Here is a 56,352-nt window from a genome sequence, read left to right on the forward strand (position 1 = left end):
GCGACCGAGTCGTCAAATCCCGCCCTAAACGCTACACCGTTCGATACCTCAAAAAGAACATTAACTGAACGGCATTACCGGCGAGCCGGGCTTTTTGCTTTTCCGGCCTCGCGCGCAATCGACCAATCGACGCCGATTGCAGCCAATCGCCGCCAAATCGCCGCATCACGCGGCATGACCCGGGCGGCGGTCATCGTGCGTGGCATAATCGCCTGCTCGTTCCCCATTCGATGCATCCACGCATTCATGCGTAGCGCCCTGATACGGAAGATCGGCGGTATCGTCGGATTGCTCGCGATCCTGATGACGACGCTCGCCCCTGCCGCATCGCAGATGCTGGAACGTACGCGCATCGAATCGATGCTCGCGGCATTCTGCTCGGCCGAGACGCCAGCCGTATCGAGTCACGGCAACACCGCGAGATCCAAGCACGCCAGCAGCGACGCCGCCCTCGCGCACTTGCAAGCCTGCGGGTATTGCAACCTCGCCTCCCATACGCCCTTCACGCCACCGCCTGCGCACGCGCCTCGCATGCCTGCTTTGGCGGACCCGGCGCCCGTCGCGCGACTGGATACGTTCCAGCGGCCGCATGCGGCCATCATCGCAGCCCAGCCGCGCGCCCCGCCCTCGTTCGCCTGAATTTACCCAGTCTTTCGCGACGCACGCATGAGCCGACATCGGCATCTCGCGCGCACGCCGCTCGTCAACACCTTCCCAACAGGCGGGAGTCAATCGATATGAACTCATCCATCACGAAGCACGGCGCGCTTGCCGTGAGCCTTCTCGTCGCTGCGCAATTCGCCTTCGCGCACGCCGTGCCCAAACAGCAGGACCCGGCGCCCAACTCGACCGTCTCCGCACCACACGAAGTCGCCATCGAATTCGGCGAAGCGCTGGAGCCGTCGTTTAGCAAGCTGGTCGTCGTCGATGCGGGCGGCAAGCAGGTGAACACGGCACCTTCGACCGTCGACGCCAGCGACAAGAAGCACATGAGCGTGGCGCTCGGCGCGCTCCCGCCCGGGACGTATCGCGTGAACTGGACAGCCGTTGCCGACGACGGCCATCGCACGCAAGGCCACTACAACTTCAAGGTCAAGTGAGACTCGCATGAAAAAAATCACCGCCCCTTTCACTACGCTCTGCGCCACGCTCCTCGGCGCGCTGCTCGGCGCGCCGCTCGCTCACGCGGCGAGCCTCTCGGTCAGCGACTGCTGGATCCGCTCGATGCCACCGAACCTGCCGTCGTCAGGCTACTTCACAGTGTCGAACGACGGCGACGCACCTGCATCGCTCGTCGGCGCCGAGACGCCCGCATTCGGCATGGCGATGCTGCACAAGTCCGAAAGCAACGGCAGCACCGCGACGATGTCGCACGTGGCATCGGCGGAAGTCCCTGCGCACGGCACGCTGCGCTTCGCGCCGAAGGGCTATCACCTGATGCTCGAAGGCGCGGGCAAGCCGCTCCAGGTCGGCTCGACGGTCCCGCTCTCGCTTTCCTTCGCCGATCACTCGAAGATCAGCACGACCTGCACCGTGAAGCCGCCCTCCGCGCTCGGCAACTGACCGACGACGCCCAATGAAAAGCGCGCCGCAGTTCACACTGCGGCGCGCTTTTTTGTTGCTGCGGGTCGTCTGCGGCTACGGCTTGCTGAACAGATCCATGATCTGCTTGCGCTCGTCGGCGTTCACGTTCGGCGCCTGCATGCCGCCCGGGCCGATCCCGCCCGATGTCGTCGTCACGGCGCCTGCCGGATCGGCCGCGTCCATGCCGATGCTCGCGATGAAGCCGCTGCCGGGCGTCTTGTCGGCGTAGAAGAGTTCGCCGTCGAAATCGGTGATGCCGTCGGGCTTCGGCATCTGCTGCTGCGGCACGTTGCGCAGCGCGCGCCCCATGTAATCGACCCAGATCGGCAGCGCAAGCTGCGCACCGAACTCCTTGCTGCCGAGCGACTTGGGCTGGTCGTAGCCCATCCACGCCACCGCGACGAGCGAGTGCTGGTAGCCCGCGAACCAGCCGTCCTTCGCGTCGTTGGTCGTGCCGGTCTTGCCTTGCAGGTCGTTGCGCTTGAGCGCGTTGGTCGCGGCACCCGTGCCCTGCGTCGCAACCGTGTGCAGCAGGCTGTTCATCATGTACGCGTTGCGCGGCTCGAGCGTCTGCGGCGCATTGCGGCCGGCCGTCAGCGGATCGGCGCGCGAAATCACCGTGCTGCGCGCATCGGTGACTTCGGCGATCAGATACGGATTGATGCGATAGCCGCCGTTCGCGAACACCGAATACGCGCCGGAGAGCTGCAGCGGCGTGACGAGTCCGGCGCCGAGCGCGAGCGGCAGGTACGGCGGCGTCTTGTCGACGTCGAAACCGAAGTTCTTTGTAACGAACTCCTGCGCGTAACCCGTGCCGATGTACGACAGGATGCGGATCGACACGAGGTTCTTCGAACGCTGCAAACCGGTGCGCATCGACATCGGGCCGTCGGGCTGGTCGTCGTCCTTTGGCTCCCAGGCCTGGCCGCCGGGCGTTGTCGGCGGGAAATAGAGCGGCGCGTCGTTGATGATCGTCGCCGGTCCGAGCCCCTTGTCGAGCGCCGCCGAATAGATGAAAGGCTTGAAGCTCGAACCCGGCTGGCGCCATGCCTGCGTCACGTGGTTGAACTTGTTCTTGTTGAAGTCGAAGCCGCCGACGAGCGCGCGAATCGCCCCGTCCTGCGGCACGAGCGACACGAGCGCGCCTTCGACTTGCGGCAACTGCGTGATCTGCCAGTTGTCCTTCGGGTCCTTTGTCAGGCGCACGATCGAACCGGGCTTGAGCCGCACCGCCGCCGGTGCGTTGCTGCGCAGGCCCGGCGCGGCAAAGCGCAGGCCGTCCCCGGCGATGTTCACCGTCTCGCCGCCGACGAACTGCGCCGTCACCTGCTTCGGGCTCACGGCCGTCACGACCGCGGACTCCAGATCGCCGTCGTCCGGATGATCGACGAGCGCGTCCTCGATGGCCTGCTCGCGGTCGTCGTCGTCCTTCGGCAGGTTCACGAAGCCTTCCGGCCCGCGATAGCCATGGCGCCGCTCGTAATCCATGATGCCCTTGCGCACCGCGCGGTAGGCAGCGTCCTGATCGGCGGAATCGATGGTCGTCGTGACAGTCAGGCCGCGCGTGTAGGTCTCTTCCTTGTACTGCGCGTACATCATCTGCCGCACCATTTCCGCGACATATTCCGCATGCACGCCATACTCGGTGCCCGCGGACTTCGTGTGGATCTCCTCGGCGACGGCCTGGTCGTACTGAGCGCGCGTGATGTAGTTCAGGTCGAACATGCGCTTCAGGATGTACTGCTGCCGGATCTTCGCGCGCTTCGGATTGACGACCGGGTTATACGCCGAAGGTGCCTTCGGCAGGCCGGCGAGCATCGCGGCTTCCGCGAGCGTGATGTTTTTCAGGTCCTTGCCGAAGTAGACGCGCGCCGCGGCCGAGAAGCCGTAGGCGCGCTCGCCCAGATAGATCTGGTTCATGTACAGCTCGAGAATCTGGTCCTTCGTGAGCGCCTTCTCGATCTTGTACGCGAGCAGCATTTCATAAATCTTGCGCGTATAGGTCTTTTCGCTCGACAGGAAGAAGTTGCGCGCGACCTGCATCGTGATCGTGCTTGCGCCCTGCGATGCGCCGCCGTGCATCACGTCGCTCACGCCCGCGCGCAGGATGCCGACGAAGTCGACGCCCCCGTGATCGTAGAAACGGTAGTCCTCGATCGCGAGGACCGCCTTCTTCATCTGGTCGGGGATGTCCTGGAAGCGCGCGAGCGAACGCCGTTCCTCGCCGAATTCGCCGATCAGCACGTGATCGGCGGTATAGACGCGCAGCGGCACTTTCGGCCGGTAGTCGGTGAGCGCTTCGAGCGAGGGCAGGTTCGGCCCCATCACGACGAGCGCATAGCCGATGATCAGCGCACCGATCACGCCCGCGAGCGCGAACAGCCCCGCGAACCACAACGCGATGCGCGCGAAGAACGAGCGCCCTTCGGACTCGTCGCGATAGCGGCCGTCGCTGCGGTCGCTGCGGTCGTTGCGGTCGTCGTCGTTACGGTTGCCGTCGCCGATGTAGTGCCGGACGTCGCGTGAGGGGTTCGAGGAATTCGGTCGTTTGATGATTGGCATGACTTCGATGGTTCGGCGCGTGACTTGGACGCAGTGCTCGCTCAGATGAGCCGGCTGACTGAACCAGTCACGTGAGTCGGTCGCATGAGGCTCGCGGCTTGCGGCCGCGCGCCACGCGCCGCGATGAACTGAACCGCGCGAGCGATGAATGCCGGCGATGGCCGGGCAGCACCGCGCGGCCGCTTTGAGCCGCGCGCGGCGGCAAAGCGCCTTTTCGGCTGCACGCGCAGGGTAACAGCGCATTTTAAAGAATTCGAGCGGACTTCTACGCGAGACGCCCGATTTTTTTGTAAGCAAATCACGCCGATGGTGCGCACGCGCACGGACAGGTTACCCACAGAAACTGTTGAGAGCACTGTGGACAACCGTATGAGAAAATGGCCAAGTCATTGAGCGCGCGCCACTTTTGGCGTGTGCCCCGATTTCGGCGCGAAGCTGCTGTCCACCCACGCCGAAGCACAAAACGATATGATGGATGTGCCGGAATGCGCCGTTGAGAGGTCGAACGAACGTGGCCGGCGATCCATCTTGCGGTAACTTTGTCGCATCGCTTCTTTGCAATCGCCTTACTGTTTGCGAGCCGCTCATGTCTATCAAACCCAGCGAACGCATCGTTGTTTTCGTGACACCCGCGCAGAAACTCGCCATCAGCAACGCTGCCGAGGGACTCGGCATCAGCGTGAGCGAACTCATGCGGCGGGCGGTACTGAATTTCAACGCCACGAGCGAGCAGATCAAGGTGGCCGGTCTCGTCGACCGCTTGCGCGCGCCAAAAACGCCCGATGCGCTCAACGTCGCGCTACGTAACGTCGCGGAAAAAGCCGCCGCGCGCGAGGCCAAGACCGCGGCGGCGAATGCGTCGAAGAACGCGGCTGCGGCGCACATGGCAGCGCTCGCAAAGGCAAAGCCCGAAGCCGAGCCGCCGGATGACGGGGAGAGCGTCGAACCCGGCGACTCCGACGAAGGCGCATCGCTCACGGGCGGACACTCGGAGCAATGAGCTCCGGTGTCATGTGTCACGACACAAAACGCATCGGCACCGCGACCGCTGCGGCCGACGCGGCCGCTGTCGCGAACGCGCCCCACGCGATATCGATGACGACGACCGTCGTGCTCCAGCCCTTCAACGTCGCGAGATTTGTGAGGTCGTAAGTTGCGTACGCGATCGCTCCGAACAGCACGCCATTGATGAGCGCACGCGCCGCACTTGCCTCGGCGAGACCGGGCATCACGCAGAAATACGTCATTGCGGCGAGATACAGCACATAGAACACGGCCGCCGCGCCGAAGTTCGGCCGTTCGAGCAGCAGCGCGCCGATCTCGCGCTGATAGAGACCGCGCCCCACTACCCCGAGCCACAGCGCATCGAGCACGAGAAACACGACGGCCCCGACCGCGAACGCTACGACGAGCATCTTCGACATGATGTTTCCGTTGGCTGATTTCGATAGCGCGTGCGGCTTGCGGCGCCGCTCCTGCCGTTACATTCCTTAACGCTGGGTGCCCGGCCGATTAAGACCCGCTTAAGCCGCATCGTGCTCTAATAGACGACGCGAGAAACAGCATTCGACCCAGGCTGCGCGTCTTATTGAAGCTAGTGCTTGCAATCCGCGCGCCCGGCCCGAACTTACGTGGCGCGGATCGCGCACGACAGCCGCGTGGCAGCCTCGGGCGATCCGCAGCCTTCATCAAGGAGAAACACATGTCGCTTTTGGATTCCATCACGCGCACCGTCAAGGGCCTGCTGAACGACGCGGCCGACACCATGCAGGACCCGTCGCGCGACTCGCGCCAGATCGTGCGCGAACTCGACGACAGCATCGCCAAGGCGGAAAATGCGCTGATCGAGATTGAAGCACAGGTCGCCACGCAGCAAAGCAAGCGCGACGTCGCCGCCGACAAGGCGAAGAAGTACGAAGACGGCGCAAAGCGCGCGCTGCAGACGGGCGACGAAGGGCTTGCCCGCGAGGCGCTCGCCGCGCAGGCGAACGCGGAAACCGAGCGCGACGCGCTCGCCGCGGAACTTGGCACGCTCGAACCGTCGGTCGATCATCTGAAGCAGCAGATCGCCGACATGCGCCAGCGCCGCAACGACCTGAATGCGCGCTCCAGCATCCTGCAGGCGAAGCAGCAGATCGCCCAGGCGAAGGACGTCGCGGCAACCGCGCTCGGCGGCATCGGCGGGAAAAACCTGTCGGAGGATTTCCAGAAGCTCGAAGACAAGGTGCAACTGGCCAACGCCCGCTCGGACGCCCGCCTGAATTCCGCCGACCAGAAGTCCGGCAAGGCGCTCGACGACAAGCTCGCGGCGCTCAACCGCGGCCCGTCGGTCGACGACCGGCTGGAAGCGCTGAAGAAACAGTTGAACTCGCCGTCGCAGTAGGCTTCATAAGGCTGTACCAGGCGGCTCGCGGCGAACTTGTCCGCTCGACGCGCGTCGCACTGGAATGTGTCACCGATTGGGATCGACTGGAGGCGGGCGTTCATCGCGCCCGGCCCGCATCATGAAAAAATTTTTGACGGCTGTTGCGGCGTCGCTGCTCTTCGTCGCTTCGTCGGCGTTCGCGGTGCCCACCGCGCAGCAGATCGAGCAGGCGATGTCGCAGGGCAACTGGCAGAAAGCCGACGCCGGTCTGAGCGAAGTCCTGCAGGCGCATCCGAACAATGCGCACGCGCACTATCTCTACGCGCAGGTGCTCGATCGCGAAGGCCGCTACGACGACGCCCTCTCCCATCTGCGGCAGGCGAAGTCGCTCGATCCCCAACTCAAGTTCACGGACCCGATGCGCTTCGCGGCCACCGAAGCGCGCATTCGCGGCGACGCGAACCGCGCTAACGTCGTCGCCAACGTGCCCGGCGCCGGGCAGCAGGCGAACCAGACCGGCTCGGTCGCGCAAAAGCCGTCGTTCAATCCCGCGCCGGCGCAGGAAAAGCATGGGCCGTCGATAGGCTCGTGGGTCGGCATCGCCGTGCTGTTCGCGGCGATCGCGCTCGTGTTGCGCTGGGGTCTGCGCCGTGCCCGCGCGCGCGACGACGGCCGCGCCAACGACGACCGCCGCACGCAACTGAAACGCGCGACCGAACTGCTCAACGATGTGCGCACCCTCAAGCTCGACGTGCGGCTTTCCACGACGCCCGGTCACGAGGCGTTGCTGAAGGACGTCGAGGGCGTCGAGGCGCAATTGCGCGAGCTGGTCGAGGCGCTGTCGAATGCGAAGAATCCGGTGCCACCGTATCAGGTCGAGGACCTCGCCAACCGCGTCGAGAGCCTGAAGGCGCGCGCCGAGGGACGGCCCGATCCAAACGCCGCGCCTGCTTCGACGCGCGAAAGCGATTCCGTGTACGCGCAGGAAGCCGAGCGTTTCGGACGCAATCAGCAAGGGCCTTACCCGCCTCAGCAGCCTTATCCGCAGCAGCAAGGGCCGGTCATCATTCAGCAAGGCGGCGGAGGTTTCGGCGGCGGCATGGGCGGATTGCTGACCGGTGTGCTGCTCGGTGAGGCGCTGTCGCATGGGCGTGACCGCGTGGTCGAGCGTCAGGTGCCCACGCCCGATAACAACGCAGGCAATGGCGGCAGCGACGGCGGCGACCTCGACTTCGGCAACGGCTCGAACGACTGGAACGACGGCGGTGGCGGCGGAGGTCTGGACCTCGGCAATAACGACGACAACTGGCGCGATACCTGATTCACCTTCGTCGATGTCGGTTTCGAAAGCAAAAAGGCTCCGGTGTGATGACCGGAGCCTTTTTTTATTGCGTGTCGTACGGCGTCGATCCGCGGCTCAACCGCCGCCGAGAAAACGCAACAACGCCCACAGAAACTTGAAGAACCCGACGATGAACTCCCACACGCGCTCCAACTGGTCCCAACCCGCAACGCGCGCGATTGCGTGAAGAATCATGTCGCTGCGCGGAAGCAGGTTCGGGATTGCGTGTTCGTTTCGATCATCGTTCGGAAGGCGCTCGCGTCAAATGGAAAAGCGGGACATGCCGCATCGGCAGCCCCGCATGATAGCGCGTCGAACGAACCTGCCCATCGAGATGGGCCATGCGGCCTATTCCTTCTTTGACGCCTCGCCCTCCGGCTCCACTTCATCGGTGAGCGCTTCCTCCAGCCGCTTGAAGATGCGCCGCGTCGCGCCTCGCGCATGCAGCGCGAAGAGCAACAGCGAGCGCCCTGTCACCTGATACACCGCGCCCGAATCGAAGTCTTCCAGTTCCTCGCGAATCGGCGCGTTGGTATCGATGAGACAGCTCCATTGATCGCTTCCCGGCACGTCGGGCAACGTGAAGTCGACGACATCGTGATGCGCGTTCACGACGAGCAGCAACGTCGCATCCGACGCCGGCCGGCGGATGCCCGTCGCCTGCGCGCGGCCGTCGATGACGAGGCCGAAGCAGCGCATCGACGGATCGTCCCATTGCTCGGGCGTCAGTTCGTCGCCTGTCGGGCTCAGCCACTTGACGTCGGCCACCTGCAGGTCCTCGCGCCACTCGCCCGTCAGGAACCGCCCGCGACGCAACACCGGCAGCGTATGGCGCAGCGTCGTCAGCTTGCGCACGAATTCGGTCAGCGCGCGGCCGTCGTCGTCGATGCCTTCCCAGTCGACCCAGCTGATGTCGTCGTCCTGGCAATACGCGTTGTTGTTGCCCTGCTGCGTGCGGCCGAACTCGTCGCCGGCGAGCACCATCGGCGTGCCCTGCGAAAAGAGCAGCGTCGCGAGCATGTTGCGCTTCTGGCGCTCGCGCAACGTGCGGATCTCCGGGTCGTCGGTCGGACCTTCGACGCCGCAGTTCCACGACTTGTTATCGGAATGGCCGTCGTTGTTGTCTTCGCCGTTCGCCTCGTTGTGCTTGTCGTTGTACGACACGAGATCATTAAGCGTGAAGCCGTCGTGCGCGGTGATGAAGTTGACGCTCGCCCACGGACGGCGCCCGCGGTGATTGAACTTGTCGCCCGAGCCAGTGATGCGCGTCGCGAGTTCGGCGGCAACGCCGTCGTCGCCCTTCCAGAACGAGCGCACCGTGTCGCGATACTTGTCGTTCCACTCGGCCCAGCCCGGCGGAAAGCCGCCCACCTGATAGCCGCCCGGACCGCAATCCCACGGCTCGGCGATCAGCTTGACGCTCGAGAGAATCGGGTCCTGGCGGCAACTGTCGAGGAAGCCGCCGCCTTCGTCGAAGCCGTACGGCTCGCGCCCGAGGATCGTCGCGAGGTCGAAGCGAAAACCGTCGACGTTCATCTCCGTGACCCAGTAGCGCAGGCTGTCGGTGACCATCTGCAGCACGCGCGGGTGCGACAGGTTCAGCGTGTTGCCGGTGCCCGTGTCGTTGATGTAGTAGCGCGGTTCCTCGGGCATCAGGCGGTAGTACGACGCGTTGTCGATGCCGCGAAACGAGAGCGTCGGCCCGCGCTCGTTGCCCTCGGCCGTATGGTTGTAGACGACGTCGAGAATCACTTCGAGCCCGGCCTCGTGCATCCGGTCGATCATCTCCTTGAACTCGGCGACGACGCCCGGGCCGCGCGAGAAGAAACGCGGATCGGCGGCGAAGAAGCCGATGGTGTTGTAGCCCCAGTAGTTGGTGAGCCCCTTGTCGAGCAGATGGCTGTCGTTGACGAAGGCGTGGATCGGCAGCAACTCGACGGAGGTCACGCCGAGGCTCTTGATGTGCTCGATGACTTCCTGCTGCCCCAGGCCCTCGAAGGTGCCGCGCATGTGCTCGGGCACGGCCGGGTGGCGCTTCGTGTAGCCGCGCACGTGGGTTTCGTAGAAGATCGTGCGTTCCCACGGCACGCGCACGCGCGTCGCGTGGGTCCAGGTGAACGACTGGTCGACGACCTGGCACTTCTGCATGAACGGCGCGCTGTCGCGCTCGTCGAAGGTGAGATCGTCGCCGTCGGCGTTGAGCGTGTATCCGAACACCGCCGGGTCCCACTTCAGCTCGCCGACGTGCGCCTTCGCATACGGGTCGAGCAGCAACTTGTTTGGATTGAACCGATGTCCGGCCTCGGGCTCATAAGGCCCGTGCACGCGATAGCCGTACACCGTGCCCGGCTTCAGGCCGAACACGTAGACGTGCCACACTTCGTCCGTGTATTCCGGCAGTTCGATGCGTTCCAGTTCCTTCTCGCCCTTCTCGTCGAACAGGCACAGTTCGACCTTCGTCCCGTTCGCGGAAAACAGCGCAAAGTTGACGCCTTCGCCGTCCCAGGTGGCGCCGAGCGGAAACGGCGAACCTTCGGCAATGCGGATATCGTTCGGCATGTGGTGGTGTTTCTCGGTGATGGTGATGCGCCGCATCCGTGTTGACCGGTGCGGCAGCTAAACGGACTTGAGGAGCCACGCGCGACTCCCGAGCGGGTCGATTCAAGCAGGTTGCATGCCCGAGCACGCATCGGCCGCCGGGGCGATGCAGCGGCCCTGGTGCAGCGTGGGCCGATTCGCATCGCCGCGCGCAATGGCGGTGCATGGGTCTCAGCCTGCTGCCGACGTCCGGCGAGATGGCCGACGCGCGGCGTTCGCCGGCGTCGCCTCGCTCATCATCCGCTGCCGGTGTAAAACCTACATGTCGAAAGCGACGCGGCAGATTGCGCTCGGACGTGGCGCAGGTCGTGCTTGCCGCCCGCTGAGGCGACGTCACATACCGCATTGCCACGGTACAACGACCCGAGGAGAACCGCTTGCCCACGCACCCCAACCCGACGAACGATTCGTCGCCAGGCCAGCACGCATCAGGCGGCACCGCCGACGAGAGCCGCGCGGCAGGCCGCACGCTGCGCGACGCAGTCCCCTTCGACGCTCACGCCGACTGGCACCCCGCAGCCGGCCGCCCGGACCCGGTCGATCGCGTGCTCGCCAGCAACGCGGGCCGACAGGAGCGGCTGATTCCGCTGCGCATGGCGCGCATGGCCGAATCGCCGTTCGCGTTCCTGCGCGGCTCGGCGACCGTGATGGCGTGGGATCTCGCGCAGTCGCCCTCGATCGGCCACAACGTGATGATCGACGGCGACGCGCACGTCAGCAATTTCGGCCTCTTCCGCACGCCGCGCCAGGACGTCGTGTTCGATCTGAACGACTTCGACGAGACCATCGTCGCGCCTTGGGAGTGGGACCTGAAGCGGCTGACCGCGAGCTTCAACGTCGCGGCGCGCGAGAACGGCGTCGACGCCGAAGGACGCGCTCGCGCGGTGCGCTCGGCGTGTGCCGCCTACCGCACGACGATGGCGGAACTCGCGCAGGTGAGCCCCTACGACCTCTGGCAGATGCGCTCGTACGCAAGCGCCACGCACATCGACGCCCCGACGCACCTGAACGCGGCCGAGCGCGCGACAATCGAAAAGACGGTCGAGCGTGCGATGAAGCGCTCGCACACGACGATGCTCGCGAAGGTCGCGGAACCGACCGGCAAGAGCTGGCGCTTCAAGGACGATCCGCCGATCCTCACGAAGCTCGACGCGGCCGAGCGCAATCATGTCGTCGACGGGCTGAAGGCGTATCTGCAGACCATCGCGGGCGAGTGGCGCATGATGCTCGAGCGCTACGACGTCGCGGATGTCGCGCATCGCGTGGTGGGCGTGGGCAGCGTCGGCATGCGCGCGTATCTCGTGCTGATGATCGGCCGCGCGCTCGGCGACCCGCTTTTCATCCAGGTGAAGGAAGGCATCGTTCCGGCTGCGGCGCCCTTCGTGCCGCCGCTCGACGAGCCGTTCCGCCATCAGGGACGCCGCGTCGTGCACGGGCAGCGCCTCTTGCAGAGTTCATCGGATGCGCTGCTCGGCTGGACGACCATCTCGGGCCGCGACTTCTACGTGCGCCAGATGAAGGACATGCGCGGCTCGATTCCGGTCGACTGGCTGCATGGCGCGACCTTCGACTTCTATGCGTGGTGTCTCGGACTGCTGCTCGCGCGCGCCCACGCCCGCACCGGCGACGCCGCGCTGATCGCGGGCTATTGCGGCAGTTCCGACAAGCTCGATGCCGCCTACGCCGGATGGGCAGAGCGCTACGGCACGCAGACGGTGGCCGACCACGCGGCGTTCGTCGCGGCGATCGCGAAGGGACACATCAAGGTGGCGCCGCCGGAGAAGTAGCCTCGTCCGGATGGCCAGCCGGGAAAAAACCGCGCACGCCACGCGAATCGAGCGGCTATCATTGCCCCGAAGACCCGGCGGATGGAACGAATCCGATGAATATTCACCCGCCTTCCCGTTGGCACATCCCTTGCTGCCCGCCTGTGTCGATCCACGCGAACTTTTTTACTGGAGGAAGCCGCGCATGAGCATGATTGAGGAATTCAAGAACTTCGCCCTGAAGGGCAACGTCATGGACCTCGCCGTCGGTGTGATCATCGGTGGCGCGTTCTCGACCATCGTGAACTCCATCGTCAAGGATCTGATCATGCCGGTCGTAGGGCTCGCGACGGGCGGGCTCGACTTCTCGAACATGTTCGTCAGGCTAGGGCCCATACCGGAGACCTTCAAAGGCAATCCCGGCTCCTACAAGGACCTGCAGACAGCGGGCGTCGCCGTGTTCGGCTACGGCTCGTTCATCACGGTGCTGATCAACTTCATCATTCTCGCGTTCATCATTTTCATGATGGTCAAGTTCATCAACAACCTGCGCAAGCCCGAGGAAACGGCGCCTGCCGCCACACCCGAAGACGTGCTGCTGCTGCGCGAGATCCGCGATTCGCTGAAGAGCTCGCCGCGCATCTGAGTTTTTTCCCGCCCTGCGGCCGTCGCTGCACTGAAGCGGCGCATGAGCCTCGCCAAGCCGCTTTCGTCTGTACGCCTTGCCACTGAACCCGCGCCACAGCGCGGGTTTTTTACGTCTGCGCCACGCGCGTTGGTGTGCGATGCATCTTTTTTCTGCGAGATTTTTCGTCGCACGCGGAATTGCGGGACTATTATTGAGACTGATGCCAAGCGAGCCGCCGCAGGTCTTCGGCACGATTCGTGCGCGTCGCGCATCGTCGGAGAATCATCGCCGGCGACGTGCAGCGCCCTTTCCCGAATCACCGTGAACCGACCACTTCGATGTGCTATAAAAGATCGACGTGCAAAGATCGATGTACGGCCCGCAAGACGGGAGTGGCCGCATGAGGACGCTGCGTTTCTTGCAATTCTTTTTCAGGCGAATTTTTATGTCCTTCCCGAAAAAGCGTAAGCGCGTGAAGGTCGACGGGGACGAGTCGTTCCTCGCCGTGCTTCGTCATTTCAAGCCGTTCGGTCAACTCGACACGAAGATCGCGCGCGCCCGCGCCCAGGACGAGCCGGTGCTCTACGCACACGTCCTGCCCGGACTTGACGTTCTCCTGTGCAGTGTCCGCGGTGCGCAGCCGCCCTATCCCGCCACCGAGGAACTGCACCGGCGCTGCATGGAATCCATCACCAATGCGCTCGAACAGCCGCTCGACGGCCTTGAGAACGGCGGCTACTGGTACGAGGCCAACGGCTTCGGCTTCCTCGTGTTTGCAAGCCGCGCCCGTTCGCAGATCCTGAGCGAATTCGGTGCATCGGCTTCTACGCGCACGCGCCGCGGCACGCGCCGGCAGGATGCGGGCGACGCGGCCTCGCGGCCGCTGCGCTGACGTCCATCGCTTCGTCGCCTGGCGCATCAGTGTCCAGGCGACTTCAACACCTCGATCACCGCCGACAAATCGTCTTCGGAGAGGCCGCGCCTTGCGGCCTCTCCGAGCAGACTGCGCGTGACGGCGAGAAGCGGCATCGATGCGTCTGCTTCGAGCGCCGCCGCCCCGATCGCGTCGGTGTCCTTCTGAAGCGTGCGGATGGTCGCGGTCACAGGCCGCGTCGCGCTCGTCATGCGTGGCACGAAGGTCCGCAACAGCACCGAGTCCGCCCATCCGCCCGTGAGTGCTTCCGTCAGGCGCGCGGCGTCGATGCCGCTCTTCTGCGCGAGATTGACCGCTTCGGCGATCGCCGCGACCGTCGCCGATACGATGCCCTGGTTGCACATCTTCGCCGTCTGGCCCGCGCCGGGCGGTCCCATGTGCGTGACGCGCGACGCGTACGCGCCGATCGCGCCGCGCACGGCGTCGATGGCGGCCGCGTCGCCGCCCGCCATCACGGCGAGCGTGCGTGCCTCTGCGCCGCCGACACCGCCCGATACCGGCGCATCGATCCACGCGACGCCTTCCCGGGCCGCACGCGCCGCGTAGTCGCGGGTCGCATCGGGCCGGATGCTCGAATGGTCGACGATCCACGCGGGACGGGCCGTCCCGCTCAGCACGCCCGCCCCGCCGAACACGACCTCCTCGACCGCTTCGGCATTCGAGAGGCACAGGAACAGCGCCTCGTTGCCCGCGAGCGCCGCGGGCGCGTCGACGACGCTCGCGCCGTCGTTCGCCAGCGCGAGCGCCTTCTCGCGCGAGCGGTTCCATACCTGCACCGAATGGCCAGCCTTCAACAGATGCCTGATCATCGGCGCCCCCATCAGGCCCGGTCCGCAAAATCCGATCTTCACCGTCGCTCCTTCATGTCCTTTAATTGAGTTCACACACGCCGCACGCCGATTTCCGGAGCACGACCAGCAAAGCCGTGGCGCACGCCTTGCTGCTACACCGTTGCATATCTTAGCGATGCAACGTCAATCTGCTTCATTCCAAGGAGAAGACCATGTCGGAACACGTATACAAGATGATCGAACTCACCGGCTCCTCGCCCCAGTCGAGCGACGACGCCGTGCGTGTCGCGCTGACGAAGGCGGCCAAGACGCTGCGCAACATGCACTGGTTCGAAGTGATGGAAACGCGCGGACATATCGAGGACGGCAAGGTCCTGCACTGGCAGGTCACGCTGAAAGTGGGACTGCGGCTCGAGGACTGAGATCGGGCGCGACTTTGCGTGAGACTCCTATGTGAAAAGGCCGCGCTTCTCGCGAAGCGCGGCCTTTTCCTTGGCTCTGCACTGGCTGCCGGGCGTCGAAGCCCGGCCGCACACGCTTACTTCGGCAGCGAGCCGTCCACGCCTTCCACGTACCAGTTGATGCGCTGCATTTCCGGATCGGTGAGCGTCTTACCGGCCGCGACCTTCTCCGCACCCGACTGATCCTTGATCGGACCCGTGAACACGTCCCACTTGCCGCCGTGCAGCTCTTCACGCTTCGCAGCGATGGCCTGCATCGCCTTCGCGGGGATCGCCGTGCTGTTCAGGTCTTCGAGATCGACGGCCTTCTGCGGCATGCCAAGCCACACCGGATCGTTCTTCCACTTGCCGTCGAGCACTTGCTGGATCACTGCGTTGTAATACACGCCCCAGTGTGCGACGACCGAGCCCAGATGCGCGCTCGGGCCGAACTTCTTCATGTTCGAATCCCAGCCGAATGCGAACACCTTCTTCTCCGCGGCCGTGGCGAGTGTCGCGTTCGAGTCAGTGTTCTGCAGGAGCACGTCGGCCCCCTGGCCGATCAGCGTCTCGGCCGCCTGCTTTTCCTTGCCCGGATCGAACCAGCTGTTGATCCAGATGACCTTCGTGTGGATCTTCGGGTTCACCGAACGCGCGCCCATCGTGTAGGCGTTGATGTTGCGGATCACTTCGGGAATCGGCACCGATGCCACGAAGCCGAGCGTGTTGGTCTTCGTCACGTAGCCCGCCGCGACGCCCGCCAGATAAGCGCCCTGATACATGCGCACGTCATACGTGCCGAAGTTCTTCGCCTTCTTGAAGCCGGTGGCCGTCAGGAAGATGGTGTCCGGGAAGTCCTTCGCCACTTTCAGCTGGAAGTCCTGGTAGCCGAAGCTCGTCCCGAAAATGACCTTGTTGCCCTTGTTCGCGAGATCGCGGAACACACGCTCCGAATCCGCCGATTCCGGCACGTTCTCCACGCGCGTGATCTTCACCTTGCTGCCGAACGTCGCCTCGGCTTCCTTGCTGCCGGCGTCGTGCGCGAACGTCCAGCCCGCGTCGCCGGGATTGCCCAGATAGACGAACGCGATGCCCGGCGCGTCGGCCGCGCGGGCGCTCGCCGCCGCAAGCGTGGCGGACAGCGCGACTGCAGTGGACGCAGCCGTCAGCGCGTTCAGCCATGATTTCTTCATTGTGATTCTCCTGGTCGATGTTGTTTGTGAAAAGCGAAGCCGGATTTTTGCGTGTCGTGGCGCGTGATCTGTGAGTTTCGTCTGTCAAAAATGGGAGCGGAACCCGCGAGCGCCGCCGTGCAGCCGATGTACAACACCAGCCGCACCTGCCTGCTCAACCGGACCACTCAGCTCGCCGCGAAGAACGGCTTGCCGAGCGACGCCGGCGCGTTCAGCTTGATCGTGTTCGGATTGCGCGAGATCAGCACGAGCACGACGATCGTCGCGATATACGGCAGCATCGCGAGGAACTGCGTCGGCACCGGCACGCCGATCGCCTGCGCGTAGAACTGCAGCGCCATCACCGCGCCGAAAAGCAGCGCGCCGATCATGAGGCGCCCCGGACGCCACGTCGCGAACACGACGAGCGCAAGCGCGATCCAGCCGCGTCCCGAGGTCAGCTGTTCCTGCCAGATATGCAGATAGACGATGGAGTAGTAGCCGCCGCCGATGCCCGCCATCGCGCCACCGAAGAGCGTCGCGCCGTAGCGCACGCCGACGACCGGAAAGCCTACCGAATGCGCGACCGCCGGCGATTCGCCGACCGAGCGCAGCACAAGCCCCGCGCGCGTGCGGTACAGGAACCAGCCGATCACGCCGAACATGATGAACGCGAGATAGCCGAGCGGCGTCAGCGAGAAGATCGCGGGGCCGAGCACGGGAATCGACGAAAGGCCGGGGATCGGCATGACCTCGATCGAGGCGCGCACCGCCGCCGACGTGTACGGCTTGCCGACGTAGGCGGAAAAACCAATGCCGAAGATCGTCAGCGAGAGCCCCGTCGCGACCTGATTCGCGAGCATGGTGATCGTGAGAAAGCCGAACAGCAGCGACATCGCGAGGCCGGCGAGGATCGACGCGCCGATGCCGAGCCACGGATTGCCCGTGATCGCGGTGACCGCGTAGCCGCTGACGGCGCCCATCAGCATCATCCCTTCGACGCCGAGATTGAGCACGCCCGACTTCTCGGCGACGAGTTCGCCCGCGCCTGCGAACATCAGCGGAATCGCCGCGACGACGGCGCTCGACGCGAGCGTGCTGGCCTGGTTGATATCCATTTTTTCGAGTCCCCGCGAAGATTCAGAGCAATCAGGAATGCGCCGCGTGATGCGCGGGAACCCGGCGCCGCACGCGATAGTTGACGAACAGATCGGCGCCGAGCAGGCAGAACAGCAAGAGGCCCTGGAACACGCCCGCAAGCGCCTGCGGCAGTTGCAGCGACGTCTGCACCGCTTCGCCGCCGAGATAGAGCAGCGCCATCAAAAGGCTGGCGAGCACGATGCCGAGCGGATGCAGCCGCCCGACGAACACGACGATGATCGCCGTGAAGCCGTATCCCGGCGACCAGCCGGCCTGCAACTGGCCGATCGGCCCTGCGACTTCGCCCATGCCCGCGAGGCCCGCCAGGCCGCCCGAGAGCAGGAGCGAGGTCCAGATCGTCTTCTTGTCGGAGAAGCCGGCGTAGCGCGCGGCGAGCGGCGCGAGACCGCCGACGTTCATCCGGTAGCCCGCGAAGCTCTTCCTCATGAACACCCAGACGAGCGGAATCGCAATCGCCGTCAGGAACACCGACGCGTTGATCCGCGTGCCCTTCAGCCACGCCCAGTGCCAGTCGCCGTAGAGACGCGGAAACAGCGCGTCGTCGACGAACATCGCCGAGATCGGGAAGTTCATGCCCTCGGGGTCGCGCCACGGGCCGCTCACCAGGTAGATCAGCAGTTGCGTCGCGACGTAGGTGAGCATCAGGCTCGTCAGGATTTCGTTCGTGTTGAAGCGGCTCTTGAGCAGCGCCGGAATCGCCGCCCACGCCATCCCGCCGACGACGCCGCCCAGCATCATCAGCGGCAGCGTCCACCAGCCGGACGCGTCGCCGACGTGGATCGCGATGCCGCCCGCGACGATCCCGCCAAGCAGCATCTGCCCTTCCGCGCCGATGTTCCACACGTTCGCGCGATAGCCGACCGCGAGCCCGAGGCCGATCAGACAGAGCGGCGCCGCCTTCAGCACAAGCTCGGACCAGCCGTTCACGTTCGAGAGCGGCTCGATGAAGAACGCGTGCATGGCGCGCCACGGATCCTGCCCGACGAGGCTGAAAATCAGGAAGCCGATGACGAGAGTCGCCACCGCCGCAACGAGCGGCACGGCAAGCTGCATCGCGCGGGACGGCGTCGGGCGCGCTTCGAGTCGGTAGGGAAAGATCATCGTCGTTACTTGTTGATTGAGTCGATGGCGGCGGGCTCGGCGCGCTTGCCGTCGAAAAGCCCTGCCATGAAGAGGCCGATTTCTTCCGCGTTGGTTTCGCCCGTCGCGCGCACCGGCGAGAGCTTGCCGCGCGCGAGCACCGCGAGCCGGTCGCAGATGTCGAAGAGTTCTTCCAGTTCCTCGGAGATCACGAGGATCGCGACGCCGCGCGCCGCGAGATCGAGTAACTGCTGTCGGATGAACGCGGCCGCGCCCACGTCGACGCCCCAGGTCGGCTGCGCGACGACCAGCACCTTCGGTTCCTGGAGAATCTCGCGCCCGACGATGAATTTCTGCAAGTTTCCGCCAGACAGGCTCTGCGCGAGCGCGCCGTTGCCGCCGCAGCGGACGTCGAACGACTTGATGCAGCGGTCGGCGAACGCGCGCACGGTCTTCGCGCTGATCCAGCCGCCCTTCACCATGTTTTCGCGATGCGCGGTCAGCAGGCCGTTTTCGGCAAGCGACATCGCCGGCACCGCGCCGCGTCCAAGCCGTTCTTCCGGCACGAAGGCGAAGCCGAGCGAGCGGCGTGCGCCCGCAGACAGTCGCGCGGCGGGTTTGCCGCAGATCGTGACGGCGTCGGCGGCGACGTGCTTGTCGCGGATTTCGCCTGAGAGCGACGCCAGCAGTTCCGCCTGACCGTTGCCCGAGACGCCCGCGATGCCGAAGATCTCGCCAGCCTTCACCGCGAACGAGACGTTGTCGAGCGACGTGCCGAACGGATCGGGACTCGCCACCGAAAGGCTTTTCACGACGAGCCGGGCATCGCCCGGCGTGTGCGCGCGCCGTGTGTAGTCGGGCAGCGAATGCCCGACCATCAACTGCGCGAGCGACGCATGCGTTTCCGTCCTCGGATCGACGCTGCCCGTCACGCGGCCGCCGCGCATCACCGTCGCGGTTTCGCAGAGCGCCTGGATTTCGTCGAGCTTGTGGCTGATATAGAGAATGCTGCAGCCTTCCGACGCGAGCCGCCGCAGCACCGTAAAAAGCTTCTTGACCGCCTGCGGCGTGAGCACCGAGGTCGGTTCGTCCATGATGAGCAGACGCGGATTCTGCAACAGGCATCGCACGATCTCGACCCGCTGCCGCTCGCCGACCGTCAGGCTATGGACGTGCCGCTGCGGATCGACGTCGAGCCCGTAATCCGCCGACACCTCGCGGATGCGCTTGCCGAGCGTCTTCAGGTCGAACTTGTCGTCGAGCGCGAGCGCGATGTTTTCGCCGACCGTCAGCGTCTCGAACAGCGAGAAGTGCTGGAACACCATGCCGATGCCGAGCTTGCGCGCGGCCGCCGGGCTGCCGATCTCGACCGTCTGGCCCTCCCAGCGGATCTCGCCTTCGTCCGGCCGCACCGCGCCGTAGATGATCTTCATCAGCGTCGACTTGCCCGCGCCGTTCTCGCCGAGCACGGCGTGAATCTCGCCGGGCATGACGACGAGCGTGACGTCGTCGTTGGCCTTCACGGCCGGGTACTGCTTGCTGATGCCGGTGAGCGCGAGACGCGGCGGCGGATTGGAGGTGAAAGTAGCGTCGCCCATGAGGTCAGAGAGTCCGCGTTGCCGGGGTTCGGAAAGCCGGTTCGCCCGAGCAACAAAAAGACGGGCAAACCGTGCCGCGGGCAGAAGATACCCAATTCGACGCCATCCGTCGATAACTCAAAAAAGCCGGGGACACCTCGTGAAGCCAGTGTTTGCGGGTAAGCCCACCTTGACGCAATCCTTGTGTCATATTAAAAATGATATGGTCCACACAGTTGTCGATCAGCTAGAACATATACCGGAGATAACATGAGTCAGCAGCGCGAGGCGATCGATACTTACTTATTGCGCGTCTTGCACACCTTGCTGATGGAGCGCAGCGTCACGCGCGCGGCCGTCAAGCTCAATCAGTCGCAACCTGCCATCAGCGCGGCGCTCAGGCGTCTGCGCGACATCACGGGCGATCCCCTTCTCGTGCGCGGCAAGTCCGGCATGGTGCCGACCGAATACGGCCTGCGCTTGCTCGAACCGACCCAGAACGCACTGCGCGAAATCGAGCGCATCAAGGTCCAGCAGCACAACTTCGATCCGGCGACCTCCGTGCGGTGCTATCGCATCGGCTGTCCCGACTACCTGAACGTGCTCTTCGTGCCGACGGTCGTCGAGCGCTTTCGCATCGCCGCGCCCAACGCCACGCTCGAATTCCATTCGCTCGGGCCGGCGTTCGACTACGAACTCGCGCTGGAGGACGGCAAGCTCGATATCGTCGTCGGCAACTGGCCGGAGCCGCCGGAGCAACTGCATCTGTCGAATCTCTTCGTCGACAAGATCGTGTGTCTTGTTTCCAACACGCATCCGTTCGCCAAGCGCGGCGGGCTCACGCTCGATCAATACCTGAACGCGCCGCATCTCGCGCCGACGCCCTATTCCGTCGGCCAGCGCGGCGCCATCGACGTGCATCTGGCGCGCGAGCGGTTAAAGCGCCATGTCGTCGTCACGCTGCCTTACTTCAATCTCGCGCCTTACGTGCTGATCAAGTCGGACCTCGTCTTCACGACGACGCGTCTCTTCGCCGACCACTACGCGCGTTTCCTGCCACTCGCCGTGGTGCCCGCGCCGCTCGACTTCCCGCCGATGCAGTATTACCAGCTCTGGCACGAGCGCTGCCATTACTCCGACGAAGTGCGCTGGCTGCGCGGGCTCGTCGGGGAAGCGACGCGCTCGCTGATCGATCAGCCTTGAATCCCGCCGGCCGGCGCTCATGCGCCGGCCTTTTTTTGATCAGGCCGCGTTCGCCAGTTGCCCCGCCAGCCGGTTGTGCCGCTCGACGAGCGAACCGAGTTCCAGCGTCGTCAGCCGCCCTTCCCGCACGACCACCTTTCCGTCGATCACGCTCGTCGCTACCTGCGACGGCGCGCAGAACACAAGCGCCGCGACCGGATCGTGCAGCGCCCCCGCAAACGCGGCCTGCGACAGGTCGAACGACACAAAATCCGCCGCCATGCCGGGCGCAAGTGCGCCGATATCGTCGCGGCCCAGCACCTTTGCGCCACCGAGCGTCGCGATTTCGAGCGCTTCGCGCGCGGTCATCGCATCCGGCCCGAAGCCGACCCGCTGCAGCAAGAGCGCCTGGCGCACCTCGCCGACCATCTGGGCGCCGTCGTTCGACGCCGAGCCATCGACGCCGATTCCCACCGGCACACCCGCATCGCGCATCGCGCGGATCGGTGCGATGCCGGAGGCGAGCCGCATGTTCGAACACGGACAATGCGCGACGCCCGTCCCGGTGCGCGCGAACAGGTCGATGCCCGCGCGGTCCAGTTGCACGCAGTGCGCATGCCACACGTCATGGCCCACCCAGCCGAGATCCTCGGCATATTCGGCGGGCTTCATGCCGAATTTCTCGCGGCTGTACGCAACGTCATTCACGTTTTCGGCCAGATGCGTATGCATCGACACGCCGTACTGGCGCGCGAGGAGTGCCGAGTCGCGCATCAGTTCGCGGCTGACCGAGAACGGCGAGCAGGGCGCCACGACGACCCGCAGCATCGCGTAGCGGCCTTCGTCGTTGTACGTTTCGATCACGCGCTGCGTGTCCTTCAGGATTGCGTCTTCCTTTTCAACGACCGAATCCGGCGGCAGGCCGCCGTCCTTCTGCCCGACGCTCATGCTGCCGCGCGCCGCGTGAAAGCGCATGCCGATCTCGCGGGCCGCCGCGATGCTGTCGTCGAGGCGGCTGCCGTTCGGGTAGATGTAGAGATGGTCGCTCGACGTCGTGCAGCCCGAGAGCAGCAGTTCGGCCATCGCCGTCTGCGTCGATACCGCGATCATCTCGGGCGTTAGGTTCGCCCAGATCTTGTACAGATTCGTGAGCCAGCCGAACAGCTCGGCGTTCTGCGCGGCGGGAATCGCACGCGTCAGGCTCTGATACATGTGGTGATGCGTATTCACGAGACCCGGAGTCACGAGGTGGCCGCGCATGTCGAGCACTTCGTCGGCGGTGGCGGGCAGATCCTCCGTCGCGCCGACCGCGACAATCCGGTTTCCTTCGATGAACATGCCACCGTCGCGAATCTCGCGGCGCGCACCATCCATCGTGACTAGCACCTGAGCATTTTTGACGAGCAGCGTTCTGGCGCGTGGTTCCATGCGGTCGATCTCCATATCGGCGGGGAAACAAGGGTGAGTAAAAAGCCCCGGTTACCCAGCGTCGATCGCCGTCTTCGGGACGCACAGCCATTCTGCGCGAGGCCTCAATGTCGGTTGCCAAAATCCCGCTGGCAATGTGAACGCCGGCATAGTCGCCTTCACGCCCCCAATATATTCGGGAATTTTGGCGCAGGTAGCATCGCCCGGTAGCCGTACACGTTTGAAGCGCATAACGAATGCGTCATGAACACTCTTGCGGCGCGAAGCTTACGCGCCGCTGTCATGTGCCGTGGATTATCTTTCCTATCGGGGCCGCACAGCGGCTGCCGAGTTTCTAGAATGTTGTACACGGCGCGCATCTGATCACGCCGACGGGTATGTAGCCACTCACGAGTGGAGCCTCGATCCGCCGCCGACGCACTGGTTGGATCGATGCGCAGTCGTTCATCGCACAACACAAGGAACATGCGAATGGGCAAGCTCACAACCCATGTGCTCGACACCGCGCACGGCCGTCCCGGCGCCGGCATCAAGGTCGAACTCTTCGCGCTGTCGGGCGACACCCGCCGCGCGCTCAAAACCACCCTCACCAACGACGACGGCCGCTGCGACTCGCCGCTGCTCGAAGGCGACGCACTCGCCATCGGCGAATACGAGCTCGTGTTCCACGCGGGCGATTACTTCGCGGCGATCGGCGTGAAAGTGCCGGAACCGCGCTTCGTCGATCGTGTGGCGCTGCGCTTCGGTATCGCGGATGCGAACTCGCACTATCACGTGCCGCTGCTCGTTTCGCCGTGGGCGTACAGCACGTATCGGGGAAGTTGAAGCGGCCGTTTTGGCCGCAGGATCATTGCATCAGACCAGCACATCGCGCCCGTCCCTTGTCGACCAGAGTTAGTGCTTTAGCACCTACTCTGGTCCCATGCAACTCGGTTGCGGTCGACCATGCAACCTGGTTGCCGTCGACCAGAGTCGACGATGTGCGCATAACGAATCGGTAGTGGAGGAGTTCATGGAAGGTTTTGTCACTGACTGGCTCAATCTCGTATTGCGCTGTCTGCACGTCATCGTCGCGATCGCGTGGATCGGAGAATCGTTTTACTTCGTCGCGCTCGACAACAGTCTGAAACCGCCGCAAGACCCGAATGCTAAGCGACGCGGCGTGTTCGGCGATTTCTGGCACGTGCACGGAGGCGGCTTCTATCACATGCAGAAGTACTCCGTCGCGCCGCAGGACATGCCGGAGAACCTGCACTGGTCGTTCTGGCCGTCTTACACGACGTGGATGTCGGGATTTGGCCTGTTCCTCGTGCTGTACCTGCTGTCGCCGAGCACGTATCTCATCGACAAGAACGTCCTCGACATGGGGCCGGTCGTCGCCGTATCCGCCGCACTTGGTTTCCTGATGGCCGGCTGGATCGTGTATGACTCGCTGTGCCGTCTGCTCGGCACCAAGGACAAGCTGCTCGGCATCTGCGTCGGGATCTATGTGTTGATCGCGGCCTACATCGCGTGCCACGTGTTCGCAGGGCGCGCCGCGTATCTCATCACCGGCGCCATGATCGCGACGATCATGTCGGCCAACGTCTTCTTCGTCATCATTCCGGGTCAACGCAAGATGGTCGCGGCGATGCTGAAGGGCGAAACGCCGAACGCGATCTACGGTAAGCGCGGCAAGCAGCGCTCGGTGCACAACACGTATTTCACGCTGCCGGTAGTGTTCGCGATGCTGTCGAACCACTACGCGATGACTTACACGCACAAGTACAACTGGCTGATTCTCTTGCTCATCATGCTGGCGGGCGCGCTGATCCGGCAGTTCTTCGTGATGCGCCATCGCGGACAGGTGCTGTGGTACATGCCGGTGGCGGGTCTCGTGCTGGTGCTGGGCGCGTTCGCGTGGACGATGCCGGCTCCCACGGTGCCGGTCGCGCAGGCAGCGGGTGCTCCGGCGATCAAGGTGGCCGACATTCAGCCGATCATCCAGCAGCGCTGCGCGTCCTGCCACTCCGCGCATCCGACGATGATGGGCAGCGCGCCGGCCGGCGTGATCCTCGATACGCCGGATGAGATTTCGCAGAACGCCAAGCGCGTGCATCAGCAGGCGGTCACGCTGAAGGCGATGCCGCTTGGCAACGTCACCCAAATGACCGACGCGGAACGCCAGAAGATCGCCGCGTGGTTCGATGGCGGCGCAGTCAGGTAAGCGGCTTTCGCGCTTGAAACAAAGGCCATGAATGCAGATTCATGGCCTTTTTTTATTTCTTGCGCGAGTAGTCCGCGCGCATGATCTGGTTCCAGTTGCCGTCGTCGGTATGCATCCAGCTCGTCAGCGTGCGATGGTCGTCGTCGATGATCTCGATCACGTCCTTGTACTTCGCATACGTGCCCGGCTTGCCGAAATCCGGGCCTTCGGTGTTGAGCGTCAGCACCTTTTCAGCGGCATCGAGCGCGCCTTCGTAGATCCACATGTGCGTCATCATCGACGCGATAAAGTTGCCGACGAATTCCTTCGTCGCCGGATCGTAGCCGAGCGTCATGACGGTCGTGCCGATCGTGCCGTCCTTCATCTCGGTGCGCCCTTCGCACTGCACCCAGATGTCGCCGACCGGACTCACGCGTTCCGTCGATTCCCAGGTCTCCGCTGGCTTCCCGGGCTCGCCCGCCATCTCGCCCTTCGATGTCCAGTCGCCGCACAGCTTCATCAGCCACGCGTGTTCTTTCTGCTGTTCGGTCTGCATTGCCCATCCTCCTGTGTCTGCCACCGCATGCGAATCGATGCGACGCACGCCGGGTCGATCGCACCGCGATAGGGCGCGACGAAAGGAGATTGTAATACCTCTGAGATACCAGTATGCGACGGGGTGTTCGTCAGCGGCTGCATAAAGAAAAAGGACCGTTTCCGGTCCTTTTTCGCTGTTACCCTGCTGCCCGGCCAAGCGGCGGATCAGCGCATCGCGTCCTCGGTAAGCCACAGCGATTCACGCAGGTCCTGCTCGTTGAGATTGAGCCCGTCGCCGCCGCGATCCACGACGATAAAGTCGCTCACCTCACCGAGCGCAATCAGCGGATGGTGCCAGACGCCCCGCGCATAGTTCACGCCCTGCCACCCGCGCGTGACGAACGCGCGGATCGCGCCTTCGTCGAGATCGCCCGTGGGCGCCACGACCACGAGATACGGCTTGTCGTTCAACGGCACGAACGCCTGGCTGCCGAGCGGATGCCGCTCCATCATCTTCACTTCGAACGGCAGCACGCGCGGCTGGCCGCGAAAGAGGTTCACGAGCGGCCGGCCGTTCTGCTCCTCGACGTCGATCTTCGCGAGATCATGAAAGCGGATCGTCGTGCCGAGGTTGATCGGAATCTGCTTCGCGCCATCGAGTTCGATGACGTCGCCGAAAGGCTCGAACGCAGCACGCGTCAACGGTTCGATGGCGAGCTTTTTCATTATGCGAGCGTTCCAAAGAGACGCAGACGCGATACGCCGCCGTCCGGGATGATGTTGAAGCGCACGTGCGTCACGGGGCCGAGCGCCGCCAGTTCCGACTCGAAGAAATGCTGCTTGTCCATCTGCAGCTTCTGCTCGTTGAGCAGCATCGGCCAGAACATTGCCTGCGTGACGAGCGAGCTGTCGGTGCCGCCCGTGACGTACGCCGCCTGCAGCGAGCAGCGGTCCGGATAGTTGCCTTTGAAGTGCGCGGTATCGACTTCGATCTTCTTGATGACGCCCGGTTGCGCGAGCGCGACGATACACCAGTCGTTGCCCGGCTCGCGACGGCGCCGTGTTTCCCAGCCGTCACCCATGTTGACGCCACGACCCGGCATCAGGAGCGTAGAGGCGAGCCCGAAGTGCTGGTTGTTCGTGCCGACGAGATACGCGCCGTTTTCCATCGCGGCGAGGTCGAACAGTTCGCTGCGGCTAGCGTTGCTCCAGTCGAGCTGCGGCTGGCCGTACACGCGCAGCCGCGCGATGCCGCCGTCCGGGTAGATGTTCACGCGCAGGTGCGTGATCGGCTGCTCGGCGCTGACATCCAGGTAATGGTGGCTGTTGCCCTGCAGCGTCGTCGACGGGACGATCTCGGTCCACTTGGTGGACTGGTTCGGTGCGCCGTCGGCGACGTGCGCGCCTTCGATCGACGCCGCCGGCGGGAAGTTGCCGGTGAAGTGGCTCGTGTCGAGATCGATACCCTTGATGACGCCCGGACGCGCAAGCTTCACGACGCACCAGTCATAGCCGGTCGAGCGCTTGCGGCGCGTTTCCCAGCCGTCCATCCACTTGCCGTGATCGTCGAACTTGCCGGGGATGAACACCGCCGGTTCCGGGTTCAGCATGCGCTCTTTCGGCGCGAAGAAGTCGTCGCTCGTCTCGAGCGCCTGCGCGCCGAGCCGCGGGTCCGCGAGATTTACATAGCGGCGCGTGAATTCGGGCGCGTTGGGATCGAGTGTCGGGATTGCCATTGTCTTCGTCCTTGTTCGTTCTGCGGTGAAAAACGGATCAGCCTTGCATCAGGTCATCGAGTCAGGTCATTGAATCAAATCATCGAGCCTGAAGCGCGCTATCCGGTAGATCTGTTCGAGACTCGTGCGGAGCTCTTCGGCGCGGCTGTGATTCACGCGCTGTTCGAAGTTCGCGATGATGCCGTGGCGGTCGTAGCCGCGCACGGCGAGGATGAACGGAAAGCCGAACTTCTCGCGATACGCGGCGTTGAGCGCCTGCAGGCGGTCGAAGTCTTCCTGCGTGCAGAGGTTGAGGCCCGCGCCGCTTTGCTCGCGCGTCGATTCCTCGGTGAGCTCGCCGCGCACGGCGGCCTTGCCCGCGAGTTCCGGGTGGGCGTTGATGAGCGTCAGCTGCTTCTCTTCGCCAGCGGCTTCCACGGCGCCCGACATCGTCTTGTGGAGCGCATCGACGCTCGCGAACGGCCGTTGCGGCGCCGCGACTTCAGCCACCCACGGCGAGTGCTCGAAAATGCCCGATAGCACCGTCACGAAAGTGTCGGCGGGCAGCGCGTTGAGTTGATCGAGTGTGGTTTGCATCGCCTTCATGCCGTCGTCCCGTTGGTATTTTTGCCGCCTTCGTAAGGGTGATGTTCGCGCCAGTGCCGCGCGATATCCACGCGACGCGTCACCCACACGCGGTCATGTTTTTCGATGTGATCGAGAAAGCGCTGCAGTCCGCGAAAACGCCCCGGGCGTCCGAGCAGGCGGCAGTGCATGCCGATCGACAGCATCTTCGGCGCCTCGTCGCCTTCTTCGTAGAGCACGTCGAATGCGTCGCGCAGGTACGTGAAGAAGTGATCGCCGGTATTGAAGCCCTGCGGCGTGGCGAAGCGCATGTCGTTCGTGTCGAGCGTGTACGGCACGATCAGGTGCGGGGTCGTCTTGCCGCCCGTCACTTCGACCTCCGTCCAGAACGGCAGGTCGTCGCCGTAGTTGTCGGAGTCGTAGAGAAAGCCGCCGTACTCCGCCACCAGCCGATGCGTATTGGGACTGTCACGGCCCGTGTACCAGCCGAGCGGCCGCACGCCCGTCACGCGCTCGATCGCTTCCATGCCGAGGCGCATGTGTTCCGCTTCGCGTTCCGGCGACATGTCCTGATAGTGGATCCATCGATAGCCGTGGCACGCGATTTCATGCCCCAGTTCGACGAACGCCCGTGCCAATTCCGGATGCCGCTCGATCGCCATGCCGACGCCGAAGATGGTGAGCGGCATCTTGCGCTTTTCGAACTCGCGCAGGATGCGCCACACGCCCGCGCGCGATCCGTACTCGTAGATCGACTCCATGCTCATGTGCCGCGACGGAAACGAAGCCGCTCCCACGATCTCCGAAAGAAACTGCTCGGAGCCCGGATCGCCGTGCAGCACGCAGTTCTCGCCGCCCTCTTCGTAGTTCAGGACGAATTGCACGGCGACGCGCGCACGCCCCGGCCAGTTCGCCTGCGGCGGATTACGGCCGTAGCCGATCAGGTCGCGCGGGTAGTTCGGGTCGTTCGAATCGTTTGACATAGCGATGAGGACATTGATGACGATGAGCGGAAAATCGATGGTCCAGTTTAGCGAAAACACCCCCCTGCGCCCATACGGCCAGGCAGATAATGCGGGTCACTTGCGGTGTATGTGAGCCGCCGCGTCCCGCGGGCTGTAGTCGGCGAGCACGCCGTCATAGCGTTTTGCAAGCGGCCGCGCAAAGTCGCCGCGTTTGGACGTGTGCAACTTCAGCGCGATCAGCGCCTCGGCCCATTTGACCGCGGCCGTCACGCCTTCGACGACCGGCGCGCCGATTGCATCCTCCACTTCGTGACAGAACTCCGCCATGCCCGCGCAGCCGAGCACGATCGCGTCCGAGCCGTCTTCGTCGAGCGCCCGGCGGCATTCGTCGATGATGATGCTGCGCGCGGCCGAACCCGGCACGTCGAGATCGAGCACCGCGACGTCCGTCGCGCGCACGTTCATGCAAAAGCGCGTCATGCCGTAGCGCTCCGCCAGATGCCACGCCATGCCGCAGGTTCGCGCCAGCGTCGTGACGACCGAAAAGCCCGGCGCAATCACGCTCGCCGCATGCATCGCGGCCTCCGCGATGCCGATCACCGGCCCGCGCGCCAGTTCGCGCGCCGCGTAGAGCGCCGGATCGCCGAAACACGCGATCACGTAGCCGTCGAAGCCTTCGCGCTCGCCCGCCTCGACCTCTGCGAGCATGCCGAGCGAGGCAATCGCCTCATCGTAATAGCCCTCGATCGAGGGCGGCCCCATCGTCGGGCTCACCGCTACGATTTCCGTGCCCGGGGACGCAACCTCGCGCGCGCAACGCCCCATCGATTCGGTCATGCGCTGGGTCGTGTTCGGGTTGATCAGCTTGATTCTCATGGCCCTGCTCCTTCTTGTGCTTTCAGTGCTTCTGGTGCTTTTGTCTGCGGCGCGGGCGCAAATCGCCCGCGCCTTTCTCTCAGGTTAGTTCGAACCCTTCCGGTCTGCCAGGAACCAATAAAACACCGCGCCCAGTCCCGCGCCGACGAACCAGGAGAAGTTCGCGGCACCTTCGAGCGACGGAATCATCACGCAGGCGACTGCGATCGCCGCGGCAGGCAACAGCGCCGCCACCGCACGGCGATTCACGCCCTTGGTGTACCAGTAACGACCCGTTTCCGAGACCGTGTACAGGTCGTCGACGACGAGCTTGCCGCGCTTCACCAGGAAGAAATCGACGATCAGCACGCCATAGAGCGGTCCGATGAAGCTGCCGAGCACGTCCAGCGTGTAGTGGATCACCGCCGGATTGTTGAAGAGATTCCACGGCGTGATGAAGATCGATGCGACCGCGGCCATCATTCCGCCCATGCGCCAGCTGATGTGACGCGGCGCGACGTTGGAAAAGTCGAACGCCGGCGACACGAAGTTCGCCACGATGTTGATGCCGATCGTCGCGATGGTGAAGGTCAGCGCGCCGAGGATCACGGCCGTCGGATGATCGATCCGGCCGACGGTTTCCACCGGATCGGTGATGAGCTGGCCGAAGACCGGGAGCGTCGCGGCGGTCGTGATGACGGTGACGAGCGAGAACGCCAGGAAGTTGACCGGCAGGCCCCAGAAGTTGCCGCGCTTCACGCTGCGATAGCTCTTGCAGTAGCGCGAGAAGTCGCCGAAGTTGAGCATCGGACCCGAGAAGTACGAGACGACGAGCGAGATCGCAGTGATCATCACGGGCACGACTTCCATGCCGTGATACTTCACGCCGCCGAGATTCAGGCCGATGTTCTTCAGGCCCGCACGCCACACCATGTAGCCAGCGAGAATGAACATCACCACATACACGGCAGGACCGGCGAAGTCGATGAACTTCTTGATCATCTCCATGCCGCGCCAGAACACCACGGCCTGCAGCACCCACAGCAGCATGAAGCCGGCCCAGCCGAGCGCGGACAAGCCGACGAAGCCGTACTTGTGCACGTCCGCGTAGGGCATCCATTGCGGCACGAACTTGAGCACGACGATCACGAGCGCGCTCGACGCGAGGAACGTCTGGATGCCATACCACGCAACCGCGATCAGCCCGCGCAGCACAGCGGGAATGTTCGCGCCGAGCACGCCGAAGGTCGCGCGGCACGCGACCGGGTACGGCACGCCCGCCTGCTGGCTCGGCTTCGCGATCAGATTGCAGAGCGCATTCACGAGCCCGATGCCGATCAAAAGCGACACCAGCACCTGCCAGCTCGTCAGGCCGAGCGCGAAGAGACTGCCGGCGAACACGTAGCCGCCGACGCTGTGCACGTCCGACATCCAGAACGCGAAGATGTTGTACGCGCCCCAGGTCTGTTGTTTGAGGGGCGCGAGGTCTTCGTTGTAGAGGCGGTCGCTGTAGCCTGCCGGAAGATGCGACTCGTGGCCGCCCGCTTGCTCGCCGTACGGCGGCAGCGTGCTTTCACTGGATGCTGCACTGAACTGGGCCATGACTTCTCCTTCGATGAGAAAGGCAACTGGGGTAATGAAAATTCCGGTGCGTGCGCTCGAGTGTGCTTTCACGCAATACAAATCGATTCGGATACCTTCGCATTTCATGCGCGGTATTCTTTGTGATTGTCGAATCTCTCCCGGCAGTGCTTCGCCCGGCTCATGCTGATAGCGAGCCTCGAAACGACGCCGGGACGGCTTTCATCCGCGCTCGGTCGAGCGCTTCGTTCAGTGCGGCCGCATGCTGCGCATACAAGGCGCATGCGGCCATCGATCCTGCTGTCACGCACCCTCTGGCGGGGCGCGGTCTCCATTCCTTCTTGATCCGGCGCCGGTCCTGGCCGGCTTGCCTTCCATCACATGCCGGGCGGCTTGTTCCGCTCGACAGGCTTTGCAAATACTTCCCGCAGGTCGACCGCGCCGCGCGCAGGCCGCTCCAGCATCTTCAATTCGACGTCGCGCAGATGTCGCGCCATCAGTTCCGTTGCCTTCGTGCTGTCGCCCGCATCGAGCGCCGCGAGAATCCCTTCGTGGTCCTCGAACGAGCACGAACTCTTGCCGAGCGATTCATACAGCGCCGAGATCAGCGTCGAGCGCGCCACGAGTCCCGACAGGCATTCGCACAGCACCGTATTGCCGGTGAGCGCCGCGAGTTCGGTATGAAACTCGCCCGAGAGCCGTATCCACGCCGTGAAATCGTGGCTTTCGAAGGCGCGGCGTTCGCGTCCGATCGTCGAACTGATCGACTTCAGGCGCCGCGTGCCGTGCCCGCTGCAAATGCGTTCTACCACCGCCATTTCGATGATCCGCCGCATCTCGAACACTTCATGCACTTCCTGGAGCGTCGGACTCGCGACGAATGCACCGCGATTCGGCTCCAGATCGACGAGCCGTTCGCCCGCGAGTTGCGCGAGCGCCTGGCGCACCGTTCCGCGCTTCACTTCGAATACTTCGCACAATTGCGCTTCTGTCAGCTTCGCGCCGGGCGCGAGGCGATGCTCGAGGATCGCGGCACGAATGTTCTCGGCGATCGACTCGGCATTCGCAGTGCCGGTTACGTTCAATGAAGCGCTGATTTTTGGGTCGGACATGATGTGTTCGCTCGCATGTTGGTCATCTTAGAACCGACATAAAGATTGTCAACAATTCATTTAGGGAATCGTCATCAATCGCGTTTGGAATGGCAACCTCGCCGGCCTGAGATCCAATACAGATAAGGCTGTACGTCAATACGCTAAGTTTTTGTCATCATTCAGCGCACATTTTTGTCGACAATTAGTTCGTCGCGTATTTCGTCAGGGTTAACCCGGAGAGGTTAATTCGACCGTTAGTTGCGTAACTTGAGATCAAAAAAGCGCCCTTGCCCGGGCGCCCTTGTTTCACGCAAGGTGCGGATAGTCGCTGAGCGTCATCCTGAATCCCTGCGGACGTGCGACCAGGTGCGCCGTTGCGCCGAACGGCAGCGTCAGCAGGTTCTCGACGTGGCCGAACTGCAATCCTGTCACCACCGGAATACCGATCACCGCGCGCACCTGTTCGAGCATCGCGTCGAAGGAATAGCCGTTGTCGTAGTCCGCGAGACGGGCGCCCGAGAATTCGCCCAGCACGAGCGCCTGCTGCCGCCCGAGAATGCCGGACAAGTGCAGTTGATAGATCATCCGCTCGACGCGAAACGGATGCTCGTTGACGTCCTCGATGAAGAGAATGCCGCCTTCCACCGGCGGCATGTACGGCGTGCCGACGAGCGATGCCAGTATCGCGAGGTTGCCGCCCCACAGCATGCCCGTCGCATCGACGGACTGCTGCTGCGGCGTGTTGCCCGTCACCGTGAAACTGGAACGCGTGATCGCGTGCCAGAAGTTCTGCATCGTGAACGCGCTCGGATGCTCGGCGCCGAAGTCGCCCGCGAACATCGGACCGCCGAAGCTCTTCACGCCCGCGCGCGCGAAAAGCGCGCACTGGATCGCGGTGAAATCGCTATGGCCGACGATCGCAATTGGCTTGCCCTCCAGGCGTCGCTGCAGTCCCTCGAAATCCAGTCCGTGCAGGATGCGCGCCGCGCCGTAGCCGCCGCGCACCGCCAGCACGATGTCCGGCAAGCGGCGCGCGGGATCGGCGAGGCGGTTCAGGTCGGCGGCGCGCTCGCCGTCGGTGCCGCCAAAGCGCTGGAAACGCCGCTCGGTCGCGCGCAGGTTTTCGAGCCGGTGCCCCTGTGCGCGCAATCGCTGCAGCCCCCGTTCGACCGCCGCGGGATCGTGCGGATAACCGGAAGGCGCGACGAAATCGATGGTGCGGGGCTTGACGATCATGGGCTCTCGGTTGGAGGGGTATCGATTGAATCCGCGGCATCGCGCGCCTTGCGCAGTTCGCGCTCGGCGCGCGCGAGCTGCCGCCGCTCCGCGAAGAAATTGCGCAGCGCGTGGCCGCATTCGTCGGCCAGTACGCCGCCTACGACCGTCGTGTGATGGTTCAGGCGCTCGCTGGCGAACACGTCGATGACGCTGCCGCATGCGCCCGTCTTCGGATCGGCTGCGCCGAACACGACCCGCGCGATGCGCGCGTGCATGATCGCGCCGGCGCACATGATGCACGGTTCGAGCGTGACATAGAGTTCGCAGCCGGGCAGCCGGTAGTTTTCAAGCGCACGCGAGGCCGCGCGCAACGCGACCATTTCGGCATGCGCGGACGGATCATGTCCGCGAATCGGATGGTTGAAGCCCGTCGCGATGACCTCGTCGCCGCGCACGAGGACGGCGCCCACCGGCACTTCGCCCGCTGCGCGAGCCGCCTCTGCGGCTTCCTGCGCGAGCGCCATGAAGCGGCGGTCGCGTTCGGCGGCGTTAGCGGCCGCATCCGGATCGGCGATGAGGGTCGTAGCGGGCGCCGGCGCGCTCACTTCGGCTCCGCAGCGCGGTTTTGCGCCCGCTCGGAGAGCCGCTCGGCAATTCGCCGGCGATATTCGTGGGGCACGGTGGAACCGCCGCGCAGCGATTCGAGCGCCATGTCGAGCGCGAGCATCTTCGCCTGGAGACGACAACGCGCTGCGGGATCGGTCACCTGGTCGAATTCGGCCTGCAGATCGCGCAGCGCCCGCAATTGTTCGACGGCGGGCGGCACGAAGCCGGCGTTTTTCAGAATGCGGTTCGCGATGCGAACTTCCTCAGGAACAAGGGCGTCGTCGTCGAATTCGAGCGGCGCGCCTGCACCGGGCAAATCGTCGAACTCGCCGCGCGCGGCGGCAGCGGTTATCCGCTGTTCGACTAAGGCATCTAGCAGTTTCATCGGGGATTACGACCAGCTTGCAGCTTGTGGCCTGCCGGTCTTTCGCGATTTCGTTGAAGTGGCCTTGGGGCCGGAACGTCCGGCGCGGCGGTGCTCGCCGTGTCGAACGCATCGGAAATTCATCTCGCATTCTATCAGTCGGCGCGCGGCGCTTCGGCCGCAACGCACGAACGTTCGAAGCCAGTCTGCTTTACGCAACGGCCCGCTATTGACGCCGCGCCAAGGGTGCTCTAAAGCGCCGCATCCACACCGATGACTTCCGCCACTTTCCGCTTGTACCCGTCGGTGGCGAGCAGCAACGTGCGCGTGTATTCATGCTGCACGTCGCGGGAGCGCACGGCGTCGATCGAAAGCTGCTCGATGACTTCGCCGTTGCGCATCACCGCGATGCGCTGACACAGGAATCCGACGACCGCGAGATTGTGGCTCACGAGGATCATCGTGAGCTTGCGCTCGCGATGCAGCCGCCGCAGCAGGTTCAGGATCTCGGCCTGCACGGAGACATCGAGCGCGGAAGTGGGTTCGTCGAGCAAGAGCACGCGCGGCTCGACGATCAGCGCACGCGCGATCGACACGCGCTGCCGCTGGCCGCCCGACAACTGATGCGCATAGCGAAAACGGAACGCGGGCCCAAGCCCCACTTCGCGCAGCGCGTTCAGGATGCGTTCGTCCTCGTTGCCGATGCCGTTGATCGCGAGCGGCTCGCGCAGCGTCTGATCGACGGTGAAGCGCGGATGCAGCGATCCATAGGGATCCTGAAACACCATCTGCACGTCGCGGCGAAACGCGCGGTCGATCTTTCTGCCGAGCGTGTGCGCGCCGACCTGCATCGTGCCTTCGGCGAGCGGCACGAGACCGGTGAGCGCGCGCAGGATCGTCGACTTGCCTGAGCCCGATTCGCCGACGAGTCCGAACACCTCGCCCTCGCCGACATGAAACGACGCGTCGCGTACCGCGTCGACGTGGCCGGTCTTCGTTTTGAAGCGGATGCGCGCGTTCTTTACGTCGATCATCGCCTAGCTCTCCTTGACCGACGGCTCGATGAGCCACGCGGCATCGCGGCGCAAGGTCGGCAGCTCGTCGGGCGGATCGGTCAGCGGCGGGTTTGCGGCGAGCAGACCGCGCGTGTACGGATGCTCTGCGTGCTTCAGGTCGCGCGCGGCGCACGTCTCCAGGACGCGTCCGCCGTACATCACGACGACGCGGTCGCAGAACGACATCACGAGCGGCAGGTCGTGGCTGATGAAGACGAGCCCGGTGTCGTGCTTCTCGATCATCTCGTCGAGGACGGCCAGCACCTGCATCGAGACGAGCACGTCGAGCGCGCTCGTCGGCTCGTCGGCGATCAGAAGGCGCGGTCCCGCCGACACCATCATCGCGATCATCACCCGCTGCCCCATGCCGCCCGACAATTCGTGCGGATATGCGTCGGCGACGCGCTCCGGATTGCGGATATGCACCGCCGCAAGCGCAGCAACGATCTTCTCGCGCATCGCGCGCGCGTTGAGCTTTGGCTCGTGCCGGCGGAACGCCTCGCGCAGTTGTTGAGCGACCGTCATCACCGGGTTCAGCGAATACTTCGGGTCCTGCAGGATCATGCTCATCTGCGTGCCGCACAGGCGCCGGCGCGCCTTCGGACGCATCGCGAGCAGATCCTGGCCGTCAAAGCGCAGCGTATCGGCCGACCATTGCGCCGACGGCGGCAAAAGCCCGAGCAGCGCGCGGCCCGTGAGCGACTTGCCCGAGCCCGACTCGCCGACGATGCCGAGCCGCTCTCCCCTTTGCAGCGTCAGCGAGATGCCGCGCACGGCGTCGGCCACGGTGCCATCGTGCGCAGGAAACCCGATCCGCAGGTTCTGGATTTCACACAGAGGCGCTTGCATGTCAGCCTCCATGACGCGGATCGAACACGTCGCGCAGGCCGTCGCCGAGCAGGTTGAACGCGAGGCTCACGAAGAGGATGGCGAGACCGGGGATGGTCGCAACCCACCATGCATCGAGCAGCACGTTGCGGCCCGAGGCGACCATGTAGCCCCACTCGGGACTCGGCGGCTGCGCGCCGAGCCCGAGAAAGCCGAGACCGGCGACCGCGAGGATGATGCCCGCCATGTCGAGCGTCGCGCGCACCATCACCGAAGACGAACAAAGCGGCACGATATAGCGCAGCAGAATGCGCATCGACGACGCGCCCTGCAGCCGCGCCACGTGGATGAAATCCGCCTGCACGAGCCTCAGCGTTTCCGCGCGTGCGAGCCGCGCATAGGGCGGCCACGCGGTGATCGAGATCGCAATGACCGCGTTGAACACGCCCGGCCCGAGCGCCGCCGCGAACGCGAGCGCGAGCACGATCTTCGGGAAAGCCAGCGCGACGTCGGTGAGGCGCATCAGCACCGTATCGACGAAGCCGCCGCAGAATCCCGACGCCGTCCCGATCAGAAGCCCGACCGGCACGACCAGCACCACCACGAGGATCGCGATCGAAAGCGTGAGGCGCGAACCGTGCACGAGCCGCGAGAGAATGTCGCGGCCGAGTTGATCGGTGCCGAGCCAGTGCGCCGCCGCGCCCGGCGGCATCAGGCGGTCGGAGAGCACTTGCCGCAGCGGGTCCTCGGCAACCAGCATCGGGCCGATCGCGGCGGCCACGATCAATACCATCAGGATCGCGAGGCCGAACATGCTGAGCGGATTGCTCGAAAAGCGCCGCCAGCGCCGATACGCACGGCCGAGCGCGGCCTGACGGCGCGACGCGGGCGTATCGGTGAGCAGCCACGCTTTCCACTGACCGCGCTTGTCCTTCATGGGCCAGTCCTGGGTCGAATCGTCGGTTGGCGGAGGCATGTGCATGGATAAGGCGCTTTAGCGCGCACGCGGATCGAACACGCGATAGAGCGCGTCCGTAAGCAGGTTGAGCGTGATGAAAGTCGCGCCGATCACGAGCGTGCTGCCGAGCACGGCGTTCATGTCGGCGTTGAGAAGCGCACCCGTCAGGTACGAGCCGATGCCCGGCCAGGCAAACACGATCTCGGTCAGCACCGATCCTTCGAGCAGATAGCTGTACGCAAGCGCGATCACCGTCAGAAGCGGCACCGCGATGTTGCCGAACGCATGCCGCCAGATCACGCGACGCTCCGTCAGGCCTTTTGCGCGCGCGGTCGTCACGTATTCCTGGCTCAGCTGGTCGAGCATGAACGAGCGCGTCATGCGGCTCAGATACGCGATCGAATAGAACGCGAGGATGCCGGCCGGCAGCACGATATGCGAGAACGCATTGACGAACACGTCCCACTCGCCGGCAATGGCGGAGTCGATCAGGAGGCTGCCTGTTCTGGTATCGACCATGCCGTCGTACAACGGATCGAGACGGCCCGGCCCCGAGACCCAGTGCAGGCGCGCGTAGAAGAGCAAGAGCCCCATCAGCGCGAGCCAGAACACCGGCACTGAACTGCCGATCAGGCCGATGAAGCGCGCCGCATGATCGATCCAGCGGTTGTGGCGCACGGCCGCGATCACGCCGAGCGGCACGCCGACCATCACACCGACGAAAGTCGAGAGCGTCGCGAGTTCGAGCGTCGCGGGGAACACGCGCTTGATGTCGTCGATGACGGGGTTCGCCGTCAGGAGGGACACGCCCAGGTGCCCGTGCAACACGTCCCGCGCGTAGATGATGAACTGCTCGATGAGCGGCTTGTCGAGCCCGAGTTCGAGACGCGCGGCCGCGTACGCCGAAGCCGACGCGCGGTCGCCGAGAATCGCGAGCACCGGATCGATCGGAATCTTGCGGCCGATGAAGAACGTGATCGCGAGCAGCCCCGTGAAGGTGACGGCAAGCATCGCGATCCAGCGCGCGAGGCGCAGCGTCAAGCGCACGTCTGCACGGCGCGCGGCGAGCGCGCGCATGCGGTCGAGTGTCGGAAGCCCGGTCGTCACTTACTGTTTCTTCAGGTCGCGGTAGGACACGAGGTCATTGATCGGCCCCACTTCGAGCCCCGTCACGCCCGGACGCGCCGCTACCTGCGACACCTTCTCGAACATGATCACGAACGGCGAGTTCGCGAGCATCTCCTTCTGCATCGCCTGGTACATCTGCGCGCGCTTTTGCGTCGACGATTCCGCGAGCGCCGCGAGCGTCTCCTTGGTCAATGCGGGGATGTCCCACGAGTTGCGCCACGCGAGCATCTTGTAGCTGGACTTGTCCGAGTTGTCCGGGTTCCAGGCGAAGCCCTGCGCGTTGCTGTGCGGATCGATGTAATCCGCCGACCATTCGCCGATATAGATGTCGTGCTGACGCGCGCGATAGCGGCCGAGCGTCTGCTTGTTGTCGCTCGGCATCAACTGCACCTTGATGTTGCCGAGCGCGAGGTTCGCCTGCACCGCCTGCGCGATCTCGCTGTACGGATAGTCGTTGCGCACATCCATCTTCACGGTGAAGCCGTCGGAGAGACCTGCCTTCGCGAGCAGCGCTTTCGCCTTCGCGACATCCTGATGATATGGATTCGAATTCAGCGCGCCGAGGAAGCCTTCGGGCAGGAAGGTCTGGTGCACCTTGTAAGTCGTGCGGATCACGTTCTTCTGGATGCCCTGATAGTCGATGAGCCACTTCATCGCTTCCTGCACTTCGGGCTTCGCGAGATTCGGATTCTTGTTGTTCAGGCCGAGATACATGAGCGTCGCTTGCGGCACCGACGACACCTTGATCTTGCCGGCCTTCGAGAGCGTGTCGAGATCGTCGGGACTCAGGTCGCGCGCGACGTCGATATCGCCGTTCTCGATCATCAGGCGCTGGCTCGCCGCTTCGGTCACGTGGCGCAGCACGATGCGCTTCATCGCGAGCGGCAGGCGATAGCCCTCGGAGCGCTGCAGGACGATCGAATCGTTCGCGGTCCACTTCACGAGCTTGTAGGCGCCAGAGCCTGCTTCGTTCGTCTTCAGCCACTCGTTGCCGAAGTCGTTGCCCTTCGCATGCGACTCCACGAGCTTGCGATCGACCACCGACGCCGGCCATGCGCCGAGCACGTTCAGGACGAAGGTCGGCGCGTACTTCTGGTCGGTGGTGATCGAGACGGTCGTGTCGTCGACCTTCTTCACGTTTTTCAGCGCGTTGTCCTTCGTCAGGCCGATGCCCGCCAGCACCGCGGCCGCGCCCTTGTCGAGGAGCGCCGTGCGCTGGATCGACCATGCGACGTCGTCGGCGGTGAGTGGATTGCCCGAGTGGAACTTGAGGCCCGGGCGGATCTTGAAGGTGAACGTCAGGCCGTCGGGGCTCACGGTCCATGACTGCGCGACGTCGCCGTTGAACTTCGACGGGTCTTTCAGATCGACTCGCACGAGCCGGTCGTAGGTGTTCGCGACGTATTCCTCCGGCACCAGTTCGTAGATTTCGCCCGGATCGAGCGTGGTGAATTCGTCGAGCAGGGTCGCCATGACGAACATGTCCTTCGGCGTCGCGGCCTGCGACGGGCCGGCGGCCGTCAGCGTGAGTGTCAACGTGGATGCGACTGCGAGTGCTGCGAGGGCTGCTTTTACGTCAGGCAATACGAGTTTCATCTTCGCGTTCCCGTTCGGTCGATGGTTGTTGTCTGCTGCTGTGCTTCCGCTTTACATCAGGCGCAGCGGTCCGCTTTCGCTGTTGTCGATCACCGCGAGTTCGCGCGAGCCCGGCAATTCATAATGCCACCACTCACTCGCGATATGAGTAAAGCCCGCGCCGTGCATGACGCCAAGCAGCAGCGTGCGGTTGCGCTGCACATCTTCGGGCAGGCCGGGATGGAAATGCTCGGACGCCGCGACCATCGCGTCGAAGCCGGTGCCCATGTCGAGTTCGGCGCCGTTCGCATCGACGAGCGTCAGGTCGATCGCCGTGCCGCGGCTGTGGTTCGAGCCGCGACCCAGTTCGGCGATGAAGGTGGGGTCCGGCAGAAAGTCCCAGAGCACCTGCTGGGCTTGCGGCGGGCGATAGGCATCGAAGATCTTCAGTGTCGTGCCGATGCTCTGCGCGATCCCGACAGCACGGCGCAGCGCGGCCTCGGCCGGTTCCAGCAGCAGGCAATGCGCGGCTTTGTAGATCGGCTTGCCAGTGAAATTGCGATCGGTCGCGTACGCGAGGTCGATCTGGACGTGGTGGGATTCAGGTGTGATCTGGATGAGGCGTGCTTGGGTCATCTTCTTTTCTGAAGCGGTGGGGAGAACGCGGCGGCGCTTCGTGCGCGGGACGTTGTGTCGTCGACGATAAGGCGCGTGGCTCGCGGGAGGTCGATGGTCTGCGCAGCCGAGCGCGGATTCAGGGTCGCGGGCGAAGATCGATTTGACGAGCGGGACGGGAAAGCTGCTTTGGCCGGATAGCCGGGATTGCCGCTGGCGGCGCGGACGGCGTGCGGTGCATCCCACGGCGTCAGCGGCGCGGGTCGTCCGGAGGAGAATGCTTCGAGTGTCTTCGCGAGGGAAGTCGGCATCGGCGCGTCGGTGGTCTTGTCGTCCGCTATTTTGAGACAAACATTAGACCGGGCCAATATTCATGTGACAGCTAATAAAACTTATTGAAATCCGGGGGTGATTGACAAAAGGCACAGACGACGTGCATTCATGCGGCGAGAGACCACCGCGCAAGCTGCACATATTGCGACCGCCCCAGCAAACTCCGCACGAGCACGAATTCACGCGCGGTCCATCGAACCGATTCGACGGTCTGCTCTCCGAGATGCCGCTCGTCGTAGAGCAAGGTCACGTGCGGGGTAAAGTGCGAGTTGACTTTGACCGCGAGGCCGGCGGTCTGTAGCGCGATTCCAAGCGTCTTCTGAAAATCGTGCAGCGCGCCGGCATTGGCATCGGCGCCTGCTCGAAGGACGAACGGCTTCTTGTTCCGTCGTCCGGGGAAACTCGACACGCGATCGAACGCCACATCCACCGGCGGCATCGACACATTCGACGCCGCCTCCTTCGCGCGTGCCACGATGTCATCAGGCAAACCCGCAAACGCGCCCAGGTGATGCAGGGTCACATGAAAGCGGTCCGTCGCGGCGGGCTTGCCTCTCAGGCCGTGCTCGACATTGAGCCTGAGCGCCAGCTGCGCGATGCGCGCGGCGGCCGCCGCGTCGGGGTAGATCGCGAAGAAGAGAGAATCGGTCAGGGCAGCCATCGCGACGCTGCCCCGCCCTGGAAGCCCCCCATGCTGTCGAACGACACGAGCGGGCGCCCCACCCTCACTCCCACTCGATGGTCGCCGGCGGCTTCCCCGAAATGTCGTACACGACCCGATTGATCCCGCGCACCTCGTTGATGATGCGATTCGACACATGCCCGAGCAGTTCATGCGGCAGGTGCGCCCAGTGCGCCGTCATGAAATCGAGCGTCTGCACCGCGCGCAGCGCCACGACATACTCATACGTCCGCCCATCGCCCATCACACCGACGCTCTTCACCGGCAGGAACACCGCGAACGCCTGGCTCGTCAGGTCGTACCATGACTTGCCGGTTTCCTTGTCGATGGTCGTGCGCAGCGTCTCGATGAAGATTGCGTCCGCGCGGCGCAGCAGGTCCGCGAACTCGCGCTTCACTTCGCCGAGAATCCGCACGCCGAGGCCCGGCCCCGGGAATGGATGCCGATAAACCATCGCGGGCGGCAAGCCAAGCTTCACGCCCAGTTCGCGCACTTCGTCCTTGAACAGTTCGCGCAGCGGTTCGAGCAGCTTCAGGTTCAGCGTCTCCGGCAGTCCGCCCACGTTGTGATGGCTCTTGATCGTATGCGCGCCCTTCTTGCCCTTGCCCGCCGACTCGATCACGTCCGGGTAGATCGTGCCTTGCGCGAGCCACTGCGCATCGGTCAACTTGTTCGCCTCGGCCTGGAACACCTCAACGAACTCCGCGCCGATGATCTTGCGCTTCGCCTCAGGATCGGTCACGCCCGTGAGCTTCGAGAGGAACTCAGCGCTCGCATCGACGTGGATCACCTTCACGCCGAGGTGATCGGCGAAAGTCGTCATGACCTGTTCTGCTTCGTTCAGCCGCAGCAAACCGTGATCGACGAACACGCACGTCAGCTGATCGCCGATCGCGCGATGCAAAAGCGCCGCCGCCACCGACGAATCGACGCCGCCCGACAAGCCGAGAATCACGTGCTCGTTGCCGACCTGCTCGCGAATTTTCTCGACGGCTTCGTCGATGTAATGACCCATCTCCCAGTCGGGATTCGCGCCGCACAGTTCCAGCACGAAACGGTCGAGCATCGCGCGGCCCTGCACCGTATGCGTGACTTCCGGATGCCATTGCAGGCCGTAGAAACGGCGCTCGTCGTCGGCCATCGCGGCGATCGGGCACGACGGCGTCGACGCCATCAGCTTGAAGCCGGCCGGCATGTCGGCGACCTTGTCGCCGTGACTCATCCAGACTTTCAGCATGCCGTGGCCGGCGGCGTCGCGGAAATCCTCGATGTCGTTCAGGAAGCTCGTGTGATTGTGCGCGCGCACTTCGGCGTAGCCGAATTCACGCACGCGGCCGAGTTCGACCTTGCCGCCCAGCTGGTCGGCCATCGTCTGCATGCCGTAGCAGATGCCGAGCACCGGCACGCCGAGGTCGAAGACGATCTGCGGCGCGCGCGGCGATCCGGCTTCGGTAACCGAATTCGGACCGCCCGAGAGGATGATGCCTTTGGGCGCGAACTCGCGGATGAAGACCTCGTCGACGTCGTACGGATGGATTTCCGAGTAGACGTGCGATTCGCGGATGCGTCGCGCGATCAGCTGGGTGACTTGGGAGCCGAAATCGAGGATCAGGATTTTGTCGTGCATGGCAGCGGCCAAAGGCGAAGAGAACGGTTACGGTAAGGAGCGGCGCTGTGGCCGGACGTCATCGCGACGCACGGCTCGCGCCGGAAAATCGGCGGCCGGCGCGAAGGCCGACCGCAGGTGGTCTTGTCATCGCAAAACGCCCGGTCCGCAGGAAGCGCGTTTCGCTCATGCGGATTTCAGCGCGTGTCGGGGCGCAGCGGGTCCGGCGCAATGCGCGGCTCCACGCGCTCGCCCGTCGCGGGATCGATGGTGCGGGCCGTCAGCGGGTCGATCGCCCGGCCAGTGACCGGATCGATCTTGTGGCCGTGCGGCGGGTCGATACTGCGTCCCGTCGCCGGATCGAAAGCGGGGCTGGTCGTGCGGCCCGTGGCCGGGTCGATTGCGCGGCCCGTCACCGGATCGATCGCGGTGGCGGCAGGCGCGCGCGCCGCAGGACGGCCCGCTACATCGAACGATTCCCCCGCGACCGGCTCTCCCGCGAGCGGATCGACGCGGCGCGCGGCCGGGGTCACGGCTGGAACCACGGGCGGCGTCGTGCGAATCTCGTCACGCTTGTCCGCCGCGCGCTTCTCGGCGCGGCCCGCCGACGCTGAACCGGCCGCCTGCGCGCGTTCGCGCCGGCGCACGGCCGATGCAAGCCGTACGCTGCCGAGCCCGAGGATCAGCAGCACGACACCGGCCAGCGCGGAAACGACCTGGCCGAACGCGGCGAGCTCCGGCGTGCGCAGTCCGAGCAGCCAGACCAGCAACACGACGCCCGAGAGCCACTCGACATGCCCCGTCACCCTCGCGACAGTCACGGTGAGCGCGCCGTTGACGGCCGCATGAAACGAAAGCCACGACAGCCCGATCAGCGCGATCCCGAACAATTGCCCGGCGAACGCAGGCTGCACCTGAACCAGTTGCAGCGCGCTGTACAACGCAGCCCAGGGCGTCAGCAGGAACAGCACGCCGAACGCGAGAAAAATCAGGGCATTGATGACGAGTACGGCCCGCAGCAACGGTTTCATGGTTTAGTCCACGTGGTAGTTGGGAGCTTCCTTGGTGATCTGGACGTCGTGCACGTGCGATTCGCGCATGCCCGCCGCGGTGATCTGCACGAACTCGGCCTTGTCGTGCATCTCGCCGATCGTGCGGCAGCCGCAGTAGCCCATGCTCGCCCGCACGCCGCCGACGACCTGGAACAGGATCGCGTTGACCGAGCCCTTGTACGCGACGCGGCCTTCGATGCCTTCGGGCACGAGCTTGTCGATATTCGCGGAGTTGTCCTGGAAGTAGCGGTCCGCCGCGCCGTCCTTCATCGCGCCGACCGAGCCCATGCCGCGATACGACTTGTACTGGCGGCCCTGGAACAGGAACACGTCGCCGGGCGACTCTTCCGTGCCCGCGAGCATGCTGCCCATCATCACCGCGTCCGCGCCGGCGGCGAGCGCCTTTGCGACGTCGCCGGAGAAGCGCACGCCGCCATCCGAGATGACCGGCACGCCGCTGCCCTTCAGCGCTTCCGACACATTCGACACCGCCGTGATCTGCGGCACGCCGACGCCCGCGACGATCCGCGTCGTGCAGATCGAGCCCGGGCCGATGCCGACCTTCACCGCGTCCGCGCCGTATTCGACGAGCGCCTTGGCCGCCGAGGGCGTCGCGATGTTGCCGCCGATCACTTCGATATGCGGATAGCTCTGCTTCACCCAGCGCACGCGTTCGAGCACGCCCTGGCTGTGGCCGTGCGCCGTATCGACGACGATCACGTCGACGCCCGCCGCTGCCAGCAACTCGACGCGTTCCTCGTTGTCCGCGCCGACGCCCACCGCCGCGCCCACACGCAGCTTGCCGTGCTCGTCCTTGCAGGCGTCCGGGTGCTCGGTCTGCTTGGTGATGTCCTTCACGGTCATGAGGCCGCGCAGTTCGAACGCGTCGTTCACGACGAGCACGCGTTCCAGCCGATGGCTGTGCATCAGCGCCTTCGCTTCAGCGAGCGGCGTGCCTTCCTTGACTGTCACGAGGCGCTCGCGCGGCGTCATGATGCTGCGCACCGGCTCGTCCATGCGCTCTTCGAAACGCAGGTCGCGGTTGGTCACGATGCCGATCAGCTGCGGGCCTTCGACCACCGGAAAGCCCGAAATGCCGTGCTGCTGCGTGAGGGCGATGACGTCGCGCACGCGCATTTGCGGCGGCACGGTGATCGGATCGCGCACGACGCCGGATTCGAAACGCTTCACCTTGGCGACTTCGCGGGCCTGCTCGGCGGCGGTGAGGTTCTTGTGAACGATGCCGACGCCACCCATCTGGGCCATCGCGATCGCGAGGCGGCCTTCGGTGACCGTGTCCATGGCGGCCGACACGAGAGGCATGTTCAGGGAAATCTTGCGGGTCAGCTGGGACTTGAGGCTGGTGTCGCGCGGGAGAACGTTGGAAAACGCGGGCACGAGGAGCACGTCATCGAACGTGAGTGCTTGATGGATCAGACGCATGGCAAATCCTATGGGCGCAAAAGCAGATTATACCGATAGTTCCCCGGTTTTTCACTGACCGAACATTGGCTTACGCGTTTTTGGAGCAATTTCCGGGCCCCAATTTCGTCCTCCTTCGACCACCGATTTCGCTTTGCGGTTCATCCCGCTTTCGCGCCGTTTTCGGATTTTCGACTGGCTTCGCGAGCGTTTTTCATGCGGCCGGCCGGCGTCCGATTGCAGCTTTCGACAAGACGGCCTCCCCGGTCAGCGTGATACGCTGCGCGCCTTTCCTACGTCATGCTGGAGCAGTCGATGCAACGCGGTGTCGCATATGGGGTGATGGCCGGTGCCATCTGGGGTTTCATTTTTCTTGCGCCGCGCCTTTTGCCCGATTTTTCGCCGCTCTACCTGAGCATCGGGCGCTATGTGATGTACGGCCTCGTCTCGCTCGCGTTCGCGCTGCCGTTCGCCCGGCGGCTCGCGGCCAAGCTCACGCGCGCCGACCTTGTCGCGCTCGTCAAGCTGGCGCTCGTCGGCAACCTGCTCTACTACATGCTGCTCGCAACCGCCGTGCAGATGGTGGGCGTCGCGCCGGCGTCACTGATCGTCGGGATTCTGCCTGTCACCGTGACGCTCGCCGGCCGGCGAGATCACGGCGCAATCGACCTGCGGCGCCTCTTCTGGCCGCTCGCGATGGTGGTGGCGGGCATCGTGTGCATCAACGTCGACGTTTTCGGCGACGCGTCCGGCAGCACGACGAGCGTCGCGACGAAGCTCGGCGGCCTCGCGTGCGCGGCCGGCGCGCTCGCCGCGTGGACCCGGTACGCGGTCGTCAACTCGCGCTATCTGCAGGCGAATACGCACTTCGACGGCAACGAGTGGTCCGTGCTGTGGGGCATCGTGACGGGCGTGCTCGGCGCCGTCGTGTGGATCGTCCTGATGCTGCTGCCGGCCGGAACCGTGCAGGCGAGCGTCGCGCCGGCGCGCTGGCAGACCTTCTGGATCGTGAGCTTCGCGCTCGCGCTCGGCGGGTCGTGGCTCGGCAACACGCTGTGGAACGCTGCTGCCAAGCGGCTGCCGCTCACGCTGTCGGGACAGATGATCGCGTTCGAGACGCTCTTCGCGCTGCTTTACGCGTTCGTCTACGATGAACGGCTACCGCGCGTGCCCGAGGTGCTGGCGATCGTGCTGCTGCTGGGCGGCGTGAGCTGGTCGGTCCGCCAGCACGCGGTGGCGAGGGCGCCGACGCGCGCCGAGATGGAAGCGCCCGCGCACTGAATCGCGCCATTCGACCGAACCAAATGCAAACGAGCCCCGACCGGGGCTCGTTTGCATCAAGGACACCGCCGCGACTCAGATTTCGATCTTCGTCCCGAGTTCGACGACACGATTTGCCGGGATGCTGAAGAAATCGGTCGGCTTTGCGGCGTTCTGGTGCATCCAGGCGAACACGCGCTCGCGCCATACCGACATGCCCGGCAACTCCGTCGGCACGACCGTCTCGCGCGCCATGAAGAACGACGTGTCCATCAGCTCGAAGGTCATCGCGTGGGTGCGGCCGATCTGTTCGAGCACAGCCTTCACGTCGGGCGTCTCGTTGAAGCCGTAGGCCGCCTTCACGAGAAAGAGCCCGCCGCCGATGTCCTTCACTTCGAGGCGCTCCGTATCCTCGACATAGGGAATGTCGCGCGTCTTGAAGTTGAGGAAGATCGTGCGCTCGTGCAGCACCTTGTTGTGCTTCAGGTTGTGCAGGAGGCTCACCGGCACGAGCGAATCGCTGCCGGTCAGGTAGATCGCCGTGCCCGACACGCGATGCGGCGGATGCGCGAGCAATCCCTGCAGGAACGGCATCAGCGGGATGCCGTCGGCCGCGGTACGGTCCTTCACGATCATGCGACCCTTGTACCAGGTCATCAGCAGGAAAAAGAGCGCCCCGCCGATGCACAGCGGCAGCCAGCCGCCCTGCTCGATCTTCAGGAGGCTCGCGCCGAAGAAGCCGAGGTCGACGAGAAAGAACACGCCGATGATCCCGCATACGACGGCCTTGTTCCAGCCCCAGAGCTTGGTCATGACGACAGAGGCGAGCATCGTCGTGACGATCATGGTCGCGGTGACGGCGAGGCCGTAGGCCGCCGCCAGGTTCTCCGAACTCTTGAAGCCGATCACGATGCACAGGATGATGAAGAGCAGCATCCAGTTCACGAGCGGAATGTAGATCTGGCCGATCGCGAGATCCGACGTATGCAGGATCTTCATGCGCGGCACGTAGCCGAGCTGGATCGCCTGGCTCGTCAGTGAATACGCGCCCGAGATCACCGCCTGCGACGCGATCACGGTCGCGATGGTCGAGAGGATCACGAGCGGCAGCAGCGCCCAGTCGGGCGCGAGCAGGAAGAACGGGCTCTGGATGGCCTGGGGCGAATGCATCAGCAGCGCGCCCTGGCCAAAGTAGTTCAAGAGCAGCGACGGCATCACGAGGAAGTACCAGCCGATCCGGATCGGCTTCGCGCCGAAGTGGCCCATGTCGGCGTAGAGCGCCTCCGCGCCGGTCAGCACGAGCACGACGGAACCGAGCACGATATACGCCTGCAGCACATGCTCAGCCATGAACGAGATCGCGTAGTACGGATTCAGCGCGATGATCACGCGCGGTTCGAGCACGATGTGATAGACGCCGAGCACCGCGAGCGTCGCGAACCAAAGCAGCATGATCGGGCCGAAGAGACGGCCGACGACCGCCGTGCCGCGCCGCTGGATCCAGAAGAGCATGACAAGGATGATCATCGTGATCGGCAGCACGTAGGGCGAGAGCTTCGGCGCCGCGATCTCGAGGCCTTCGACCGCCGAGATCACCGACATCGCCGGCGTGATCACCGCGTCGCCGTAGAACATGCACGCGCCGAAGATGCCGAGCATCATCAGGATGCCGGACATGCGCCCGGTGTTGCTGAAGGTTCGAAGCGCAAGCGTCATCAGCGCGAGGACGCCGCCTTCGCCGTTGTTGTCGGCACGCATGACGAAGAGCACGTACTTGATCGCGACCACGATCACGATCGCCCAGAACAGCAAGGAGATGACGCCGAGGATGGAGGCATCGGAGAGCGCGATGCCGTGCGACGGACTGAACGCCTCTTTCAGCGCGTACAAGGGACTCGTGCCGATGTCGCCGAACACTATGCCGATGGCGGCAAGCGCCAGCGTCGGGAGAGGCTGCTTGCGCTCTTGCGCGTGAGTCAGATTGGTCATAAACGCGAGGTATCCGTTTGAGGCGGAAAAAACGAACGCCATTCTAACGTCGCACGCAAACCGCCGGTTCCGTGTTGCCGGGACGCCACGGGAGCGGGGAAGACGAGGCAGTTTAGCATTGCGTCAGAATGGCAGAGGTGCGCGGGCACGCGCCCGGTCCGCGCGAGCGCGTCGCGATGCCGATTACACCGCGCATGCACGACATACCAATGAAAACGCCGTCCGGCCATGCCTCTGGCATGAGCGGACGGCGTCGAGCCGGAGCAGGTCGATGTGCAATCAGGCGCGGCCGTTTTGCGTGCCGCGCTTGATCCACGCGCCGAGATTGTGCGGGCGCACCGTGTCCCACTCTTCGAACGGCTGATGGATCCACGGATTCGTTTCGAGGTACTGCACGTGGTAGTCGGGCTTCACCTTCGAGCACGCCTTGTACCAGAGCACCGCGGAGCGCACCGAGGTGATCGCCGGATAACGTTCCTTCAGATGCTCCTGCACGCGCGCGAGGGTGACGCCCGAGTCGACGAGATCGTCGACCAACAGCACGTTGCCCGACAGGTCGCCGCGCGTCATCGTGATGTACTGCGCGATGTCGAGATCGCCTTGCTCCGTGCCGGCGGCTTCGCGGTAGGAACTCGTCGCGAGGATCGCGAGCGGCAGGTCGTAGATGCGCGAAAGCTGGTCGCCGACGCGCAGCCCGCCGCGCGCGAGGCACAGGATCTTGTCGAACTTCCAGCCGGATTCGTGCACCGCGAGCGCGAGCAGTTCGATCAGCCGGTGATATTCATCCCAGCCGACCCAGAGGTTCTTGTCGTCGTTGCGCGGATCCTTCATCGCGATCATGGTCGTGCTCTTTCAAATGCGTACAGCGGTTGAATATGAAATATGGCCGCTCGATGCGGCCATACTTTTTCGAAGCGATCGGTTCAGAGTCTCTTTCAGACCTTGAACGGATGACGCAGCAGAATGGTTTCGTCGCGATCCGGACCGGTCGACACCATGTCGATCGGCACGCCCGCCACTTCCTGCACGCGCGAGAGATAAGCGCGCGCATTTGCCGGAAGGCTGTCCCATTGCGTAATGCCGATGGTGCTTTCCTTCCAGCCGCCGAAGGTCTCGTACACCGGCTCGCAACGCTCGACTTCCGAGGCACCGCGCGGCAGGATGTCTACTAGCTTGCCGTCGAGCGTGTAGCCGACGCACAGCTTCACTTCGTCGAGGCCATCGAGCACGTCGAGCTTCGTCATGCACAGGCCCGAAATGCCGTTGATCTGGATCGAGCGGCGCAGCGCGGCGGCGTCGAGCCAGCCGGTGCGGCGCGGACGGCCCGTGACCGATCCGAATTCCTTGCCGACCGTCGCGAGCGTCAGGCCGACCTGCTCCTGGCGCTCGGCGTTGTCGGCGTCGTACAGTTCGCTCGGGAACGGACCCGCGCCGACGCGCGTGCAATACGCCTTCGTGATCCCGAGGATGTAGTTCAGCTTCTGCGGACCGACGCCCGCGCCCGCCGTGGCCGCGCCCGCGACGCAGTTGCTCGACGTGACGTACGGATAAGTGCCGTGGTCGATGTCGAGCAGCGTTCCCTGCGCACCTTCGAACAACAGGTTGCGGCCGGCGTGGTTCTCGTCGTAGAGACGGCGGGAGACGTCGGTGACCATCGGCGCGAGACGATCGGCGTAGCCGAGCATCGTATCGAGCGTTTCCTGATAGTCGACCGCTGCCGCGCCCAGATACTGCGTCAGCACGAAATTATGGAAGTCGAGCGTTTCGCGCAGGCGTGCGGCGAAGAGCGGCGCATCGAACAGATCCTGCACGCGCAAGCCGCGGCGGCCGACCTTGTCTTCGTATGCCGGGCCGATGCCGCGCCCCGTCGTGCCGATCTTGCTCGCGCCGCGACGTGCTTCGCGCGCCTGGTCGATGGCGACGTGATACGGGAGGATCAGCGTGGCGGCTTCGGAAATGAACAGACGTTTCTGAACGTCGATGCCGGCGGCTTCGAGCTCGCCGATTTCCTTGAAGAGCGCTTCCGGCGACAGCACGACGCCATTGCCGATATAGCACGCCGTGCCAGCGCGCATGATGCCCGAGGGAATAAGACGCAAGATGGTTTTCTTGCCGCCGATAATGAGCGTGTGGCCCGCATTGTGACCACCCTGGAAGCGCACGACGCCCTGGGCGTGGTCCGTCAGCCAGTCGACGATCTTTCCTTTGCCCTCATCACCCCACTGGGTGCCCACGACGACGACATTGCGCCCCGGGTTCACATTCACTGCACTGGCAGACATGTTGATTCGTTAGCTGGTTAAAACCGTATTTTACCTATGTTCGCGAAAGGTTCCGAGTTTTTCCGGGTATTCGTGAACGCGAGTCGATCAGCGGATGCTGAAAAAATTCGTTGCCGATCAAGGATGTGGCTGAGTGTTGCCGGGCGCGTCGTGCTGGCGGGCCTCGACGGTCCACCGGCCGTCGCGCTCGACGAGCACGCGGTCGAACGCGAATTCGTCGAGATCGTGGTTGTGGCCCGGCAGCGCCTGGATCACGACTTCGCCCGCGTCGCGCAAGGCCGCGACCGCCGCGCGCAGCGGCTCGTCGTGCTTCCATGGCGCGAGGATCGCGCTGCCGCGTGCGTCGACGGGCGAAATGCGCGCGACTTCGCGCAGGTCGAGCGAAAAGCCCGTCGCCGGACGCGCGCGGCCGTAGGCAAGGCCCACGTCGTCGTAGCGGCCGCCGCGCGCGACCGCGTTCGGCACGCCATCGACGTACGCCGAGAACATCACGCCGCTGTGGTACGCGTAGCCGCGCAAATCGGCGAGATCGATCATCAGTTCGGCGCCGTTCGCCTGCGACGCGAGGAACGCGAGGTCGTCGAGCGCGCGGGAAATGACCGGCAGATTCGGCAGGCGTCCGCGCGCGGTTTCGAGCACCGATGCATCGCCGTAGAGCGACGGCAGCGCGCGCAACGCCTCGCGCGGCACCTGGCCCAGATGCGCCGTGAGTTCGGCCAGACGCGGCACGTCCTTGCTCGCGAGCGCGTCGAAAAGCGCCTCGCCAAGCGACGCCGCCGCCGGCTCCAGTTCGAGCAGTGCCGCGAGCACGCCCGCGTGGCACAAGTCGAGCCGAACCTTCGACAGCCCCGCCAGATGCAGCGAATCAAGCATCAGCGTCTGGATTTCGAGATCCGCCTCGATACCCGCGTGACCGTAGATTTCCGCGCCGATCTGAATCTGCTCGCGCGTCGCGTGCAGTCCGCGCGGACGCGTGTGCAGCACGTTGCCCGCGTAGCAGAGGCGCGTCACGCCCTGCCGGTTCAGGAGATGCGCGTCGATGCGCGACACCTGCGGCGTGATGTCGGCGCGCAGGCCGAGCGTGCGGCCGGACAACTGGTCGACAAGCTTGAAAGTGCGCAGGTTGAGGTCCGTGCCGCCGCTCGTGAGCAGCGACTCGAGATACTCGAGCATTGGCGGCATCACGAGTTCGTAGCCGTACGACCGGAAGCGGTCGAGCAGCCGCCGGCGCAGCTCTTCGATCTTGCGGGCTTCCGACGGCAACACGTCGGCGATATTCTCGGGGAGTAACCAGGTCGACATCGATACTTTCCTACGGGTGTTGAGCGGCGCGCGGGCTTATCCGGAAAAGAAAGGCCAGAACGGACAGCGCGTGAGCGCCGCGCGCCGGAGATTCAGGTCGCGATCAAAAGCAGGATCAACCCGAGCGCCATCGCAATCAGGCCGCCGATGCGGATATGGTGCGTCGGCCGCTCCGCGATGCGGCGGAACGTGTCGCGCCAGGCGGTCGGAAACACGAAGGGAAACATCCCTTCGATGATCAGCATCAGTGCAAGCGCCAGCAGTAACGTCGCAGCCATATCCATATGCATGAAGGTACCGCCGCGAGGCGGCACGCGGACAACTAGCGCTTGAGCGGGGGAAGCACGTCCGCCCCGCCATTCGGGCTGCGCATGAAGCGGAAAAAGTCGCTGCTCGGATCGACGACCATCACGTCGCCGGGCTTGAACGTCTTCTTATACGCTTCGAGGCTCTGATAGAACTGGTAGAACTGCGGATCGGCGCCATACGCTTCGGCGGCGATCGCGGCGGCCTTGCCGTCGCCTTCGCCCTTGATCGTCTGCGCCTGGCTGTAGGCTTCGGAAAGAATCGCCTGCTGCTGGCGGTCCGCGTCGGCCTTGATCTTGTCGGCGTCGGCCGTGCCCTTCGCGCGTTCGTCGGCGGCCGCCTGCTGGCGCGCCGCGATCATGCGCTTGTAGACCGAGTCCGCGACGGCAGGCGGGAAGTCGATGCGCGTCAGTTGCAGGTCGACGAGTTCGACGCCGAACGCAGCCGCCGGCTCCTGAACCGACTTCAGCGCTTCGCTTGCGAGCGCCTGCTGCTGCGCGAGCGCGTCGTTGAGCGAGCGCTTCGTGAACGCGCTGGCAAGCGACGTGCGCGCAAGCGCGGTGAGCCGTTCCTGCGCGGTCTGCGTGTTCTTCTCGTTGCTCACGAAAAGCTTGAGCGGATCGGCGACGCGATACTTGATCACCGTATTCACGAGCACCTCGTTCTTGTCCGAGGTCGTGAAGCGGTCAGAGCCCGGCTCGTCGATGGTGAGCGTGCGGGTGTCGATCAGCGTAAGGGTCTGGAACGGCGGCGGCAGCTTGAAGTGCAGGCCCGGGCCGTCGAGCTTCGGATTGCCTTCGCCATGCGCGGACACGACGGCGGCATGCCGCTCGTCCACGACGAAGATCATCGACGAACCGATGAACAGCACGATGACGACAGCCACGACGAGCGCAATGATTCGATTCATGATCGCGCTCCTTATTGAAGGTCGTCTTGACGCGTGCGCGTGCGGAACGCATCGCGCGAGCGCAGCGGATCGTTTGCCGCGCCCTGGCTCGCGCCGCTCGCAGCGCCTGCGCTGGCGGCGCTGGCCGGCAGCGCGGTGGCTGCCGCTGCGCCCGAGGCAGTGGCCGGCGCCACAGCCGCTGACGCGCCGCTTGCCGCGTCTGCCGCACCGGTCGCGCCGGCCGCTTCGCCGGCCCGCTGCTTCGTCGCCTCGGCGAGCTTGTCGAGCGGCAGATAGATCACGTTGTTGCCCGCCTTGCTGTCGACGAACACCTTCGTCGCCCGCGAATAGATCTGCTGCATCGTGTCCAGGTACATGCGTTGACGAACCACTGCGGGAGCCTTCGAGTATTCGGAGTAGACCTGCTTGTAGCGCTCGGCATCGCCTTGCGCCTGCGCAACCACGCGATTGCTGTATGCGGTCGCTTCATCGATCGAGCGCGCCGCATCCGACTTCGCGCGCGGCAGCAGCTGATTGGCGTAGGCGCGGGCGGTATCGCGGGCGCGCTCGTTGTCCTGGCGCACCTTTGCGGCTTCCTCGAAGGCGGCCTGCACCTGCGACGGCACCTGCACGCTCTGCAGCGTGACGCCCGTCACCTGAAGGCCGGTCTTGTACGCGTCGAGCGAGCGCTGGATCGTATCGATCAGCCGGGCGCGCAGCGCCTCTCGATCGTTGTAGAGCAGGTTGTCGGTCGGCTCGGCGCCCGCGATCTCGCGGATCGCGGCCTGGCCGGCCTGCATCACGCTCTGGTCGGGATCGAGATTGCGAAAGAGATAGTCGGTCGGGGACTTGATCTGATACTGCACGGCAAAGCGCACGTCGACGATGTCCGCGTCCTGCGTGAGCAGCGATGCGTCGCGCACGTTCGACTGCGTGAGCGCGTTGTTGCGGCCCACTTCGACCGAACGGATCTGCGCGGTGTTGACGATCTCGTGCGACTGGAACGGATACGGCAGCCGCCAGTGGATGCCCTGATCTGCAGTCGCCTTGAACTTGCCGAACTGCGACACGACGCCGACATGTCCGTCCTGTACAACGAACACGCCGCTGCCGAGATAGATCGCGATCAGAACGCCGACGACGATCCCGAAACCGATCTTCGCGCCCCGGCCGTTATCGGTGCGCGGCGCGCCGTTGTCAGGCTTCTTGCCGAACAGGCCGGCGAGGCGCCGGTTGAAGTCGCGCCACATTTCATCGAGATCGGGCGGGCCTTCGCCGTCCCGCCCGTTGCCCGGACGCTTCGGGTCCGAAGGACGCTTCTGGTCGTTCTTGCTGCCGCCATTGCTGTCGCCCCGCCCCCAGCGCGGATCGTCGATCGAAAAGACGGCATGCGAATGCTGCCGGTTACTCCGCTCGTTGTAGTCGTTCACTCGGTGATTCACCATTGGACAGCCGGGTCAATGCATCTGAAGCGCTCAATGCCCGTGCTCGGGGATCTTGCGGTCGTCGTGTTCGTCATGCTGTTCGGCCGGCCGGTGGTCTTCCGGCAGCGCGGTTGCATCGTGCGACGAGGATTGCGTTGATTCGGTTGATTCTGTGGATTCTGCCGATTCCGTGACGTCGGGCAATTCACTTTGCCCGCTCAATACGGACCCCGCTTCTGGACCCGATACACCGGCCTCGGCTACCGTGATTTCGGCGATGGCAGCGCGCAGCGCGTCGAGCCCCTGGCCCGTGCGTGCGCTCAAAAAGACGCGCGAAATATTACCATACTCGTCCCTTTCGACCGCGTCGCCGCGGGCCGCCAGTTCGGGCACCGCGTCGATCTTGTTGAAGACGAGAATCTGCGGAATCGTGTCGGCTCCGATGCCGCGCAGCACTTCGTTCACCTGGTCGATCTGATCGAGCCGCACGGCGCTCGATGCGTCGACCACGTGCAGGAGCAGGTCCGCGTGGATCGTTTCCTCGAGCGTCGCGCGAAACGCCGCGACCAGCTGGTGCGGCAACTCGCGGATGAACCCGACCGTGTCCGACACCACGACGTGCCCCGCTTCCTCGCCGAGAAAGACGCGGCGCGACGTGGTATCGAGCGTGGCGAAGAGCTGGTCGGCGGCATAGGCCTGCGCCTTGGTCAGCGCGTTGAACAGCGTGGACTTGCCGGCGTTCGTGTAGCCCACGAGCGAAACCGACATCGTCCGGTTACGCACCCGCTGGCGACGCTGCGTGCCGTGCTGGCGACGCAGCTTCTCGAGCCGCGTCTTAAGCGCCTTGATGCGCTCGCCGATGAGGCGCCGGTCGGTTTCGAGCTGCGTTTCGCCCGGGCCGCGCAGGCCGATACCGCCCTTCTGGCGTTCCAGGTGAGTCCACGCGCGGATGAGCCGCGTCGACAGGTACTGGAGCTGCGCGAGTTCGACCTGAAGCTTGCCTTCGTGGCTGCGGGCGCGCTGCGCGAAGATGTCGAGGATCAGGCTGGTCCGGTCGACCACCCGGCGGTTCAGCGCGACTTCGAGATTGCGCTGCTGCGCGGGCGCCAGGGCGTGGTTGAAGATGACGAGTTCGACGTCGTTCGCTTCACAGGCGAGACGCAGTTCCTCGACCTTGCCGCTGCCGACGAACATCTTGGCATCGGGGCTCGAGCGGCGGCCGGTGAGCGTGACAGCGGGATTGGCGCCCGCACTTTGTGCGAGCAGGCTGAGTTCTTCCAGACTGGCTTCGAAATCGAATTTACCGAAGTCGATGCCGACGAGCGCGGCGT

At 64.6% G+C, this 56,352-nt stretch carries 52 protein-coding genes and 1 pseudogene (1 of these 53 only partly in view); 14 read left to right on the forward strand and 39 right to left on the reverse strand.

Annotation, left to right across the window (positions count from 1 at the left end):
- Positions 1-74: 74 nt before the first annotated feature.
- Complete coding sequence (locus AWB81_RS45715) at positions 75-248, reverse strand: hypothetical protein (protein ID WP_159938903.1); 174 nt, start codon at positions 246-248, stop codon at positions 75-77.
- Here AWB81_RS45715 and AWB81_RS15515 point away from each other — a divergent pair.
- The 3 genes from AWB81_RS15515 (at position 247) to AWB81_RS15525 (ending at position 1,563) form a co-directional block, all read left to right on the forward strand.
- Positions 247-639 carry a DUF2946 domain-containing protein gene (locus AWB81_RS15515; protein ID WP_062636829.1) on the forward strand — a complete coding sequence of 131 codons (393 nt, stop codon included), beginning with the start codon at positions 247-249 and terminating at the stop codon, positions 637-639. The two genes, AWB81_RS45715 and AWB81_RS15515, sit on opposite strands and share 2 nt — an antisense overlap.
- A 98-nt stretch (positions 640-737) precedes the next feature.
- On the forward strand, positions 738-1,100 hold the full coding sequence (gene copC, locus AWB81_RS15520; RefSeq protein WP_062636832.1) for a copper homeostasis periplasmic binding protein CopC: 363 nt from the start codon (positions 738-740) through the stop codon (positions 1,098-1,100).
- A gap of 7 nt (positions 1,101-1,107) precedes the next feature.
- Positions 1,108-1,563, forward strand: a complete 456-nt coding sequence (locus tag AWB81_RS15525) for a copper chaperone PCu(A)C (RefSeq protein WP_062636834.1) — start codon at positions 1,108-1,110, stop codon at positions 1,561-1,563.
- A 75-nt stretch (positions 1,564-1,638) separates the two neighbouring features.
- Here AWB81_RS15525 and AWB81_RS15530 read toward each other — a convergent pair whose 3' ends face one another.
- Positions 1,639-4,146: a penicillin-binding protein 1A gene (locus AWB81_RS15530; protein ID WP_062637007.1), complete on the reverse strand. Its 2,508-nt coding sequence runs from the start codon at positions 4,144-4,146 to the stop codon at positions 1,639-1,641.
- 586 nt (positions 4,147-4,732) lie between these two features.
- On the opposite strand from AWB81_RS15530, the pseudogene AWB81_RS46875 reads away from it, so the two are divergent.
- Positions 4,733-4,961 (forward strand): annotated as a pseudogene (locus tag AWB81_RS46875) (plasmid mobilization protein); the annotation flags it as partial.
- A 201-nt stretch (positions 4,962-5,162) separates the two neighbouring features.
- Here AWB81_RS46875 and AWB81_RS15540 read toward each other — a convergent pair.
- Positions 5,163-5,570, reverse strand: a complete 408-nt coding sequence (locus AWB81_RS15540; RefSeq protein ID WP_062636838.1) for a DUF2177 family protein — start codon at positions 5,568-5,570, stop codon at positions 5,163-5,165.
- A gap of 278 nt (positions 5,571-5,848) precedes the next feature.
- Between AWB81_RS15540 and AWB81_RS15545 the strand changes: the two genes are divergently transcribed.
- Together AWB81_RS15545 and AWB81_RS15550 are read left to right on the forward strand one after the other, a co-directional pair.
- The gene (locus tag AWB81_RS15545) at positions 5,849-6,529 is read left to right on the forward strand and encodes a PspA/IM30 family protein (RefSeq protein WP_062636840.1); all 681 of its coding nucleotides are present in this window, start codon (positions 5,849-5,851) and stop codon (positions 6,527-6,529) included.
- Positions 6,530-6,650: 121 nt separating this feature from the next.
- On the forward strand, positions 6,651-7,832 hold the full coding sequence (locus AWB81_RS15550; protein WP_062636842.1) for a tetratricopeptide repeat protein: 1,182 nt from the start codon (positions 6,651-6,653) through the stop codon (positions 7,830-7,832).
- A gap of 369 nt (positions 7,833-8,201) precedes the next feature.
- On the opposite strand, the gene glgX is transcribed toward AWB81_RS15550, so the two are convergent.
- Complete coding sequence (glgX, locus tag AWB81_RS15555) at positions 8,202-10,412, reverse strand: glycogen debranching protein GlgX (RefSeq protein ID WP_062637009.1); 2,211 nt, start codon at positions 10,410-10,412, stop codon at positions 8,202-8,204.
- A 416-nt stretch (positions 10,413-10,828) separates the two neighbouring features.
- Between glgX and AWB81_RS15560 the strand changes: the two genes are divergently transcribed.
- The 3 genes from AWB81_RS15560 (at position 10,829) to AWB81_RS15570 (ending at position 13,737) form a co-directional block, all read left to right on the forward strand.
- Positions 10,829-12,238 carry a DUF2252 domain-containing protein gene (locus tag AWB81_RS15560; RefSeq protein WP_062636844.1) on the forward strand — a complete coding sequence of 470 codons (1,410 nt, stop codon included), beginning with the start codon at positions 10,829-10,831 and terminating at the stop codon, positions 12,236-12,238.
- A 184-nt stretch (positions 12,239-12,422) separates the two neighbouring features.
- Positions 12,423-12,863, forward strand: a complete 441-nt coding sequence (gene mscL / locus AWB81_RS15565) for a large conductance mechanosensitive channel protein MscL (protein ID WP_062636846.1) — start codon at positions 12,423-12,425, stop codon at positions 12,861-12,863.
- A gap of 382 nt (positions 12,864-13,245) precedes the next feature.
- Positions 13,246-13,737: a hypothetical protein gene (locus AWB81_RS15570; protein WP_062636847.1), complete on the forward strand. Its 492-nt coding sequence runs from the start codon at positions 13,246-13,248 to the stop codon at positions 13,735-13,737.
- 26 nt (positions 13,738-13,763) lie between these two features.
- Here the strand turns inward: AWB81_RS15570 and AWB81_RS15575 are convergent, their stop codons facing one another.
- Entirely contained in the window at positions 13,764-14,630 is an 867-nt protein-coding gene (locus tag AWB81_RS15575; RefSeq protein ID WP_062636849.1) for an NAD(P)-dependent oxidoreductase, read from the reverse strand.
- Positions 14,631-14,782: 152 nt separating this feature from the next.
- Here AWB81_RS15575 and AWB81_RS15580 point away from each other — a divergent pair, with 152 nt between their 5' ends.
- Positions 14,783-14,992, forward strand: a complete 210-nt coding sequence (locus tag AWB81_RS15580; protein ID WP_062636851.1) for a dodecin — start codon at positions 14,783-14,785, stop codon at positions 14,990-14,992.
- Positions 14,993-15,108: 116 nt separating this feature from the next.
- Here AWB81_RS15580 and AWB81_RS15585 read toward each other — a convergent pair whose 3' ends face one another.
- The 4 genes from AWB81_RS15585 to AWB81_RS15600 form a co-directional block, all read right to left on the reverse strand.
- Positions 15,109-16,203: a BMP family ABC transporter substrate-binding protein gene (locus AWB81_RS15585; protein ID WP_062636852.1), complete on the reverse strand. Its 1,095-nt coding sequence runs from the start codon at positions 16,201-16,203 to the stop codon at positions 15,109-15,111.
- A gap of 167 nt (positions 16,204-16,370) precedes the next feature.
- Positions 16,371-17,300 (reverse strand): ABC transporter permease, encoded by a 930-nt coding sequence (locus AWB81_RS15590; RefSeq protein WP_062636855.1) that lies wholly within the window; start codon positions 17,298-17,300, stop codon positions 16,371-16,373.
- Between the two features lie 31 nt (positions 17,301-17,331).
- Entirely contained in the window at positions 17,332-18,444 is a 1,113-nt protein-coding gene (locus AWB81_RS15595) for an ABC transporter permease (protein ID WP_062636856.1), read from the reverse strand.
- A 5-nt stretch (positions 18,445-18,449) separates the two neighbouring features.
- Positions 18,450-20,021, reverse strand: a complete 1,572-nt coding sequence (locus tag AWB81_RS15600; protein ID WP_062636858.1) for an ABC transporter ATP-binding protein — start codon at positions 20,019-20,021, stop codon at positions 18,450-18,452.
- A gap of 249 nt (positions 20,022-20,270) precedes the next feature.
- Here AWB81_RS15600 and AWB81_RS15605 point away from each other — a divergent pair, with 249 nt between their 5' ends.
- Positions 20,271-21,203, forward strand: coding sequence for a LysR substrate-binding domain-containing protein (locus tag AWB81_RS15605; protein ID WP_062636860.1), 933 nt, complete (start codon positions 20,271-20,273; stop codon positions 21,201-21,203).
- Positions 21,204-21,242: 39 nt separating this feature from the next.
- Here the strand turns inward: AWB81_RS15605 and AWB81_RS15610 are convergent, their stop codons facing one another.
- Positions 21,243-22,610, reverse strand: a complete 1,368-nt coding sequence (locus AWB81_RS15610) for an 8-oxoguanine deaminase (RefSeq protein ID WP_235025813.1) — start codon at positions 22,608-22,610, stop codon at positions 21,243-21,245.
- Positions 22,611-23,081: 471 nt separating this feature from the next.
- Here AWB81_RS15610 and uraH point away from each other — a divergent pair, with 471 nt between their 5' ends.
- Both uraH and AWB81_RS15620 read left to right on the forward strand, forming a co-directional pair.
- Positions 23,082-23,435, forward strand: coding sequence for a hydroxyisourate hydrolase (gene uraH, locus AWB81_RS15615; protein WP_062636864.1), 354 nt, complete (start codon positions 23,082-23,084; stop codon positions 23,433-23,435).
- A 187-nt stretch (positions 23,436-23,622) separates the two neighbouring features.
- On the forward strand, positions 23,623-24,816 hold the full coding sequence (locus AWB81_RS15620) for a urate hydroxylase PuuD (protein WP_062636866.1): 1,194 nt from the start codon (positions 23,623-23,625) through the stop codon (positions 24,814-24,816).
- Positions 24,817-24,868: 52 nt separating this feature from the next.
- On the opposite strand, the gene AWB81_RS15625 is transcribed toward AWB81_RS15620, so the two are convergent.
- The 21 genes from AWB81_RS15625 to guaB all read right to left on the reverse strand — a co-directional run bounded on the left by AWB81_RS15625 (position 24,869) and on the right by guaB (position 45,590).
- A complete protein-coding gene (locus tag AWB81_RS15625) occupies positions 24,869-25,351 on the reverse strand; it encodes a DUF1579 domain-containing protein (RefSeq protein ID WP_062636868.1) in 483 nt (160 codons plus the stop codon).
- 206 nt (positions 25,352-25,557) lie between these two features.
- Positions 25,558-26,058 (reverse strand): ureidoglycolate lyase, encoded by a 501-nt coding sequence (locus tag AWB81_RS15630; RefSeq protein WP_062636870.1) that lies wholly within the window; start codon positions 26,056-26,058, stop codon positions 25,558-25,560.
- Positions 26,058-27,068, reverse strand: coding sequence for an allantoicase (alc, locus tag AWB81_RS15635; RefSeq protein WP_062636872.1), 1,011 nt, complete (start codon positions 27,066-27,068; stop codon positions 26,058-26,060). The genes AWB81_RS15630 and alc overlap by 1 nt, the downstream gene beginning before the upstream one ends.
- A gap of 66 nt (positions 27,069-27,134) precedes the next feature.
- A complete protein-coding gene (uraD, locus tag AWB81_RS15640) occupies positions 27,135-27,653 on the reverse strand; it encodes a 2-oxo-4-hydroxy-4-carboxy-5-ureidoimidazoline decarboxylase (protein WP_062636874.1) in 519 nt (172 codons plus the stop codon).
- Complete coding sequence (puuE, locus tag AWB81_RS15645) at positions 27,650-28,615, reverse strand: allantoinase PuuE (RefSeq protein WP_062637010.1); 966 nt, start codon at positions 28,613-28,615, stop codon at positions 27,650-27,652. The genes uraD and puuE overlap by 4 nt, the downstream gene beginning before the upstream one ends.
- 96 nt (positions 28,616-28,711) lie before the next feature.
- Entirely contained in the window at positions 28,712-29,473 is a 762-nt protein-coding gene (locus tag AWB81_RS15650) for an aspartate/glutamate racemase family protein (protein WP_062636876.1), read from the reverse strand.
- Positions 29,474-29,557: 84 nt separating this feature from the next.
- On the reverse strand, positions 29,558-31,054 hold the full coding sequence (locus tag AWB81_RS15655; RefSeq protein ID WP_062636879.1) for an NCS1 family nucleobase:cation symporter-1: 1,497 nt from the start codon (positions 31,052-31,054) through the stop codon (positions 29,558-29,560).
- Positions 31,055-31,410: 356 nt separating this feature from the next.
- Positions 31,411-32,145, reverse strand: coding sequence for a GntR family transcriptional regulator (locus AWB81_RS15660; protein ID WP_062636881.1), 735 nt, complete (start codon positions 32,143-32,145; stop codon positions 31,411-31,413).
- A gap of 288 nt (positions 32,146-32,433) precedes the next feature.
- Positions 32,434-33,363, reverse strand: a complete 930-nt coding sequence (ldcA, locus tag AWB81_RS15665) for a muramoyltetrapeptide carboxypeptidase (RefSeq protein ID WP_062636883.1) — start codon at positions 33,361-33,363, stop codon at positions 32,434-32,436.
- The gene (tadA, locus tag AWB81_RS15670) at positions 33,360-33,950 is read right to left on the reverse strand and encodes a tRNA adenosine(34) deaminase TadA (RefSeq protein WP_062636885.1); all 591 of its coding nucleotides are present in this window, start codon (positions 33,948-33,950) and stop codon (positions 33,360-33,362) included. Before tadA ends, ldcA begins: the two co-directional genes overlap by 4 nt.
- Positions 33,947-34,336: a DnaJ family domain-containing protein gene (locus AWB81_RS15675; RefSeq protein ID WP_062636887.1), complete on the reverse strand. Its 390-nt coding sequence runs from the start codon at positions 34,334-34,336 to the stop codon at positions 33,947-33,949. Before AWB81_RS15675 ends, tadA begins: the two co-directional genes overlap by 4 nt.
- A 230-nt stretch (positions 34,337-34,566) precedes the next feature.
- Positions 34,567-35,349, reverse strand: coding sequence for an ABC transporter ATP-binding protein (locus AWB81_RS15680; protein ID WP_062636889.1), 783 nt, complete (start codon positions 35,347-35,349; stop codon positions 34,567-34,569).
- Between the two features lie 3 nt (positions 35,350-35,352).
- Complete coding sequence (locus tag AWB81_RS15685) at positions 35,353-36,219, reverse strand: ABC transporter ATP-binding protein (protein ID WP_062636891.1); 867 nt, start codon at positions 36,217-36,219, stop codon at positions 35,353-35,355.
- A 1-nt stretch (position 36,220) separates the two neighbouring features.
- The gene (locus tag AWB81_RS15690; protein WP_062637012.1) at positions 36,221-37,135 is read right to left on the reverse strand and encodes an ABC transporter permease; all 915 of its coding nucleotides are present in this window, start codon (positions 37,133-37,135) and stop codon (positions 36,221-36,223) included.
- A 57-nt stretch (positions 37,136-37,192) separates the two neighbouring features.
- Positions 37,193-38,233, reverse strand: a complete 1,041-nt coding sequence (locus AWB81_RS15695) for an ABC transporter permease (RefSeq protein WP_374730492.1) — start codon at positions 38,231-38,233, stop codon at positions 37,193-37,195.
- 30 nt (positions 38,234-38,263) lie between these two features.
- Complete coding sequence (locus tag AWB81_RS15700) at positions 38,264-39,880, reverse strand: ABC transporter substrate-binding protein (protein WP_062636895.1); 1,617 nt, start codon at positions 39,878-39,880, stop codon at positions 38,264-38,266.
- A gap of 51 nt (positions 39,881-39,931) precedes the next feature.
- On the reverse strand, positions 39,932-40,495 hold the full coding sequence (ddpX, locus tag AWB81_RS15705; protein ID WP_062636897.1) for a D-alanyl-D-alanine dipeptidase: 564 nt from the start codon (positions 40,493-40,495) through the stop codon (positions 39,932-39,934).
- Between the two features lie 418 nt (positions 40,496-40,913).
- Positions 40,914-41,468, reverse strand: a complete 555-nt coding sequence (gene thpR, locus AWB81_RS15710) for an RNA 2',3'-cyclic phosphodiesterase (RefSeq protein ID WP_062636899.1) — start codon at positions 41,466-41,468, stop codon at positions 40,914-40,916.
- Between the two features lie 64 nt (positions 41,469-41,532).
- Entirely contained in the window at positions 41,533-43,116 is a 1,584-nt protein-coding gene (guaA, locus tag AWB81_RS15715; RefSeq protein ID WP_062636901.1) for a glutamine-hydrolyzing GMP synthase, read from the reverse strand.
- 176 nt (positions 43,117-43,292) lie between these two features.
- Positions 43,293-44,126 (reverse strand): hypothetical protein, encoded by an 834-nt coding sequence (locus tag AWB81_RS15720; protein ID WP_062636903.1) that lies wholly within the window; start codon positions 44,124-44,126, stop codon positions 43,293-43,295.
- A 3-nt stretch (positions 44,127-44,129) separates the two neighbouring features.
- Positions 44,130-45,590 carry an IMP dehydrogenase gene (guaB, locus tag AWB81_RS15725; protein WP_062636905.1) on the reverse strand — a complete coding sequence of 487 codons (1,461 nt, stop codon included), beginning with the start codon at positions 45,588-45,590 and terminating at the stop codon, positions 44,130-44,132.
- A 294-nt stretch (positions 45,591-45,884) separates the two neighbouring features.
- Here guaB and AWB81_RS15730 point away from each other — a divergent pair, with 294 nt between their 5' ends.
- Positions 45,885-46,850, forward strand: coding sequence for a DMT family transporter (locus AWB81_RS15730; protein ID WP_062636908.1), 966 nt, complete (start codon positions 45,885-45,887; stop codon positions 46,848-46,850).
- Positions 46,851-46,925: 75 nt separating this feature from the next.
- Here the strand turns inward: AWB81_RS15730 and AWB81_RS15735 are convergent, their stop codons facing one another.
- The 8 genes from AWB81_RS15735 to hflX form a co-directional block, all read right to left on the reverse strand.
- Positions 46,926-48,818, reverse strand: a complete 1,893-nt coding sequence (locus AWB81_RS15735; protein ID WP_062637013.1) for a potassium transporter Kup — start codon at positions 48,816-48,818, stop codon at positions 46,926-46,928.
- A gap of 279 nt (positions 48,819-49,097) precedes the next feature.
- The gene (locus AWB81_RS15740; RefSeq protein WP_062636910.1) at positions 49,098-49,658 is read right to left on the reverse strand and encodes a phosphoribosyltransferase; all 561 of its coding nucleotides are present in this window, start codon (positions 49,656-49,658) and stop codon (positions 49,098-49,100) included.
- A gap of 95 nt (positions 49,659-49,753) precedes the next feature.
- Positions 49,754-51,100: an adenylosuccinate synthase gene (locus AWB81_RS15745; RefSeq protein ID WP_062636912.1), complete on the reverse strand. Its 1,347-nt coding sequence runs from the start codon at positions 51,098-51,100 to the stop codon at positions 49,754-49,756.
- 117 nt (positions 51,101-51,217) lie between these two features.
- Complete coding sequence (locus tag AWB81_RS15750; protein ID WP_062636913.1) at positions 51,218-52,402, reverse strand: ATP phosphoribosyltransferase regulatory subunit; 1,185 nt, start codon at positions 52,400-52,402, stop codon at positions 51,218-51,220.
- 92 nt (positions 52,403-52,494) lie between these two features.
- Positions 52,495-52,686 carry a DUF2065 domain-containing protein gene (locus tag AWB81_RS15755; protein WP_035930454.1) on the reverse strand — a complete coding sequence of 64 codons (192 nt, stop codon included), beginning with the start codon at positions 52,684-52,686 and terminating at the stop codon, positions 52,495-52,497.
- 38 nt (positions 52,687-52,724) lie between these two features.
- Positions 52,725-53,618, reverse strand: a complete 894-nt coding sequence (hflC, locus tag AWB81_RS15760) for a protease modulator HflC (protein ID WP_062636916.1) — start codon at positions 53,616-53,618, stop codon at positions 52,725-52,727.
- 11 nt (positions 53,619-53,629) lie between these two features.
- A complete protein-coding gene (hflK, locus tag AWB81_RS15765) occupies positions 53,630-55,027 on the reverse strand; it encodes an FtsH protease activity modulator HflK (RefSeq protein ID WP_062637015.1) in 1,398 nt (465 codons plus the stop codon).
- Positions 55,028-55,072: 45 nt separating this feature from the next.
- A protein-coding gene (gene hflX, locus AWB81_RS15770) for a GTPase HflX (protein ID WP_062636918.1) crosses the window boundary here: on the reverse strand, positions 55,073-56,352 show its 3' portion. 7 nt of this gene lie beyond the right edge of the window; only the last 1,280 of its 1,287 coding nucleotides appear in the window; its start codon lies off the right edge, out of view; its stop codon occupies positions 55,073-55,075.

This window comes from Caballeronia arationis, from assembly GCF_001544975.2.
In the GTDB taxonomy this organism is placed as follows: domain Bacteria; phylum Pseudomonadota; class Gammaproteobacteria; order Burkholderiales; family Burkholderiaceae; genus Caballeronia; species Caballeronia arationis.

Excerpts from the sequence above, each read along its gene's own strand:
- AWB81_RS15515 (WP_062636829.1), top strand. The coding sequence starts at position 247 with ATGCGTAGCGCCCTGATACGGAAGATCGGCGGTATCGTCGGATTGCTC.
- AWB81_RS45715 (WP_159938903.1), bottom strand. The coding sequence starts at position 248 with ATGAATGCGTGGATGCATCGAATGGGGAACGAGCAGGCGATTATGCCA.
- copC (WP_062636832.1), top strand. The coding sequence starts at position 738 with ATGAACTCATCCATCACGAAGCACGGCGCGCTTGCCGTGAGCCTTCTC.
- AWB81_RS15525 (WP_062636834.1), top strand. The coding sequence starts at position 1,108 with ATGAAAAAAATCACCGCCCCTTTCACTACGCTCTGCGCCACGCTCCTC.
- AWB81_RS15530 (WP_062637007.1), bottom strand. The coding sequence starts at position 4,146 with ATGCCAATCATCAAACGACCGAATTCCTCGAACCCCTCACGCGACGTC.
- AWB81_RS15540 (WP_062636838.1), bottom strand. The coding sequence starts at position 5,570 with ATGTCGAAGATGCTCGTCGTAGCGTTCGCGGTCGGGGCCGTCGTGTTT.
- AWB81_RS15545 (WP_062636840.1), top strand. The coding sequence starts at position 5,849 with ATGTCGCTTTTGGATTCCATCACGCGCACCGTCAAGGGCCTGCTGAAC.
- AWB81_RS15550 (WP_062636842.1), top strand. The coding sequence starts at position 6,651 with ATGAAAAAATTTTTGACGGCTGTTGCGGCGTCGCTGCTCTTCGTCGCT.
- glgX (WP_062637009.1), bottom strand. The coding sequence starts at position 10,412 with ATGCCGAACGATATCCGCATTGCCGAAGGTTCGCCGTTTCCGCTCGGC.
- mscL (WP_062636846.1), top strand. The coding sequence starts at position 12,423 with ATGAGCATGATTGAGGAATTCAAGAACTTCGCCCTGAAGGGCAACGTC.
- AWB81_RS15570 (WP_062636847.1), top strand. The coding sequence starts at position 13,246 with ATGAGGACGCTGCGTTTCTTGCAATTCTTTTTCAGGCGAATTTTTATG.
- AWB81_RS15580 (WP_062636851.1), top strand. The coding sequence starts at position 14,783 with ATGTCGGAACACGTATACAAGATGATCGAACTCACCGGCTCCTCGCCC.
- AWB81_RS15585 (WP_062636852.1), bottom strand. The coding sequence starts at position 16,203 with ATGAAGAAATCATGGCTGAACGCGCTGACGGCTGCGTCCACTGCAGTC.
- AWB81_RS15590 (WP_062636855.1), bottom strand. The coding sequence starts at position 17,300 with ATGGATATCAACCAGGCCAGCACGCTCGCGTCGAGCGCCGTCGTCGCG.
- AWB81_RS15595 (WP_062636856.1), bottom strand. The coding sequence starts at position 18,444 with ATGATCTTTCCCTACCGACTCGAAGCGCGCCCGACGCCGTCCCGCGCG.
- AWB81_RS15600 (WP_062636858.1), bottom strand. The coding sequence starts at position 20,021 with ATGGGCGACGCTACTTTCACCTCCAATCCGCCGCCGCGTCTCGCGCTC.
- AWB81_RS15605 (WP_062636860.1), top strand. The coding sequence starts at position 20,271 with ATGAGTCAGCAGCGCGAGGCGATCGATACTTACTTATTGCGCGTCTTG.
- AWB81_RS15610 (WP_235025813.1), bottom strand. The coding sequence starts at position 22,610 with ATGGAACCACGCGCCAGAACGCTGCTCGTCAAAAATGCTCAGGTGCTA.
- uraH (WP_062636864.1), top strand. The coding sequence starts at position 23,082 with ATGGGCAAGCTCACAACCCATGTGCTCGACACCGCGCACGGCCGTCCC.
- AWB81_RS15620 (WP_062636866.1), top strand. The coding sequence starts at position 23,623 with ATGGAAGGTTTTGTCACTGACTGGCTCAATCTCGTATTGCGCTGTCTG.
- AWB81_RS15625 (WP_062636868.1), bottom strand. The coding sequence starts at position 25,351 with ATGCAGACCGAACAGCAGAAAGAACACGCGTGGCTGATGAAGCTGTGC.
- AWB81_RS15630 (WP_062636870.1), bottom strand. The coding sequence starts at position 26,058 with ATGAAAAAGCTCGCCATCGAACCGTTGACGCGTGCTGCGTTCGAGCCT.
- alc (WP_062636872.1), bottom strand. The coding sequence starts at position 27,068 with ATGGCAATCCCGACACTCGATCCCAACGCGCCCGAATTCACGCGCCGC.
- uraD (WP_062636874.1), bottom strand. The coding sequence starts at position 27,653 with ATGAAGGCGATGCAAACCACACTCGATCAACTCAACGCGCTGCCCGCC.
- puuE (WP_062637010.1), bottom strand. The coding sequence starts at position 28,615 with ATGTCAAACGATTCGAACGACCCGAACTACCCGCGCGACCTGATCGGC.
- AWB81_RS15650 (WP_062636876.1), bottom strand. The coding sequence starts at position 29,473 with ATGAGAATCAAGCTGATCAACCCGAACACGACCCAGCGCATGACCGAA.
- AWB81_RS15655 (WP_062636879.1), bottom strand. The coding sequence starts at position 31,054 with ATGGCCCAGTTCAGTGCAGCATCCAGTGAAAGCACGCTGCCGCCGTAC.
- AWB81_RS15660 (WP_062636881.1), bottom strand. The coding sequence starts at position 32,145 with ATGTCCGACCCAAAAATCAGCGCTTCATTGAACGTAACCGGCACTGCG.
- ldcA (WP_062636883.1), bottom strand. The coding sequence starts at position 33,363 with ATGATCGTCAAGCCCCGCACCATCGATTTCGTCGCGCCTTCCGGTTAT.
- AWB81_RS15675 (WP_062636887.1), bottom strand. The coding sequence starts at position 34,336 with ATGAAACTGCTAGATGCCTTAGTCGAACAGCGGATAACCGCTGCCGCC.
- AWB81_RS15680 (WP_062636889.1), bottom strand. The coding sequence starts at position 35,349 with ATGATCGACGTAAAGAACGCGCGCATCCGCTTCAAAACGAAGACCGGC.
- AWB81_RS15685 (WP_062636891.1), bottom strand. The coding sequence starts at position 36,219 with ATGCAAGCGCCTCTGTGTGAAATCCAGAACCTGCGGATCGGGTTTCCT.
- AWB81_RS15690 (WP_062637012.1), bottom strand. The coding sequence starts at position 37,135 with ATGAAGGACAAGCGCGGTCAGTGGAAAGCGTGGCTGCTCACCGATACG.
- AWB81_RS15695 (WP_374730492.1), bottom strand. The coding sequence starts at position 38,233 with ATGCGCGCGCTCGCCGCGCGCCGTGCAGACGTGCGCTTGACGCTGCGC.
- AWB81_RS15700 (WP_062636895.1), bottom strand. The coding sequence starts at position 39,880 with ATGAAACTCGTATTGCCTGACGTAAAAGCAGCCCTCGCAGCACTCGCA.
- ddpX (WP_062636897.1), bottom strand. The coding sequence starts at position 40,495 with ATGACCCAAGCACGCCTCATCCAGATCACACCTGAATCCCACCACGTC.
- thpR (WP_062636899.1), bottom strand. The coding sequence starts at position 41,468 with ATGGCTGCCCTGACCGATTCTCTCTTCTTCGCGATCTACCCCGACGCG.
- guaA (WP_062636901.1), bottom strand. The coding sequence starts at position 43,116 with ATGCACGACAAAATCCTGATCCTCGATTTCGGCTCCCAAGTCACCCAG.
- AWB81_RS15720 (WP_062636903.1), bottom strand. The coding sequence starts at position 44,126 with ATGAAACCGTTGCTGCGGGCCGTACTCGTCATCAATGCCCTGATTTTT.
- guaB (WP_062636905.1), bottom strand. The coding sequence starts at position 45,590 with ATGCGTCTGATCCATCAAGCACTCACGTTCGATGACGTGCTCCTCGTG.
- AWB81_RS15730 (WP_062636908.1), top strand. The coding sequence starts at position 45,885 with ATGCAACGCGGTGTCGCATATGGGGTGATGGCCGGTGCCATCTGGGGT.
- AWB81_RS15735 (WP_062637013.1), bottom strand. The coding sequence starts at position 48,818 with ATGACCAATCTGACTCACGCGCAAGAGCGCAAGCAGCCTCTCCCGACG.
- AWB81_RS15740 (WP_062636910.1), bottom strand. The coding sequence starts at position 49,658 with ATGATCGCGATGAAGGATCCGCGCAACGACGACAAGAACCTCTGGGTC.
- AWB81_RS15745 (WP_062636912.1), bottom strand. The coding sequence starts at position 51,100 with ATGTCTGCCAGTGCAGTGAATGTGAACCCGGGGCGCAATGTCGTCGTC.
- AWB81_RS15750 (WP_062636913.1), bottom strand. The coding sequence starts at position 52,402 with ATGTCGACCTGGTTACTCCCCGAGAATATCGCCGACGTGTTGCCGTCG.
- AWB81_RS15755 (WP_035930454.1), bottom strand. The coding sequence starts at position 52,686 with ATGGATATGGCTGCGACGTTACTGCTGGCGCTTGCACTGATGCTGATC.
- hflC (WP_062636916.1), bottom strand. The coding sequence starts at position 53,618 with ATGAATCGAATCATTGCGCTCGTCGTGGCTGTCGTCATCGTGCTGTTC.